We start from the raw sequence: 54,705 nt of genomic DNA on the forward strand, positions 1-54,705 counted from the left end.
GTTTTCCTCTGCCCTGCTTCTGAACGCACCGCGCCATTCCGACCACCACGTCAACCCCGGCCGCCCCTTCCCCGCACTCCGCCTGCCCGAAGAGGCGCCCCGCCTGCCCTGGCCCCTGCCGCTTGCCTGCATGATCGCGCTCTTTCCCCGGCTCTGGCGCCGCATGATGCGCCCGCATCTTCAGCGCCTGCGGAAAACCTCACCCCGGGACACGGCGGCTTGACTGGCCTTGGCCGCAGGTCTCTGGCACTCTCTCCCCGTCCGAACGGAGAGCCTTATGCGTGCCCTGATCCTGTCGCTGATCCTGTCCTCGACCCCGGCCTTCGCCGAAACCCCGCTTGACGCGGCGGGCTTCGACGCGGCCACGCGGGGGGACACGATCACCTACGACTACGGCAGCGGGCTTTTCGGCACCGAGGAATATCTCGACGACCGCCGGGTCCGCTGGGCGTTCGAGGGCGATCTCTGCATCTACGGCGTCTGGTACCAGAAGGACGACCAGATCTGCTTCGAATACGAGAACGACCCAACCCCGGCCTGCTGGCTCTACTTCCTGGAAAACGGCAAGATCCGCGGCCGCTACATGGGCGAAGGCGGCGGCTGGGAAATCCTTGAATCCTCGCGCGATGGCGGGCCCTTGCCCTGCGCCGGGCCGGACGTGGGCGTCTGATGCGGGCTGTGGCGCTGCTCGCGCTGCCTGCCCTACGCCGAAACGCTCGACGGTCCCGGCCCGGACGCGGGGGTCTGACCATGGCCGCCTTCGCCCGGCTTGTGACCGTCCCGGCCCGCGCCGCAGCTCCGCTTGCCGGTCTCTTCGGGACTGCGGCTTATGTTCTAGGCCGCAAGGTGAAGGGGCAGGAACCGGGCGCGGGCTACGGCGGCACAGCCTGCCGACCCCGGCCTGCGGGAGTTTCGTCCGCGCGGGCAGCCGCGTCATCTCGCAGCACCGGGACGATCCACCGGGACACCAGCCGTTCGCATCGCGGTCAGCGACCCGCCACCCGACTGCCCCCTCCCTGGCCCGGTGACCGAATGACCGCGCCCCTTCGCACCGCAGCCGCCCTCGCCCTCGCCCTGGCCGCACCGGCCCAGGCCGAAGCCCCCATGACCGCCGAGGCGTTCGAGGCGCATGTCACCGGCAAGACCGTGACCTACCAGCAATACGATAGCCTCTTCGGAATCGAGGAATACCTGCCCGGTCGCAAGGTCCGCTGGTCCGTCTCGCCGGACATGTGCCAGTACGGCAGCTGGTATCCCGAAGGCGACGACATCTGCTTCGTCTACGAATACGACCCCGTCCCGCACTGCTGGACCTTCTGGCTGCGGGACGGCGCGATGGTGGCGCTTTCGGCCGACGGCCAGCCGGGGGAAGAGCTTTACGAGGTTCAGGCCAGCGACACGCCGCTGCCCTGTCCGGGACCCGAGGTCGGCGTCTGATGCACCCCCGCCTCGCCCCCGCCCTCGCCCTGGTCCTCACGGCCGCCGCCGCCGCAGCCCAGCCGATGCCGCCGGAAGAGTTCGACACCTTCGCGACCGGCCGCACGCTCGACTACGCCGTCGACGGCCGGGTCCTCGGCTCCGAGGCCTACTTCCCCGACCGGACCGTCCGCGACGCCGACACGGGCGGCCCCTGCCGCACGGGCTTTTGGTATCCCGATGGCCCGGCCGTCTGCTTCGTCTACGACGGCAGCGACCAGCGCCACTGCTGGCTTTACTGGCGCGAGGGCGGCGAGGTCTTCGCCAAGCCCGTGCTCGCCGGTCCCGATGAGCCCGCCCAGACCGTGACCCCGGCGGCGACGCCGCTTTCCTGTGCCCCCGAGGTGGGCGTCTGACATGCGCAGCCTGCTTCTCTCCCTGATCCTCGCCAACCCGGCATCGGCCGAAACACCCCTGACGGCCGAGGCCTTCGACGCCCTCACCCAGGGACGCACGATGACCTGGGCCGAGTTCGGCCAGGTCTACGGGGTCGAAGCCTACCTGCCCGGCCGCCGCGTCCGCTGGATGCTCGTCGGCGGCGACTGCAAGCTTGGCCACTGGTATCCCGACGGCGCGCTGATCTGCTTCCGCTACGAGGACGACCCCGAACCCGACTGCTGGACGATCACCGAAGCCGGTCCCGCCCTCCACGCCCGTGCCGCCGGAACCGCGGCCGACGCCGCCCCCGTCGTGGTCGAGGAGACCGCCGAACCGCTCGCCTGCCCCGGACCCGAGGTCGGCGCATGACCCGCATCGCCCCTGCCCTCCTCATGGCGCTTCTGCCTGCCGCGGCCGTCGCCGAAACCGACCCGCCGATGACGGCCGAGGCGTTCGAGGCCTTCGTCCAGGGCCGCACCTTCGACACCCATGATCAGACGGGCCGCTACGGCGTGGAAACCTTTCTCCCCGGTCGCCGCGCGATCTGGCGCGATGCCGAGCAATGCCTGCAAGGCACCTGGCGTCCGCAGGGCGACCAGATCTGCTTCGACTACGAGGGCGACGCCTTCACCTATTGCTGGACTTACCACGACCGCGGCGACTGGATGATGGCGTGGCTCGACGGCGACCGCTCCAGCGCGCCGATCATGCTTTACCCGGCAGAGGAGGTGGTGACCTGCGAGGGCTACTTCGGCGTCTGACCTGACGCGCCGGTTCACCCCGTGCCCAAATTTCTTAAGCAAGAAATTTGCCAGAATCCTTCCTTAAGGATTTTGTTGGCGTCGCACGAAAAAGGTAAACGCTTCGCAAACCTCCACGCGCAACCCGTTGAATCCAAAGGGTCAGCCACCGGCGCCCAGCGTGGACAGGAACCTCAGAACAGGCTCCCCTGCCCCCCGTCCGCCTCGCCTTTCGACCGCTTCCCGGCCCTGCCGCCGACCAGAAGCCGCCCGTCCCGGAACTCGATCTCCAGGCTCGCCGCCTTCTCCGCCCCCGTCTTCGAGGTCACGACCGCCCCATCCCCCCTGACGACCGCATAGCCCCGCTTCAAGGTCTCGGCATAGCCCAGCGTCACCCGGGTCCGGTCCAGCGCCTCCAGGCGATCCGAAAGCCGCCGGAACCGCTGGTCGGAAGCCGCCTCCAGCCGCCCCTCCAGACGGGAAAGCTCCCGCCGCCCGTCCGACACCTTCCTACCCGCCTCGCCCATCATCCGCGCCAGCGCCGGGGCGAGCCGCGCCGCCAGCCCCTCCAGCCGCTCCCCCCGCCGCTCCAGCCGCAGAAGGATCGCGCGGACCAACCGCTCCTCCCGCGCCGCCAGCTGATCGCGCTGTCGCGCCACCAGCCCGCGCAGGGCCGCAGGCTGCAACCGCCCCGCCACCCGGTCGAACTCCCGGTGCTTCCGGCTGACCGCCAGCCCCAGCCCCGAGCCGAGCCGCATCCCGCAGGCATCCAGCCTCTGCCGCGGCGTCGCCAGCAGCGTCTCCACCCGGGGAAGCGCACGGCTCAGGTCCCGCAGCCGCTGCCGCCGCAGCACCACGCCCTGCCCGATGCCCCGCACCAGCCGCGCGCCCAGCGCCTCCAGCGTGGCGAGCAGCTCCAGCCGCACCGGCACCGCCAACTCCGCCGCCGCCGTGGGGGTCGGCGCCCGCAGGTCCGCCGCATAGTCGATCAGCGTCGTATCCGTCTCGTGCCCGACAGCCGAGATCAGCGGGATCCGCGACCCCGCCGCCGCCCGCACGACGATCTCCTCGTTGAACCCCCAGAGGTCCTCCAAGGACCCACCACCCCGCGCGACGATCAGCACATCGGGTCGCGGGATCGGTCCGCCCGGTTCGATCGCATTGAACCCCCGGATCGCGGCCGCCACCTGAGCCGCGCAGTCCTGCCCTTGCACCGCCACCGGCCAGACCAGCACGTGCCGGGGAAACCGGTCGCGCAGCCGGTGCAGGATATCCCGGATCACCGCTCCACTCGGAGACGTCACCACCCCGATCACCTTCGGCAGGTACGGAATCGGCTTCTTCCGCGCCGGATCGAACAGCCCCTCTGCCCCCAGCGCCGCCTTCCGCTTCTCCAGCATCGCCATAAGCGCGCCCGCCCCCGCCGGGGCCACGTCATCGACGATCAGCTGGTACTTCGACTGGCCCGGGAAGGTGGTCATCCGGCCCGTCGCCACGACCTCCATCCCCTCCTCGGGGCGCACCTGCATCCGCGCGACCTGGCCCTTCCAGCTGATCGCCGCGATGACGCTGCGGTCATCCTTCAGGTCGAAGTAGAGATGCCCCGAGGCCGGACGGGACACCCGCCCCACCTCGCCCCGGACCCGCACCAGCCCGAACTCGCCCTCGATGACACGCTTCACAGCGCCCGAAAGTTCGGACACGGTGTATTCAGGCTGGTTGCCGCTGGGCCGGGGGCCGTCGTCTTCGAAAAGCTCGCTCATGGGCCATTGATGCCCGATCCCGGCCCCCGACGGAAGCGCCGGAATTACGCCGCCGCGCGCTGGTGGGTGCCCTCGGCGATCTCCTCGACCAGCTTGGCGCAGAAGGCCGGCAGGTCCTCGGGCTTGCGGCTGGTGACCAGACCCTTGTCCGTCACCACCGCGCTGTCTTCCCACAGCCCGCCCGCGTTCTTCACGTCGGTCTGGATCGAGCCATACGAGGTGACCTTCCGCCCCTTCACGATCCCGGCCTCGACCAACAACCACGGCGCATGGCAGATCGCACCCACGACCTTCCCGGCCGACCAGAAATCCTTGATGAAACCGATCGCTGCATCCTCGACCCGCAAGAGGTCCGGGTTGATCTGGCCGCCCGGCAGCACGAGCGCGTCATAATCCTCGGCGTCGACCTCGGACAAGACCTTGTCCACCGGCACCGGCCGGCCCCAGTCCTTGCCCGCCCAGCCCTTGATCTCGCCCGCCTTCAGCGAGACGACATGGACCTCGGCCCCTTCCGCGCGCAGGTGCTTGACCGGCACCTCCAGTTCCGACTGTTCGAACCCGTCCGTCGCCAGCACCGCGACCCGCTTGCCTTGAATGCGCATTCTGAATTCCTTTCCTGAGGGTTTGGCCGACCCAACGCCGCGCTCCGGCCCGAGTTCCCCGTCCTCACCTGGGCTTGAGCGCCCCTTCTCGCCACACTAGCCTTCCGCCATGTCCGACCGCACCCTGATCCTCCACCACGACGACCTCGGCGCGAGCCGCAGCGCCAACCGGGCCTTCGTCGAGCTGTCCGACAAGGGTGTCGTGACGAGCGGCTCCGTGATGGTCCCCTGCCCCTGGTTCGCCGACCTGGCGCAGATCGCGCGGGACCGGCCCGACCTCGACATCGGCGTCCACCTGACCCTGACCTCGGAATTCCCCCGCTGTCGCTGGCGGCCGATGACCGGGGCGAAGGGCCTGATGGATACCAGCGGCCATTTCCCCACCACGTCGGAGGAGGCCGCAACCCGCGACCCCGCCCTTGTCCGCGCCGAACTCATCGCCCAAATCGACGCGGCCTATGACGCCGGGATCGACGTCACCCACCTCGACACCCACATGCTGGTGATGGCCTTCCCCAGCCTCCTGCCCGTCTATCTGGAGCTTGGGGACCGCTATGACCTCCCCATCGTCCTGACCCGCGACGCCACCCGCTTCCTCCCGCCCGGGTCCGACCTGACCGAGGCCTTCCGCATCCTCGACCAGCGTGGCATCCCGCCCATCGGCAAGTTCCTCCACACGCCCTTCGGCAATCTCTCCCCCACGCCCGAGACCTACGCCCAGATCCTCGACCAGGCCCAACCCGGCCTCACCTTCTGCGCCTTCCACTTCACCGCACCCGGCGATGCCGAGTGGATGAGCGACGACGCCCCCACCCGCCTTGCCGAATACCGCATCTTTGCCTCTGGCTGGGCGAACGACTTCCTCGCGGACCACGGCTTCCGCCTTTCCGGCATGCGCGCGATCCGCGACCGGATGCGGGCCGCCTGACAGGCTTGCCCTCGGCCCCATCGCCGCCTAAGAGGCACCAAACGGCAGGAGGCGCGCATGAACATCCTCATCCTCGGTTCCGGTGGCCGCGAACATGCCCTCGCCTGGGCGGTGAAGCAGAACCCGAAGACCGACCGCCTGATCGTCGCCCCCGGCAATGCGGGCATCGCGATGCTGGCCGAATGCGCCGACCTGAACATCCTCGACGGCTCCACCGTGGTGACCTTCTGCGAGGAAAACGCCGTCGACTTCGTGATCGTCGGCCCCGAAGCCCCCCTCGCCGCCGGGGTCGCCGACGCCTGCCGCGCCGCGGGCCTCCTGACCTTCGGCCCCTCCGCCGCCGCCGCGAAGCTGGAGGCATCGAAGGCCTTCACCAAGGAAATCTGCGACGCCTGCGCCGCCCCCACCGCCGCCTGGGCCCGCTTCTCTGAGCCCGAGCCCGCGAAAGCCTACATCCGCGCGGAAGGCGCCCCCATCGTCGTCAAGGCCGACGGCCTCGCCGCCGGGAAGGGCGTCATCGTCGCCATGACCGAGGCCGAAGCCCTCACCGCCATCGACGACATGTTCGGCGGAGAATTCGGCGCGGCCGGGGCCGAGGTCGTCATCGAGGAATTCATGCAGGGCGAAGAGGCGAGCTTCTTCATCCTCACCGACGGCACCCACGCCCTCCCGATCGGCACCGCCCAAGACCACAAGCGCGTGGGCGACGGCGACACCGGCCCCAACACCGGCGGCATGGGCGCCTATTCCCCCGCCCCCGTCCTGACCGAGGCGCTGCAGGCCCAAGCGATGAACCAGATCGTCCTCCCCACCATCGCCGAGATGGCCCGGCGCGGCACGCCCTACCAGGGGGTCCTCTACGCGGGCCTGATGATCCAGGACGGCAAGGCCCGCCTCGTCGAATACAACGCCCGCTTCGGCGACCCGGAATGCCAGGTCCTGATGATGCGCCTCGGCGCGCAAGCCCTGGACCTGATGCTGGCCACCGCCGAGGGGCGGCTCAACGAAGTCCAGGTCAACTGGGCCGACGACCACGCGCTGACCGTCGTCATGGCCGCCAAGGGCTATCCCGGCGCCTATGCCAAGGGCAGCACGATCAACGGCCTCGACCGGATGCCCGAGGACAGCCGCCACATGGTCTTCCACGCCGGGACCGCGCTGCGTGACGGCCTTGTCACCGCGAACGGCGGCCGCGTCCTGAACATCACCGCCCGCGGCGCGACGCTGGAGGAAGCCCACCACCGCGCCTACGCGATGATCGACCTCCTCGACTGGCCCGAGGGCTTCTGCCGCTCGGACATCGGCTGGCGCGCGCTGCCGAAATGATCCTTCGCGACAAGCCCGGGATCCTTGCACTCCTCTTCGCCGTCCGCGGCTCGGTCCTGCCGGTCATCGCGCCGCAACTGCTGTTCGTGGCCCTCTTCTCCACCGCCGTCGTCGCCATCGACCGCTTCGTCTGGACCCTCCCCCATGTCCAGGCCGCGCCCTTGGCCGTCTTCGGTGTCGCGCTCTCACTCTTCCTCGGCTTCCGGAACAACGCCGCCTACGACCGCTGGTGGGAAGCCCGCCGCCTTTGGGGAGGCCTCCTCGCCGACGCCCGCGCCATCGCCCGCGAGGCCGAAATCTTCCTCCCCGACGCCACCGACCGCCGCCGCCTCCTGACCGCGATCCGCGCCTTCCTGCACCAGCACCGCTGCGCGCTTCGCGGCCTGCCCAATGACGCCGCCGCCCTCCGCGACGTCCCGTCGACCACCCCCGACACAACCCTCGACGCGATGGCCTTGCACCTGGCCGAGGCGCACCGCGAAGGCCGCATGGACGGCTTCGGCGCCCGCACGCTCTCCACCCGCCTCTCCACCATCGCGCTGGCGCAAGCGGGCTGCGAGCGGATCAAGCTCACGCCCCTCCCTTACGTCTACTCCCTCCTCATCTTCCGCACCTCCTGGCTCTACTGCCTCCTCCTCCCCTTCGCGCTGCTCGAGCCGACCGGCTGGCTCACCCCCGTCTTCGCCGTCATCGTCGCATACACCTTCTTCGGCCTCGCCGAGGTCACGGAAGAGCTCGCCCACCCCTTCGGCCTGACCGCCAACGCGCTCCCCCTCGACGCCATCTGCCGGACCGCCGAAATCTCCCTCGCCCCCCACCTGGACGAACCCCCACCCCCGCCGCTGCAACCCGTCGATTACCGCCTCGACTGACCCTTGCGCCCGCCCAAACCCCCGCATAAGAAGCGGGCGTTTTGAACGCCCAAGGGGGAGGCGCGGATGCCGCTTCTGGTGATGAAATTCGGCGGAACCTCCGTGGCGGACCTCGCCCGGATCGAGAACGCCGCCAAAAAGGTCCAGGCCGAGGTCGAGCGCGGCTATGACGTCATTGTCATCGTCTCCGCCATGTCCGGCAAGACCAATGAAATGGTCGGCTGGGTTGAACAGACCTCCAAGCTTTACGACGCCCGCGAATATGACGCGGTAGTCTCCTCGGGCGAGAACGTGACTGCCGGCCTCATGGCGCTGCGCCTGCAGGAGATGGGCATCCCCGCCCGGTCCTGGCAGGGCTGGCAGGTGCCGATCAACACCACCTCGGCCCACGGCCAGGCCCGCTTTGTCAGCATTCCGCGCGACAACATCGACGCCAAGTTCGCCGAAGGCTTCAAGGTCATGGTCGTGGCCGGCTTCCAGGGCGTCAGCGCCGAGGGCCGGATCACAACCCTGGGCCGTGGCGGCAGCGACACCACCGCCGTGGCCTTCGCCGCCGCCTTCGGGGCCGAGCGCTGCGACATCTACACCGACGTCGACGGCGTCTACACCACCGACCCCCGCATCAGCCCCAAGGCCCGCAAGCTCGACAAGATCGCCTTCGAGGAGATGCTCGAGCTGGCCTCCCTCGGCGCCAAGGTCCTGCAGACCCGCTCCGTGGAACTGGCGATGCGCTACAAGGTGCGGCTGCGCGTGGTCTCCTCCTTCGAGGAGGTCGACGAAAACTCTGGAACCCTGGTCTGCGACGAGGATGAAATCATGGAATCGAAAGTCGTCTCCGGCGTCGCCTACAGCCGCGATGAAGCCAAAATGACCCTGCTGAAGGTCGAGGACCGGCCCGGCATCGCCGCGGCGATCTTCGGCTCGCTTGCCGATGCTGGCGTCAACGTGGACATGATCGTCCAGAACATCTCGGAACAGGACGACCCGTCCGACAAGCGCGCCCATACCGACATGACCTTCAGCCTGCCCACCAACCAGGTGGACCGCGCGAAGAAGGCCATCGAGGACGCCGCCGCCGCCGGCAAGTTCGTCTACACCTCGCTCGTCACCGACACCGACGTCGCCAAGGTCTCGGTCGTGGGGATCGGGATGCGCAGCCAGGTCGGCGTCGCGGCCAAGATGTTCGCGGCCCTTGCGGCCGAGAACGTGAACATCAAGGTGATCACGACGTCGGAGATCAAGATCTCGGTCCTGATCGACCGCAAGTACATGGAACTCGCTGTCCAGGCGCTGCACGACACGTTCGAACTCGACAAGGCCTAGGCTACTTGACCTCGGGCCACTGGTCCGGCGGCGCTTCCAGAAGGGCGCGCAGCCGGGCGACCAGCAGGTCGGTCACGAAGGCCATCGTGAAGAAGGCCATGCAGGGCAAGCCGGTCTCGCGCGCCGTCTCGATGGAGTCGCCGATCAGGATGACCGGAACTCCGGCTTCCGCCAGACTGCGGACCGTCGAGATCTGGCGCGGGGTCGCGTCGTCGATGTCCAGGATCACCGCGCAGTAGCTCCGTGCCCGGTCCAGCCGCATTGCAGCGCGGAACCCCTGCGATGTCAGCGCCTCGCCAAGATCTTCCCGCAGAACGGCATTCCGGATCAGGCACAGGACCGGATTGGCCCTTTCGGGGCGGCGCTCGATGAAGTCCATGGTACGTCCTTTCTCCGGTCATTCTGGACCAGAGAGGGAAAAATTTACAGCAAAATCATATACATATTCGGAGGAAGCGCCTACCGTTGTGCAGATGCCGCCTTTGCAGGGACTTGTGCCACTTGATCCAAATGAGACATTCGCTCATTATGAGTAAAAGCCAGGGTGCACCATGTCTGACGGGACACGTGACATCGGAAAGCGGGGCGACCGGCTGCAGGTGATGCTGGCCGAGGAAGAGCTTGCAGCGCTGGACAATTTTCGCTTCAACGCACGCATGCCCAGCCGCTCGGCCGCGGTGCGAGAGCTGATCCGCCGCGGTCTGGCCGCCGACGGGTATTTCTCTCAGGCCGGACAGAACGCGCAGTCGTCGAAATTCGGAGTCCTCGGCAACGGCGACGGCGACCCGGACTGATCTCCCTTGCCACGGTCGCATAGGCGGCCCGGCTAGTCGTCCAGTATCCCCAGCAAGTCCTGATGGCAGGCCGCCCCTGCGCGGTTTCCCGTCGATGCCGCCTGCGTGGCCGAGGGATAGGGCCGGGCCAGGTCTCCCGCGGCAAAGACGCCCGGCACCGTGGTCCGCTGGTGATCATCCACCTTCAGATGCCGCCCCATCGGCGTCTCCACCACCTCGCACCCCAGCTCCTCCCCCAGCGGCGAGGCCGGCTCTTGCCAGGTCACAAGATAGAGCGCCCGCATTGCCGCCCGGTCGCCACCCTCCAGCTCCACCGACTCGATCACACCACCCGTGTGATGCACCCGCACCACCTTCCCGACCTGCCGCCGCAGGCCCGGCCGGTCCAGCTCACTGGCCTGGTCCTCCGTCACCTCCACGCCGTTCTCCAGCAGGATCAGGTCATCCGTCCAGTCCGCCAGGTGCACCGAGTGGTGCATCGGAATCGCCTCCCAGGCCAGCAGCCCCGTGGTCCGGTCGGCAAGCTCGTAGCCGTGGCAATAGGGGCATTGCACCACCGTCTTCCCCCAGCACTCCGCCAGTCCCGGGATGTCCGGCAACCGGTCGCGCTGCCCATAGGCCAGGATCACCCGCGCCGCCCGCACCTCTTCCGGCCCCTGCAGGACAAAGGCTCCCGACTTCCCCGAAATCCGCTCCACCCGCCCCTCCAGGTACCACGCCATGGGATAGGCCAGCACCTCGGCCAGCCCCTTCGCCCGGATCGCCTGCGGCGCGGCCCCGTCCATCCCCAGGAACCCGTGCGAGGCATGGGCATAGAGGTTCCGCATCAACCCCTCGTCGATGATCACCACCCGCCGCCGCCCCCGCGCCAGCATGATCGCCGCCGAAAGCCCCGCGAAGCTTCCCCCCACCACCGCCACATCCGCCTCGATCATCCGCCCGCTCCCGCTTCTCCCCGACCCAAGGCCCGGACCCCCGAACCGGTTCCCCCTGCCCATTCCGCAGGCACCACCCCAACCCCCGCGCGCATCCCGCGCAATTCCGTTTCCATCCGCGCAACACCCCCCTATAGAAAGGGGAAGACCAGGAAGGACCCGCGCCCCATGCCCGAACGGACAGAAAGCGAAAGTCGCAAGCTTCTCCGCCGCCTGCGCGATGTCCTGTCCGTCCCGGGCGAGGGGCAGGACCGCCTCGACAGCATCACCCATCTCATCGCCGACAGCATGGGGACCGAGGTCTGCTCGATCTACCTCTTCCGCGATCCCGAGACGCTGGAGCTTTGCGCCACGGAAGGGCTGAAGAAGGAAGCCGTCCACCAGACCCGCATGAAGCTCGGCGAAGGCCTCGTCGGTCGCGTCGCCCGCTATGGCCAGCCGGTGAACACCGCCGACGCGCCCTCGGAAAAGGGCTTCCGCTACATGCCGGAAACCGGGGAAGAGCTCTTCTCCTCATTCCTCGGCGTGCCGATCCAGCGCGTGGGCGAGAAACTCGGCGTCCTTGTCGTCCAGTCCAAGACCGCCCGCCAGTTCAACGAGGACGAGATCTACGCCCTCGACGTCGTCGCGATGGTGCTGGCCGAGATGACCGAGCTTGGCGCTTTCACCTCCGGCGACGGGGCGATGCGCGCGCTCCACAAGCAGCCCGTCATGATCCGCGGCACCTCCGGCCAGGAAGGCGCCGCCGAAGGCCGCGTCTGGCTCCATGAACCCCGCGTCGTCATCACCAACCCGGTGGCCGACGACCCCCTGACCGAAATCGACCGCATCCGCCACGCCGTGGGCGAGCTGCGCGTGTCGATCGACGACCTTCTGGAAGCCGAACAGCTCGACAAGGACCAGAAGCAGGTGCTTGAGGCCTACCGCATGTTCGCCCATTCCCGCGGCTGGCTGCGGCGGATGGAAGAGGACATCATGCGCGGTCTCTCCGCCGAGGCTGCGGTGGAAAAGGAACAGTCCGCCGCCCGCGCCCGGATGGAGCAGGTCCCCGACCAGTACCTCCGCGAACGCCTGCAGGACCTCGACGACCTCTCGAACCGGCTTCTCCGCATCCTGACCGGACAGGGCAAGGACACCGGGGCCGAGATGCCGGACAACCCGGTCCTCGTCGCCCGCAACATCGGCCCCGCCGAACTTCTTGACTATGGCCGCAAGCTCAAGGGCGTCGTGCTGGAGGAAGGCTCCGTCGGCTCCCACGCCGCCATCGTCGCCCGCGCCCTCGCGATCCCGCTCGTCATCAACGCCAGCCGCATCGTCGCCGAGGCGCTGAACGGCGACCCGATCCTTGTCGACGGTGACCAGGGCATCGTCCACCTGCGCCCCGAGGAAACCGTCGCCCGCGCCTTCCGCGACAAGATCGCCATGCAGGCCGAGGCGCAGAAGCGCTACGCGTCCCTGCGGAACCTGCCCGCCACTACGCTTTGCGGCACGACCATCGCGCTCCACATGAACGCAGGTCTCATGGCCGACCTTCCCAGCCTCGAAGGCTCGGGCGCCGACGGCGTAGGTCTCTTCCGCACCGAACTCCAGTTCCTGATCCGCTCGAAGATGCCCCAGCGCGCGGAACTCGCCCGGCTTTACGCCCGGGTGATGGACGCGGCCAAGGGCAAGCGCGTGGCCTTCCGCACGCTCGACATCGGCTCGGACAAGGTGCTTCCCTACATGAAGCCGCCCGAGGAGCCGAACCCCGCCATGGGCTGGCGCGCGGTCCGCGTCGGCCTCGACAAGCCCGGCGTCCTTCGGATGCAGGTCCAGGCCCTGATCCGCGCCGCGAACGGACGCCCGCTCACCATCATGTTCCCGCTCATCACCGAGCTCAGCGAATTCCAGGCCGCCCGCGCCCATGTCCTGCGCGAACTTCACCGGGAAAAATCGCTCGGCCACCCGGTCCCCGAACGGATCGAGATCGGCGCGATGATGGAGACGCCCTCCCTTGCCTACGCGCCGAAAAGCTTTTTCGAACTGACCGATTTCATCAGCGTCGGCGGCAACGACCTGAAACAGTTCTTCTTCGCCGCCGACCGCGAGAACGAACTCGTCCGGCGCCGCTACGACACGCTGAACCTGTCGTTCCTCGCCTTCCTGGAACAGATCATCGCCCGCTGCGCCGAGACCGCGACGCCGCTCTCTTTCTGCGGCGAGGATGCAGGGCGGCCCATCGAGGCCTTGGCGTTGGCCGCCATCGGCTTCCGCACGCTCTCGATGCGCCCTGCGTCGGTGGGGCCGGTCAAGGCGCTTCTGCGCAAGGTGAACCTCGCCGAGGCTCGCGCCGTGATCGACAAGGCTCGTGCCGCAGGCGAGGAAAGCGCGCGCACAATGCTGATGGACTGGCTGGCCACGCAAGAAACCGTCTGACCACCGACACTCCTGACACCACGCTGTCAGGAGCCTTCTGCTTTCCTCCGGGCACCGAAACCGGAAAGGAAAAGCCCGCATGAACCGCACCCCCGTCAATCCCTGGCCCTGGTCCCTGCCGCTTGGCTACAATCAGGCCGAACTTCTCACCGGAGTAACCCGACAACTGATCTGCGCCGGGCAGACCGCTGTCGATGCCACCGGCGCGCCGCAGCACCCGGGCGACATGCGCGCACAGCTGGCCCTGGCACTCGACAATCTGGAGGCCGTGCTGGTGGCGGCTGGCATGTCTCTGGCGCAGATCATCCGGCTCAACGTCTATGCGACCGATGTCGATGCCGCTATGCGGAACTTCGACCTTCTCGGCCGGCGTTTCGGTCCCCTCGGCATCGCCCCGCCGATGACGCTTCTCGGCGTCACGCGGCTGGCACTCCCGCCCCTGATGATCGAGTTGGAGGCCACCGCCGCCGACTGACCCTGCCCGTCGGGCGTGCTAGGCTTGCGGGATCGAAGCGAAAGGATCGGGAAGATTCGCCGCGCGGAAAGACTTTTCAGGCTGGTGCAGGACCTGCGCGCCCACGGCGTCAGCCGGGCCGAAGACATGGCCCGGCGGCTGGAGGTCAGCACCCGCACGATCTACCGCGACATCGCGCATCTGCAGGGCTCGGGCCTGCCCATCGAAGGCGAAGCCGGGATCGGCTACCTCCTCCGCCCCGGCTTCGACCTCGCGCCCGTGACCTTTACCCATGATCAGGTCGAGGCGCTGGCCCTGGGCCTCGCCTATGCCGAACGCGCGGGCGATCCGGTCCTGGCCCATGCCGCGCGCGAGGCGCGGGCCAAGCTTCAGGCCGGGATGCCGCGACCCGAGGACCGCACCCTGACGGACGCGCCCTATTTCAGCCTCCACGCCCGGATGCCGCCGCAGGCGCGTCTCTTGCGTGAGGCGATCCGCAAGCGTCGCATCGTGCAGATGACCTACCGCGACGGCGCCGACCGCGCCTCGGACCGGCGCGTCCGGCCGCTGGCGATCTGGAGCTTCACCGAAGGCTGGATGTTCACCGCTTGGTGCGAGCTGCGCGCCGACTTCCGCACCTTCCGCTTCGACCGCATCCTGGACCTGTCCGCGACCGCCGAGACCTTCGAGGAAACCGAGGCGACCAGCCTCGCCACCTTCCTCGCCCGCGACACTTGCGAAGGGCCTACTCTGCCTGCCGTTCCAGCACAAAGGGAGCTAGATCAGCCACTCGGCCAAGGCTTAACAGATCCCTAACGTCCGCGACCAAGCTATTGTTTTTGTTGCTGGATCAGAGTTTGTCCACCGTGGACACATCTCCGGCCCCGACCAGCCCCGCCTCCCACAGCCGCTCCAAAAGGGCCTGCAGATCCGCCGCGATCCTCTCCCGCGGGGTGCCCGGAAAGGCCTCCTCCAGCGCCTCTTCCAGCTCCTCCGGGGTGCCCGGCTCCTCCAGCATCGCCCAGATCGCCGCCGCGAGCGCATCCATCCGCTGGATCGCCCGCCCCTCCGGATCGGCCAGGTACAGGACTTCCCCGATCCACCGCACCACTACCCCCACCCGCTGGACGACCGTGCGTCCCAACGGGCCGGGCCGGTAATCCAGAGAGGCCGGCCCGAACCGCCGCTCAACGCCCCCTTCGACCGGCACGGCCCAGGCACGGAACCCCGCCGTCAGGCAGGCCACCGCCCCATCCAGGTCCGCATAGACCAGCTTCCAGACCGCCGCCGCTTCCAGACTGGCCGCGATCACCTCCAGCACCTCGCCCGAATGCCGGTCGCGGGTGAAGTTCTGGTGAAGAAGCGCATCCATCGCCGCATCCGCGCGGACCGGGATCAGTTCGGCCTCCACCGGCTCGTCCCGGCGGTCCAGAAGGACGAAGGCCCCCAGGGGCAGGGTCTCGCCGTGGGTCGGCTGACCGGCGATGGGAAGGTAGTGATACTGCCGGTTCCGCGGCCCCGGCACCGCCTCGGCCCAGCTGCGGAAACCCGCAGGCAGGCTCTCCGGCAAGGGAAGTCGCAGACGCGGGGCCGTTCCCATCGCATGGCCCAGCGCAGGCCCGCCCTGCGGAAAGGACAGCGGCACGACATCGTCCGAAAAGACCCGGTGCCCGGCACGGGCGAAGGCGGCGGACAGCGTGCTCTTCCCGGCCCGCCGGATGTTCGGGAACACGACCAGCCGCCCGGCAATCTCGACCCCGGCGGCATGAAGGCAGATCAGCCGGGGATCGGACAGCGGCAGGGCCACCGCAAGGCCGGCCATGGCATCGCAAAGCGCGTTTAGGGGATCCCAGTCCTGCGGCGGTCGGTCCTCGACATGGCTCTCGCAACGCAGCAGCGGCGCGTCGGGCCGCGCGGTGATCGTGAAGAAAGCAGGGGTATCGCCCGGTTCGACGATACGGAAGGGCCAGCCCACAACGATGTCCGGCAGAAGCGGCAGCACGACATCCGCGCCCTGCAGACGAAGCGGCGCGGCGACGCCCTGAAAGAGAATGTCCCGCTGCACTCTCGCAGTCCCATGCTGATGCCTTCGGCGCAGCTAGCCGCGCCGAAGAAAGCGATGCAAGGCCTCAGGGGGCGGTGCTGGTACCGCCGCAACCCGCATCATCATCGGTGGGGCCCGAGCAGGTGCTGGGCCGGGTGCTGTTGGTCGGCGAGGTCGTCCGGGACGGCGGTGTCGGCGGGGTCGGAGGCGTAGCCGGAGTCGGTGCGGTGCTGGACGTCGACCCGCTCGACCCGCTGCTTGCGTGCGCCACGCTTACCGTGGTCATCGCCGGCGCTGCATAGGCGGCCAGAGCAAGGGCGCCGATCCGGCCCAGGGCCTTGCGGCGGGAGAAGAGGGTGTCCTTCGGTTCGCTCATCTCATGTCCTTTCTTTTTGCATGTCGTGTCGACTGTCCCAACCAAGGGGTCTCATGCCCCCATTTGGTTCCCTTGGACTGCGGCAGGAAAAAGGCTCTGAACAGTGACCAGCGGTTTATCCGGGGTACATAAACCCAAGGTATAGGCGCAAATCGGCCGGAAATCGCCAAACGGGCCCAGAAGGGCCGCGTCAGGCCGCGGCGAAGAGGTCGCTGTATCTACGGCGAAGTTCGGCCTTCTGAACCTTCCCCATCGCGTTCCGGGGCAACTCATCCAGAATCAGCACCCGCTTCGGCAGCTTGAAGGCGGCCAACCGGTTGCGGAGCAAGGACCGGATGGCCTCTTCCGTCAGCGTCGCCTTGGGTGCCGCGACAAGGCAGGCCACCACCGCCTCGCCGAAATCGGGATGCGGCACGCCGATCACGGCCGAGGCCGCCACACCGGGCAGGTCGTCAAGCGCTGCCTCGACCTCGGCCGGGTAGACGTTGAGGCCCCCGGTGATCACCAGGTCCTTCGCCCGACCCAGAATAGAGAGATAGCCCTGGACATCGACGGCGCCCATGTCGCCGGTGATGAACCAGCCGTCGCGGAACTCTTCTGCCGTCTTTTCGGGAAGCCGCCAGTAGCCCTTGAAGACGTTCGGCCCCCGCACCTCGATCGACCCCGCCTCGCCCTGCGGCAGGACCTGGCCGTCAGGGCCGGTGATCCGGACCCCGACCCCCGGCAGCGGCATCCCCACGGTCCCGGCACGGCGGGAGCCGTCGTAGGGGTTCGAGGTGATCATGTTGGTCTCGGTCATCCCGTAACGTTCCAGGATCGCGTGCCCGGTGCGCGCCTGCCATTCGGCATGGGTCGCGGGCGACAAGGGCGCAGAGCCGGAAATGAAGAGGCGAATTTGCGCGACCGTAGCGTGCGAAAGGCCGGTGTCGGCGAGAAGCCGGGAGTAAAAGGTGGGCACGCCCATCATCACCGTGGCGTCCGGCAGCGCGGCCAGCACGCCAGCAGGCTGGAAGCTGCGGTGGAAGATCATGCTTGCGCCTGCATAAAGGACGCAATTCGTTGCCACGAACAGCCCGTGGGTGTGGAAGACCGGCAGAGCGTGCAAGAGCACGTCGGTTTCCGCAAAGCGCCAAAGACCGACCAGAGCCTCGGCGTTCGAGGCCAGGTTTTCGCGCGTCAGCATAACGCCCTTGGACCGTCCCGTCGTGCCTGAGGTGTAAAGGATCGCCGCCAGGTCGTCCGGGTCGTGGGCGGGATCGGGGAAGGCTTCCCCCTGCCCCGCAGTCCGCGCCAGAAGCTCTGGCAGTGCCATCACCCGGGCTCCGAGCGCCGCCAACCCGTCGACGCGGCCGGGATCGGTGACCGCCAGCGCGGGTTCGGCGTCGCGAAGGAAATGCTCGGTCTCGGCCACGGTGTACCCGGGGTTCACCGGCAGGAAGACCACACCGGTCCGCAGGCAAGCCAGGTAAAGCGACAGGACTGCCTCGCACTTGTCGACCTGAAGCAGCAGGCGGTCGCCTTTCCGGAGGCCCAGCGAAACAAGCGTGTTGGAAAGCCGCCCCGTCTCGGCCAGAAGGCCGGCATAGGTTTGCCCACCCCGGATCCAGACGCGGTCCGGATCGGCTGCCATCTGTTTCAGCTTCGCGATGACATCGGTGCTCATCCCGCCCCCCTTCTGGCCTTGGGACGCATTTACCCAAGGGACGGGGCGGATCGCAACCAGGTCAGGCCCGGACCACCTTGGGCGGCGTGGTGGCCAGTCGGAACTCGGCCTCGACCACCTCGGTCCCGTGCTCCTGCGCGAGCTTCAGAAGAGCGAAGCGGACGCGGGCAACCTCGCGGTAATAGGACAGGAAGGCCGCGTTCATCGCCGCCCCGGAGACTGCCCCGATCACCGGCACGGCCTGGGCGGCCAGCTTCTGGCCAAGCACCGAAGCAAGCTTGGGCGCAATGGCCGCGATCAGGTTCTGGACCGTCGACCCGGTCAGCGCAAGCCGCGTGCCGATGAACGAGGTGTTCACGCCGTCGTCCTGCTTAAGGGGACTTCCCGCGGCAAAGACCTGCAGGCATTCAGCGCGCACCCAGTCTTCATCAGGGTCGAACCCTGCCCCGCGCGCCTCGGCGCGAATGGCGTTCAGGAACAGCGTCACCGTCACCGGAAGCTCGGCCACCGCGGTCGGCAGTCCCCCTGCCCCGCCCGCCGCGCCCGTGGCTATGACGGCGGCCATCGGCCCCCGCGTGCCAAGCTCCGGCGCCCGCGCGGCAAGGCCGTAAGACGTCTGCAGCGCCTGAGCGGTCACCCGCTCGATCTGGGTCCGCACACTTTCGGGGAGCGCGGAAAGCTGGCTTTCCAGCGTCGACCCAAGCCGGTTCACCAGGCGGATCACCGGCCCGTTCGCGCGTTTGTAACGGCGGGCAAGGTCGGCCACCTGCGTGGCGAGGTCGGCAGTCTCGACAGAGGGAAGGTTCTGGTCCATTGCACTGATATGGGGCCGTTGAGCCCCCGTGCAATGCCGGTCAGGTCGCTTTGCTGACCTGGCCCGTCACGCCATTCCAGGCCCCGGCCTTGAGTTCCAACCCCAGGACCCGGTCGGGGTTCGTCGGCGGCGGCATCTCCACCCCCTCAAGCTTCTTGAAGCCGAAACGCGCATAATAGGGCGCGTCGCCGACCAGCATCACTCGCTCCCATCCCAGCCGCCGTGCCTCGGCCAGGCTCTCGTTGATCAGTAGCGCGCCCAGCCCCTCGCCCTGATGGGTCGGGTGGACGGCCACGGGGCCCAGAAGCAGCACGTCGTGTTCCCCGATCAGCGCCGGCCAGTAGCGGATCACCGCGGCCAGCGCCCCCTCTTCATCCCGCAAGGTCAGGCACAGCGGCGCGACGGTCGGCACGCCCTCGCGCAGGCGGTAGGAAGACAGCGCCGTCCGGCCGGGGGCGAAGCAGAGGTCATAAAGCGCCTCGACCTCCCACCAGTCGTCCTCGGTCTCTTCCTCAAGCCGGTACACTGGTTCCTGGTCTCCCCGAGGGCTTGCCGAATCCGCTGGCAACGGGCCGTAACATGGCGCAGTGTCACGATCAATTTGCCGACGGGCAATTTCTGCAACGGACCCTATCCATGTTCTACCGACCCGCCGAGGGCCATGGGCTGCCGCACAGCCCCTTCTCGGCCATCGTCTCACCCCGGCCCATCGGCTGGATCTCGACCCGGGCCTCTACGGGCGACAACCTCGCGCCCTATTCTTTCTTCAACGCGGTGGGCTACACGCCGCCGCAGGTGATGTTCGCGGGCGACTACCGCGACAGCATGGTCAACGCGATGGAGAGCGGGGTCTTCGCCGTCAACATCGTGGCCGAGGCCGCGCTGGAGGCAATGAACGCGACCTCGGCCCGGTTCCCGCGCGGGACGGATGAATTCGGGGCGGCGGGGGTGGCGAAGGCGGAATGCGTTGCCATCGACTGTCCGCGGGTGGCCGATGCGCCCGCGACGCTGGAATGCCGGGTGGTGAAGCTGGTCGACCTGATCGGCCCGGAGAAGCTGGTTCTGGGCGAGGTGGTGGGGATCCACATCCGCGAGGACTGCCTCGTCGACGGACGTCTGGACTACACCCGGTACAACCCCGCGGCACGGCTGGGCTATCACGACTACACCTTCGTCCGCGAAACCCGGGAGCTTCGCCGCCCGAGGGACCCCGCCAAGGGATGACGCCGACCCGCCGCAAGATCGTTTACGCCGTCTCGTTCGAGACGCTGGGAACGCTGGTCGCCTCGGCCTTCCTGTGGCTGGTCTCGGAGGCCAGCGCCGGATCGTCCTTCGCGCTGTCGGTCCTGACCGCCACGGTCGCCCTGGGGTGGAGCTACGTCTACAACTCGCTCTTCGAGGCCTGGGAGGCGCGGCAGGTCGTCCGGGGCAGGCCTCTCTCGCGCCGGATCGCCCATGCGGTCCTGTTCGAAGGCGGCCTGGTGGTGCTTCTCGTGCCGATCATGGCCTGGTGGCTGGGAGTTACGTTCGGGCAGGCTTTGGTCTACGAGGCGGGGTTGATCCTGCTCTTTCTCGTCTACACCTACCTCTTCACCTGGGGCTTCGACCGGGTCTTCGGGCTGCCTGCCTCGGCCCGATAGCCCTTGCGCTCAAGCCCGCGATCTGTATAAGGCCGCATCCTTTCCGCTTATCCATGAACCGGCGATGCCTCTCGTGGACGGGCTGCGGAAAAGGTTTCGCCCGTCCTATGAAGCCGCCCTGAAACGAAGGAAGCCCGCATGCCTCTTTACGAGCATGTCTTCATCGCGCGCCAGGACCTGTCCAACGCGCAAGCCGAAGGCCTTATCGAACACTTCTCGACCGTCCTCGCGGACAACGGCGGCAAAGTCGTTGAGAACGAGTACTGGGGCGTCAAGACGATGGCCTACAAGATCAACAAGAACCGCAAGGGCCACTATGCCTTCCTGAAGTCGGACGCGCCTGCCGCTGCCGTTCAGGAAATGGAACGCCTGATGCGCCTCCACGACGACGTGATGCGCGTGCTGACCATCAAGGTCGACAAGCACGCCGAAGGCGTCTCGGTGCAGATGCAGAAGCGGGACGAGCGCGAGGACCGTGGCGACCGCGGTGACCGTGGCGGCTTTGGCGGCGGTGAACGCCGTGAGCGTCCGTCGTTCGGCGACCGTCCGGACCGTGGCGAGCGTCCGTCGTTCGGCGCTCCGCGTCGTTGATCTGAGGAAAGGAATAGACCATGGCGAACAAGCCGTTTTTCCGCCGCCGCAAGGTTTGCCCCTTCTCGGGCGACAACGCTCCGGCGATCGACTACAAGGACACCCGTCTCCTGCAGCGCTACATCTCCGAGCGCGGCAAGATCGTCCCGTCCCGCATCACCGCAGTCTCGGCGAAGAAGCAGCGTGAACTGGCCCAGGCCATCAAGCGCGCCCGCTTCCTGGCCCTGCTGCCCTATGCCGTGAAATAAGGAGCGACGCACATGCAAGTCATCCTTCTGGAACGTGTGGCCAAGCTTGGCCAGATGGGCGAGGTCGTGAACGTCAAGGACGGTTACGCCCGCAACTTCCTCCTGCCGCAAGGCAAGGCTCTCCGCGCCAACGACGCGAACATCAAGTCGTTCGAGGCGAAGAAGGCCCAGCTGGAAGCCACCAACCTGGAAACGAAGAAAGAGGCCGAAGCCGTTGCTGCGAAGCTCGACGGCCAGGCGTTCATCGTGATCCGTTCGGCTTCGGACGCCGGTGCGCTTTACGGCTCGGTCACCCCGCGTGACGCCGCCGAGGCTGCCACTGAAGCCGGCTTCACCGTCAACCGGACCCAGGTCGTGCTGGACAAGCCGATCAAGGAACTGGGTCTGCACACGGTCTCCGTCCGTCTGCACCCGGAAGTCGCGGTGAAGATCAAGCTGAACGTCGCCCGTTCGCCCGAAGAGGCCGAGCTGCAGGCGTCGGGCAAGTCGGTCGCGGAACTCGCCGCCGAAGCCGAAGCCCAGGCCGAGTTCGAGATCGCCGAACTCTTCGACGAAATGGGCGCGGCCGCGCAGGACGAATAAGCCTTTCCCCTCAGGGGCTTGGGAACCGCGTCCGGGCAACCGGGCGCGGTTTCTGTTTTGCTCTACGGATGGTTCTTGCGTAGAGCATCACATCCAGGCGGGGGATGCTCCCTTTCGGGGCTTCATGTACTACACTCAGTTCCCGCTGTAGTACAAAAGGCTTGCCGTTAAGTGCGGCCTCATGTACTACACGGCTTATCCCTTGTAGTACATGCCATGCAAAGACTAAGCTCAATTGCCCATGCCGCCTACCTCGACCTCCGCACCGCGCTGGAGGACGAACAGACCAGCGAGATCATTGGCACCCCACGACTCGAGAGGCGCGGAGGCAAGTCCTACTGGTACGACATGTACCGTGTCGGAAGTGACGTGAGAAAGCGCTACATCGGCGAAGATACCCCAGAAATGGCGGAACGGATCGCCCGGCACCAAGAGCTCAAAGCTGCCCGCGAGGCCCGCGCCGCTGACCGAACGCGATTGATCCGCGTCCTGAGGGCCGAAGGGGCGCGACCCGTCGATCCTGCGACCGGATCTCTCCTCGCAGCGCTGGAGCAGACAGGCACCTTCCGTCTTGGCGGCACCGTTGTCGGGACAAATGCCTTTCGACTTTACGAATGCGAACTTGGAATCCGCATCCCAGGCACTGACATCATGCAGACAAGCGATCTCGACATCGCCCAGTTCGAGCGCCTCTCGCTCGCCCTTGGCGACACGGTCGAAACGCCGCTCAATGACACCTTCAAGACGCTGGACTTCGCCCCGATCCCTTCGGTCAACCACCGCTCGATCTGGCGCTGGCGGCAGACCAAGTCGAACACTCTGGTCGAATTCCTGACCCCCTCCTTCCGCCCCGAGGAGGACATCCGCGAACTGCCCTCCCTAGGTGTCGCCGCCCAATCGCTCCACTTCCTGAACTATCTGATCGCCGAACCCATCAAGGCCGCCGCGCTTTACCGCTCGGGCGTTCTTATCCAGATCCCGCGGCCCGAGGCCTATGCGATCCACAAGCTGATCGTCGCTGACCGCCGCCAGGGTCCCGACCGGCTGAAATCCCGCAAGGACATGGCCCAGGCCGCCCTTCTGATCGAGGCCCTGGCCGAGGACCGGCCCGACGAGTTGCGCGAGGCCTATGGGGACACGATGGAGCGGGGCCCCCAGTGGCGGGCGCATATCGGGGCGACGTTGAAGCGGATGCCCGAAGCTGCGACAAAGCTTGCCGCGCTTTGACCGGGCGGTGTCGGGGGCAGGCAAGCCACGCGCCCTGCCCGGCGTAGCGTGGCCGCATGCAGATGACAGCCACTCAGCGCGGTATCCTTGCTCTTGTCGTCGGGATCGCGGTCTTTTCGCTGCAGGACGTGATCCTGAAACGGCTGTCGGGAGACTATCCGCTCTATCAGGCGATGATCATCCGCAGCCTGACCGCTGTGCCGCTGCTGCTCATCATCGTCCGTGTGCTTGATGGCCGGCTCTCTACCATCACCACCCCGAACTGGGGCTGGATGTTCGCCCGCGGCTTCCTGAACTTCGTGGCCTACACCGCCTACTACCTCGGCCTTGCCGCGATGCCGATGGCCGATACCGTGGCGCTCTTCTTCACCGCACCGCTCTTCATCACCATCGCGGCCGCCCTGGTCTTCGGCGAGCGGATCGGGCCCATGAACCTGCTGGCGCTGCTGGCGGGCTTCGCCGGGATGCTGATGATCTTCAATCCCAGCGCCAGCGTCTTCGACCCCGCCGCGCTGCTGCCGGTCCTCGGGGCCTTCGGCTATGCGCTGACGCAGCTTGCCACCCGGGTCCTTGGCAAGACCGAGACAGCGGGCGCGATGACCTTCTGGGGGAACCTGACCTTCCTCGCCAGCGCCCTGGCGCTGGCAGCCGTCTTCGGGTCGGGCGCCTATGACGGCGCAACCCATCCCTCGCTCGCATTCCTGACGCGCGGCTGGCAGGCGATGCCAATGACCGACCTTCTTCTCTTCATGGCCTGTGGCTTCATCGCTTCGATCGGACTGTCGCTCCTGACCTACGCCTACCGCGTGGCACCTTCGTCCTCGGTGGCACCCTTCGAGTACAGCTTCATCATCTGGGGTGTCCTTTGGGGCTGGCTCTTCTGGGACCAGCTGCCCACCACGCTGGCCTGGGCCGGGATCGCGGCACTGATCGGGGCGGGGCTTCTGGTCATCCGCGCCGAGGCGCAAAAGGAAGAGACCGCGGAAAGCCCGGCATAAGCCATGCAGGCAGTCGGTCAGTCCCGCCCGGCCTCACCCCGTCGGCGAATGGCGGCTCGTGTCGTTGCCGCAGCCTCGCGGAACTGTTGCAGGCCGGTTGCAGGCAGCGCGGGCAGGCCGGCCACCACTGTCTCTGCCCATTCGACATAGGCCAGCATCCGGGCCTCATCCCAGTGCATCGGCGGCTCCCGTCCGATTTCGGCGACATTCGACAGCTTGTCCGCCAGCTTTATCAGGGCAGCCCCCACGCTCTTGTGACCCGCATTGACGACCTGAAGCCGTTTCCGCTCGGCCTTTGGCAGGGTCTTGTCGTCCGTTACCTCTGCGACCAGGCTTGCCACCTCGGCTCCGTAGGCGGCTTCAAGGCTGGCGAGGCTGACCCCGCAGTCTTCGACCACATCGTGCAGCCAGGCCGCGGCAACGACTGGCTCCGATGCCCCCCAGGCCGCGACCAGTCGCGCGACTTCGGCCACGTGCCCGATATAGGGCGCACCTGCTGCCCCTTTCCGTTGCTGGTCCCTGTGTGCGGCCTCTGCCTGTCGGCGCGCCGCGTCGATCATCGTCATCAATGGCTCCTTCTGCCCGGGCCGTCGGCCGGGTCATGTCGGGTTTCAATGTGTGGAATACGGGATGATCCCGCAGGCGCAGGTTACGGCACCTGGAAAGTCTGTCAATGAAAAAGGCCGCCCGGTGAGGGCGGCCCTGCAGACGCGGCAATCGGCGTCCTTACATCTCGTCCAGCGCTTCGACGGCCTTCTGGAGCTTCTCTTTCGAGATCTCCTTCTCGGTCACCTTGGCGAGGCCCACGAGGTGGTCGACGACCTTGTCCTCGAAGACCGGGGCGCGCAGCTGCTGCTGCATCTGGGCGTTCTTCTGCACGAATTCGAAGAACTGACGCTCCTGCCCCGGGTACTGGCGGGCAGCGGCCAGAACGGCCTGGGTCATCTCGGCATCGGTCACGGTGACCTCGGCCTTGCGGCCGATCTCGGCCAGGAGGAGGCCCAGGCGCACGCGACGCTCGGCCAGCTTCTTGTGCTCGTCCGTGGTCTCGATATGGCCGTGGTTGTGGCCATGCTCATGCGGGTTCTCTTCGTGCCACAGCTGGTGGGCGATCTGGTTGGCTTCCGCTTCGACCAGATTCGCGGGCAGGTCGAACTTGACCATGCCGTCCAGCTGGTCGAGCAGCGACCGCTTCAGCACCGCACGGGCCGCGCCCTTGTATTCGGCTTCCAGACGCTCGGCGATCTGGGCCTTGAGGGCCGCCAGATCCTCGGCGCCGAACTTCTTCGCCAGCTCGTCGTCGATCGCGGCCGGCTTCGGTTCCTTCACCGCCTTGACGGTGCAAGCGAAGACCGCGGCCTTGCCGGCGAGGTGGGCGGCACCGTAGTTTTCCGGGAAGGAGACGTTGACCGAAACCTCGTCGCCGACCTTGGCGCCGATCAGCTGGTCCTCGAACCCCGGGATGAAGGACTTGGAGCCCAGCACCAGCGGATAATCCTCGGCCGAGCCGCCCTCGAACAGCTCACCGTCGACCGAGCCCTTGAAGTCGATCACGATCTGGTCGCCGTCCTTGGCCTTCGAGCCCTTCTTGCGGTCGTCGAAGTTCTGCGCCGATTTCGCCAGGTTCTCCAGCGCCTCGTCGATGGCCTTGTCGTCGGCCTTCACGATCAGCTTTTCCAGCTTCAGCTTGGAGGCGTCGACATCCGGGATCGGGGGCAGCGCGTCATAGGTCATCTCGACCACGACGTCTTGACCTTCTTTCCAGGTATCGCCGCCGACCATCTTCACTTCCGGCTGCAGCGCCGGGCGGTCGCCGGTCTTGTCGAAGTGATCCTTCATCGCACCGTCGATGGCTTCCTGCATCGCGTCGCCCAGGATGCGGGTGCCGAACTGCTTCTTCAGGATCGCCAGCGGAACCTTGCCCTTGCGGAAGCCCTTGATCTCGACCTCTGGCTGCGCCTCGATCAGCTTTTCCTGGACCTTCGCGTCCAGTTCGGCCGCCGTCACCGTGATGGTGTAGCCGCGCTTGAGGCCTTCGTTCAGGGTCTCGGTGACCTGCATGGGGGGACGTCCTTCCTAAGCTGTCTCGGGCGCTGATCGCGCAATACTGCACAGGCACAGGGCGGAACCCTGCGCGCGTTGCGCGGCCTTCTAGCAGCGCTTTCCGTCCAATGTAAGGGGGAATCGCCAGCCGTACGCACTGGTTACGGCTGGTGCGGGTGAAGGGACTTGAACCCCCATGCCTTGCGGCGCCGGAACCTAAATCCGGTGCGTCTGCCAGTTCCGCCACACCCGCCGACCAGCCGGGGCCTTCTAGCAAAGCCTGCGGCGCGGCGCGAGGGGCAAATGTGCTGCCGCAATTGCGCCACAGCCGCCGATTTGCGGCCACATATGCCCCGAAATGACCGAACTGGCATCGAATGCCGACCACAAACCCGCGCGAGAACTGTCGCCAAGTTGGAAGAAGGATTGCGGGAATGGATTTCGAGGCTCCGTTTTCCAGGTCGGCCGGTGGCGAGGGGATCGAGGCGCAACCCGGCATCCTGGCTGGCACCATGGTGCGGACGCTCGATGGGGTGCTTCCGGTCGAATACCTGACTCCGGGCGACCGGATCGTGACGCGGAACGGCGCGCGCCGGCTGACCTCGGTCTCGGTCCAGGCGCGCAAGATGGTCGACCTCGTGCGCATCCGCGCCTCGACCCTGGGCCATGACCGGCCCGAGCAGGACCTGCTGGTCTCGCCCGGCCAACCCATCCTGATCCGGGACTGGCGCGCTCGGGCCATCTTCGGCACCCCGGTCGCGGCCATTCCTGCCTCGCGGCTGGCCGATGGTGAATTCGTCTGCCTGGAGAGCCACCGCCAGGTGCGGCTTTTCACCCTGCGGTTCGACGAGGACGAGGTGATCTATGCCGAGGGTCTGGAACTCGCCTGCCCGGCCCTTCTGCCCGAGCTTGCCTGACGCCGCGTCAGACTAGGCTTGGCAGCGTGATCCGCTAATCTCGCGGCATGACGCGCGCGCACCTGCATCCGTGCAATCCCAAAGCTGGTGTTGGAGCGCAGCTGAAAAGCTGTCGGACGCTCCCATGAGCTTTCACTACATCATCGTCGGTGCGGGATCGGCAGGCTGCGTCCTGGCAAACCGTCTGTCCGCTGACCCTGCCACCCGAGTCTGCCTGGTCGAGGCGGGTCCGCCAGACCGCAATCCGATGATCCACATGCCCTTCGGCCTGGCCGCGCTGGCGCATATGCGCTGGCTGAACTGGGGCTATGAGACGGAGCCGGAACCGCAGCTCAACAACCGCCAGCTCTTCTGGCCGCGCGGGCGCGTTCTGGGCGGCTCGTCCTCGATCAACGCGATGATCTACATGCGCGGCCATCCCCACGATTACCGCGACTGGGCGGCAGCAGCGGGGCCGGACTGGGACTGGCCCCGCGTACGCGAAGTCTTCAAGGACCTGGAGGGCAACCGCACGTTCCGCGACGACCACCACGGCCAAGGCGGCCCCTTGACTGTCAGCGACCTGGCGCATCCGAACCCGCTGTCCCGCGCCTTTGTCCGGGCGGGCACCGAGTGTCAGCTGCCCGAATGCCCCGACTTCAACGGCGCCGGTCAGGACGGCGTGGGGCTTTACCAGGTCACCCAGCGCAACGGGCGTCGCTTCTCTGCAGCGCGGGCCTTCCTTACGCCGGTGCTGGACCGTCCGAACCTGACGCTGGTCTCGGGGGCGCAGGTGCACCGTGTCCTCTTCGACGGCCACTGCGCCACAGGGGTCCAACTTCGCGACCGGACGGTCTCTCTTGCTCCAGGCGGCGAGGTGATCCTGTCGGGAGGTGCCATCAACTCTCCGCAGCTTCTGATGCTCTCCGGCATCGGCCCCGGCGCCCATCTGCAGGACATGGGGATCCCCGTCCTGTACGACGCGCCCGAGGTGGGGGCGAATCTGGCCGACCATCTGGACATCACCGTCCAGGCCGCGCTGCGCGACCGCACAGCCATCGGCATCGCCCCCAGCTTCCTGCCCCGCGCGCTTCGCGCCGGTTGGTCCTACCTGCGGCGGGGAACGGGAGAGTTCACCTCGAACGTGGCCGAGGCGGGGGGATTCGCGAAATCCGACCCGTCGCGCGACCGGCCGAACCTGCAGTTCCACTTCATCCCGGCCTATCTGCATGACCACGGCCGTCGCCTGTCGCTGGGCTACGGGCTGACGCTGCATGTCTGCGACCTTCTGCCGAAAAGCCGCGGGCAGATTCGCCTCGCCAGCCCCGACCCGATGGCCCATCCCCAAATCACCGCGAACTACCTTGGCCACCCCGATGACCTGCCGACCCTCCGCGCGGGGCTGAAGCTCGCCCGCCGGATCCTGCATGCCCCAGCGCTTGCCCGGCACATCCGCCAGGAAACCCTTCCCGGCCCGCAGGTTGCGACCGATGTCCAGCTTGACGCCGACATCCGCGCCCGGGCCGAGACGATCTACCATCCCGTCGGCACCTGCCGCATGGGCCGCGACGAGCAGTCGGTCACCGACCCGCAAGGCCGCGTCCGCGGGGTGCAAGGCTTGCGCGTCGTGGATGCCTCGCTGATGCCGCAGATCATCGCGGGCAACACCAACGCCCCCACGATGATGATCGCCGAGACCATCGCCCGGATGATCCTCGCCCCCGCCTGACTGTCATACAGCTTTTACAATTCTGCAATCTAAGCGTCACCCGACGGGACTAGAGCCGGGGCCAGGCCGACAGGGCCGCTACACGACGCTGCACCAATTCAGGAGTGCCTCGATGAAATCCTTCCACCTCACCGTTTCGGTGCTGGCCTTCGCCGCCGCGATGCCCGCCGCTGCCCGCGACCAGATCCAGGTCACCGGCTCGTCCACCGTGCTGCCCTATGCCACCATCGTCGCCGAAGCCTTCGGCGAGAACTTCGACTTCCCGACCCCGGTCGTGGAAGGCGGCGGTTCGGGTGCCGGCCGCAAGAAACTGTGCGAAGGCGTGGGCGAGACCACCGTCGACATCGCCAACTCCTCCAGCCGCATCTCGCAATCCGACATCGACCTCTGCGCCCAGAACGGCGTGGCCGAGATCATGGAAGTCCGCTTCGGCTATGACGGCATCGTCTTTGCCTCGGACGTGAACGGCCCCGAATTCGCCCTGACGCCGGCCGACCTTTACAACGCCGTCGCCGAGACCGTGCTGAAGGACGGCGCCCTGGTCGCCAACCCGCATGCCCAGTGGGCCGAGTTCAACCCGAACCTGCCTGCCCAGGACATCCTGGTCTTCTCGCCCGGCACCAAGCACGGCACCCGCGAAGTCTATGACACCAAGGTCATCGTCGCGGGCTGCGAGGAAACCGGCGCCATGAAGGCCTTCATGGACGGCGGCATGGACGAGGATGCGGCCGAGGCAGCCTGCATGAAGCTGCGCACCGACGGCCGCAACGTCGACATCGACGGCGACTATACCGAGACGCTCGCCCGCCTCGACGCCGACAAGAACGCCATCGGTGTCTTCGGCCTGTCCTTCTACCAGAACAACACCGACAAGCTGCGCGTCGCGACCATGAACGGCGTCGTCCCTTCGGCCGAGACCGTCGCCTCGGGCGAATACCCCGTGTCGCGTCCGCTCTACTTCTACGTCAAGAAGGCCCACATCGGCGTGATCCCCGGCCTGAAGGAATACATCGAGTTCTTCGTCAGCGACGACATGGCCGGCCCCGATGGCCCGCTGGCGGAATACGGCCTCGTCTCGGACCCGGAACTGGCCGCGACGCAGGAAATGGTCGCGGCGGAAACCCCGATGGGTCCGCTGGAATAAGCTGAAACCGGGCGGGGCCTTCGCGCCCCGCCCTTCCCGTTACAGAACCCGGAAGCCTGCATGTCCGTCCTGATGCTTCTTGCCGCCATCGCCGTCCTCGCCATCGCGGCCTTCTTCCTGGCACGACAGCGCGCCTTGGCCTCGACCCAGGGCAATCCCCGGCTTCTGCACTCGCTTCCTGGCTACTACGGGTGGTATGCCGCGATTTCCGTCCTGATCCCCGCCCTGGTCGCCCTTTTCCTTTGGCTGATCGCGCAGCCCCTGGTGATCGAGGCGCGCATCTCCGCCACTCTTCCCGCTGACCTCGTGGCCGACGACACGAAATCGGAACTGACGATGGCGGACATCCGCCGCGTCGCCGACGGCCTCGATGCCGCCGTCGCCAGCGGCGCGATCAGTGAGACCGAGGTCCAGGCGCTGGCTACCAGCACGACCGACGTCCGCGCGCTTCTGGCCGAATCGGGCGTTGCCCTCGCCGCCGAGGTCTCGCCCGAGATCCTGACCGCCGCGCAGGACTACCGCGCGCAATCGCATTGGGGGGCCGCCGGGCGCACCGCCCTGGTCCTCGTCCTCGCCGTCCTTGGCCTTTTCTGGGGCGTGACCCGCGCGCAACCCGACTTCCGCGCCCGCAACCAGGTCGAGCGGGTGATCCTTGCCCTTCTCGTCGCGGCCTCCTCCATCGCGATCCTGACGACCATCGGCATCGTCTGGTCGATGGTGTCCGAGACCTTCGACTTCTTCTCGAAATACCCGTTCCAGGACTTCTTCTTCAGCCTGACCTGGTCGCCCAACTTCCGCGGCGGGTCAGACCTCGGCATCCTGCCGCTGATCTGGGGCACGCTTTACATCACGCTGATCTCGATGCTGGTCGCGGTCCCCATCGGCCTTTTCGCCGCGATCTACCTGGCCGAATACGCATCAAAACGCACGCGGGCCTGGGTCAAACCGCTGATCGAGGTCATCGCGGGCATCCCGACCGTCGTCTTCGGCATCTTCGCCCTGGTCACCGTCGGCCCCGCCCTTCGCGACTGGTTCGCCGAGCCGCTGGGCCTTGGCAACTCCGGCTCCTCGGTGATGACGGCCGGCATCGTGATCGGGATCCTGAACATCCCCTTCATCTCCTCTCTGTCGGACGACATCATCAACGCTGTGCCGCAGTCCTTGCGCGACGGCAGCCTTGGCCTTGGCGCGACGAAGTCCGAGACGGTGAAGCAGGTGATCCTGCCCGCCGCCCTGCCCGGCATCGTCGGCGCGGTCCTGATGGCCGCCAGCCGCGCCATCGGTGAGACGATGATCGTCGTTATGGGCGCAGGGGCCGCCGCGAAACTCAGCCTCAACCCGTTTGAAGCGATGACCACGATGACCGTGAAGATCGTTGGCCAGCTGACCGGGGACACCGACTTTGCCGCGCCTGAGACGCTGGTGGCCTTCGCCCTTGGCATGACGCTCTTCGTCATCACCCTCGGCCTCAACATCTTCGCCCTCTGGATCGTCCGGAAGTACCGGGAGCAGTACGAATGACCGACCTTTCCGCCGGTGGCACTTTCTCGGCCCCGAAGCAGTCGATCCTGACCGCCAGCAGCGACATGAAGCGGCGCAACGCCGCCGAAGCGCGCTTCCGCGCCTATGGCCTGATCGCCATCGCCATCTCGCTGGTGACGCTCGCGGTGATGCTCTTCACCATCCTGCGGGACGGCGTCTCGTCCTTCCACCAGGCGACGCTGACCTTCCCGATGGAGCTTTCGGCCGAGACGCTGGACCCGAAGGGCAATCGCGATCCCGCCGAAATGGCCAAGGTCACGACGGTGGGCTACCAGAAGGTCCTGTCCCGCGCGCTTCTGGCGCATCTCGAGGGTCAGGGGATCACGCAAGAGGGTGTCAGCGACAAGGAGGTGGGCGAGCTCATCTCCAAGGACGCCGCCGGGCAGTTGCGGGCGCAGGTCCTGGCTGATCCTGCTCTCATCGGCACGACGATCGACGCGACCGTGCTTGCCGCCGGACGCGTCGACGGTTTCCTCAAGGGCCGCGTCACCTTTGAGACGGCCGAGCGCGACAACCAGATTTCCCCCGATCAACTGCGCCTGGTCGAACAGCTCCAGGCGGCCGGCATCGTGACCTCGTCCTTCAACTGGACCTTCTTCACCAACCCCGACGCCTCGGACCAGCGCCCGGAAGCCGCGGGTCTCGGTGTCGCATTGCTTGGGTCGATCTACATGATGGTCATGGTTGCCCTCATGTGCGTGCCAGTGGGTGTCGCCGCCTCGATCTATCTCGAGGAATTCGCGCCGAAGAACCGCTGGACCGACGCGATCGAGGTCAACATCTCGAATCTCGCCGCCGTTCCCTCGATCGTCTTCGGGATCCTGGGCCTCGCGATCTTCATCAACTTCGCCGGATTGCCGCAGTCGTCCTCCGTCGTGGGCGCGCTGGTGATCAGCCTGATGACGCTGCCCACCATCATCATCGCCACCCGCGCCGCGATCCGCGCCGTGCCGCCCTCGATCCGCGACGCGGCCCTTGGGGTCGGTGCGTCCAAGATGCAGACCGTGTTCCACCACGTCCTGCCGCTGGCGATGCCCGGCATCCTGACCGGCACGATCCTTGGCCTTGCCAGCGCCTTGGGCGAGACGGCACCCCTCCTCCTGATCGGCATGGTGGCCTTCGTCGACAACTACCCCTCGGCCCCGCCGGAAGGCGTGCTTGACCCCGCCACCGCGCTTCCCGTCCAGGTCTACTCTTGGGCCAGCCGCGCTGACCCAGCCTTCATCGAACGCTCGAACGGCGCGATCATCGTGCTCCTGGTCTTCCTCGTCGTGATGAACGTGGCCGCGATCCTCCTCCGCCGCCGCTTCGAGCGTCGCTGGTAACGCTAGAGAAGCGGCAGCATCAGCGCGAAGAGCTCGGCCTGGGAGGAGATCCCGCAGCGTGCGTAAAGCTGCTTGCGGAAGACCTTCACCGTCTGCGGCGAAAGACCCAGGTTCAGCCCGATCGACAGCGTCGAATGGCCCTTCAGGATCAGAAGCGCCACCTGCGCCTGCCGGGGTGAGAGCGCGATCCCCAACCGCGCCTCTGCCGCCGCCGCCAGTTTCGCTGGAGTGTCTTCCACAGGCTGCACCGCCAGCTTCGGCACCGGCCAGTGCGCCCGCGCCAGTTCGGCAATCACCGGCGCGATCCGTCGGCAGGCAGTAATCTCGGCCGGGGAGAACACCCTGCCCGTCTGCCCGTCCCGCCCCAGAAACAGGTTCAGCGACAGCCCCGCCCCCAGCCACACCGTGAAGTCGAGCTCGTCGATGATCGTCGTCTGCCCGAAGTATTCCACGTAGAACCGGCTCCGCTGGAACGCATCCGGCGCGATGTCCCGCAGCCGGTACAGCCCTTCCTCCGCGCGCTGCAGATGGAGCCCGTAGAACGGGCTAAGTCGGAACGCCCCGGCCATGTAGGTACTTTGCAGCTTGCCAAAGACCCGCTCGTCCCCTGCGCGCCGGAACAGTTCCAGCGCCGGCCCCCCATCGCTGTAGGCCAGCACCAGCATGTTGTCCGGCCGGACGAGCGCCCCCAGCATCTGCCACAGCGCCTCCTCGAACCCCGGTCGCCCAAGGGTCGCGATGGCCTTGGCCAGCAGCGGCTCGTAGCCTGGCGCGTTCATCCATACCTCGCTGGGGGTATATACCCCCTGATGGGAGATAACCTACCAATACACCGAATTCCAAGGGGTATGGCCGACGCACCGGTCCCTGATCACGATGGCCGGGACCAAAAAGGAGAACCCGATGCGTTTGGCACTTTGGCAGGGCACCTCCCCCGCCTCCGACATCGAAACCGCCTGCACCCAGGCCGAAGCCGCCCTCGCCGCCGCCGCCGCCCTCAAAGCCGACTCGCTGGTCCTGCCCGAGGTCTGGCTCCCGGGTTACAACCAGCCCAACATCCCCGCCCAGGCGATTGCCCTCGACAGCGCACCGATGACCCGCCTCGCCGCCGCCGCGAAACGCCACGCCACCGCCCTCGTCGTCGGCTACGCCGAGCGCGACGGAGACTGCCTCTACAACTCCGCCGCCTGCTTCGGCCCCGACGGCGCGGTTCTGTGCAACTACCGCAAGGTCCAGCTCTACGGCCCCCGCGAACGCGCGCTCTACACGCCCGGAGACACCCTTCCCACCTTCCGCCTTGGGGCGGAAACCGCAGCGATCCTGATATGTTACGACGTGGAGTTCGCACCCCACATCAAGTCTCTCGCCGACCGCGGGGCAACTCTGATCCTCGTCCCCACCGCCAACATGGCCCCCTTCACCCACGTCCCCCACGCCACCGTCCCCGCGATGGCCGCCTGTCACGGCGTCACCATCGCCTATGCCAACTACTGCGGCACCGAGGGCGACTTAACCTACGTCGGCCTCTCCACCATCGCCGGCCCCCACGGCGAGATTCTCGCCCAGGCGGGCGAGACGCCCACGCTCCTGATCACCGATATCCCTCCGCGCGACCCCGCCCGCCTCTCCACCCAGGCCGCCGATTTCCGAGCCCTCTGATGCGCGATCCCCGCCACGACATCCTCTTCACGCCGCTCCAGATCGGCCCGAAGACCGCCAAGAACCGCTTCTACCAGGTCCCGCACTGCAACGGCGGCGGCTACCGCGACCCCTCTGCCGTCGTCGAGATGCGGCGGACAAAGGCCGAGGGCGGCTGGGGCGTGATCTTCACCGAACAGACCGAGATCCACCCGACCTCGGAAATCACCCCCTTCATCGAACAGCACCTCTGGGACGACCGCGACATCCCGGCGCTGGCCCGCATGGCCGATGCGATGAAATCCCACGGGGCGCTCGCCGGCATCCAACTTGCCTACTCCGGCATCAACGGCCCAAACCTGTACTCGCGCGAGGTCCCCCTTGCCGTCACCGGCGGTCCGATCCTGACCTTCACCTCTGACCCCGTCCAGGCCCGCACCATGGACAAGGAAGATATCCGCGACCTCCGCCGCTGGTTCCGAAACGCCTTCCGACGCAGCCAGCAGGCGGGCTTCGACCTCATCTGCCTCTACGGCGCGCACGGCTTCGGCATCCTGCAGCACTTCCTCTCCCGCGCCACCAACCACCGCACCGACGAGTACGGCGGCGACCTGAGAAACCGCGCGAGGTTCCTGCGCGAGATCGTTGAAGATGCTCGGGAAACCACCAAGGGTGAACTCGCCGTCACTCTCCGCATGAGCCTCCACGAGGCCGGAGCCTACGGCTTCTCCAACGCCGAACTGCGCGACTTCATCGCCATGCATGCCGACCTCCCCGACCTCTGGGACCTCGCCAATGGCACCTGGGAGGCCTGCTCCGGCACCTCACGCTTCAAGGACGAAGGCGCGCAGGAAGACCTCGTTCGTGGCATCAAGGACCTCACCTCGAAACCCGTCGTCGGCGTCGGCCGCTTCACCTCTCCCGACGCGATGGTCCGCCAGATCAAGGCGGGCATCCTCGACTTGATCGGCGCCGCAAGGCCAAGCATCGCCGACCCCTTCCTGCCGCTCAAGGTCCAGGAAGGCCGCTACGAGGACATCCGCGAATGCATCGGCTGCAACATCTGCGTCAGTGGAGACATGACGCAAGGCATCAGCCGCTGCACTCAGAACACCGCCTTTATGGAGGAATGGCGCAAGGGCTGGCACCCTGACCGCGCCCGGCCCAAGGGCGCGTCCGAGTCGGTCCTGATCGTCGGCGCAGGCCCAACCGGGCTTGAGGCCGCACTCCAGGCCGCGAAACGCGGCTACAAGGTCACCCTCGCCGAGGCCACCACCACCCTCGGCGGCCGCGTCGCCATGGAACGCCAGCTCCCCGGCCTCTCCGCCTGGGGCCGCGTCGCCGACTACCGCACCGGACAACTTGCCCCCCTGCCCAACGTCGAGATCTACCGCGACAGCCCCCTCACGCCCGACGACATCCTCGCAATGGGTGCCGACCACGTCGCCATCGCCACCGGCGCCACCTGGCGCCGCGATGCAGTGGCGCGCTTCCACCTGCACCCGATACCGACCGATCCGGCGATGCCGCTCTACACTCCCGACGACCTGATGGCGGGCCGTATACCCGAAGGCCAGACCGTCGCGCTTTACGACGACGACCACTTCTACATGGGCTCCGTCCTCGCCGAACTCCTGGTCCAGAAGGGCAACCGCGTCCACTTCGTCACCCCCGCCGTGAAGGTCGCCGAATGGACCGACAACACGCTGGAGCAAGGCACAATCATGCGCCGCCTCCTTGACCTCGGCGTCGACATCCACCTCAGCAAGGCCCCGGAAGCCATTGGCGGCAAAGAGATAACCCTCGCCTGCACCTGGACCGGTCGCCAAAGCGCACTCCCCTGCGATGCAGTCCTCCACGTCACCTCCCGCAGCCCGAACGACAGCCTCTACCACCAGACCAAAGCCCTCGACTGGCAGTCCGCCGGGATCAAGACCCTGAAACTCATCGGCGACGCCGCTGCCCCCGGCCCCATCGCCTGGGCCACCTACGCGGGCCGGAACTGGGCCGAAACCCTCGACCAACCCGACCAAGGCGACGCCCTCACTTTCCGCCGCGAAATCGCCGCCCTGGAACCCGGCCCGAGCCTCCTTCCATGACCAGCACCTTTCACCTGGCACCAAATATCCCCGCCGGAGGCACTCCGAGCGTTTCTGCGTCCTTCACGCAGAAACGCGAGACAAAGAGTCTTCGCGCCGCAAGGCGCTCAATTTGACAATCGCCCGTCACAAGGACCCGATATGACCCACTTCCGCCACCGCAAGTTCAACACCCGCGACACCTACCCCGAGCAGAAACTCGACAACGACCTCTGTCAGGCCGTCGTGGCAAAGGGCCGGATCGTCTTCCTCCGCGGCCAGTGCCCGCAGGACCTCGACACCGCCAAGGACATCGGCAGCCATGACCCGGTCGAGCAGACTCACAAGGTCATGCAGAACATCCGCCAGCTCCTGGAAGAGGTCGGCGGCAAGATGGAACATCTCTGCAAGGTCGTCGTCTACCTGACCGACGTCCGCCACCGCGAGGCGGTCTACCGGACCATGGGCGAATACATCAAAGGCGTGCACCCGGTTTCGACCGGGGTGGTCGTCACCGCGCTCGCCCGGCCCTCCTGGCTCGTGGAAATCGACGGAACCGCCGTCATCCCGGACGACGACAAATGACCTTCTCCATCGTCGCCCGCTGCGCCCGGACCGGGCAGTTCGGCATGGCCATCTCGTCGTCCTCCCCCGCCGTCGCCGCCCGCTGCGCGCATGTCCGGGCGGGGGTGGGGGCGGTCGCAAGCCAGAACATCACCGACCCGTCTCTTGGTCCGCTGGTGCTGGACCAGCTTGAGGCGGGCCTCCCTGCCACCGAGGCCTTGCAGGCGGTCACCACGGGTCGGGCCCACATCGACTACCGGCAGCTTCTGGTGGTCGACCGCGAGGGCCGCACCGCGATCCATTCCGGGTCTCAAGTGCTGGGTGTCTGGGGTGAGGCAAGGTCCACCGACTGCGCTGCGGGGGGGAACCTTCTGGCGGGTGAGCTCGTCCCGATGGCGATGGTGGAGGCCTTCACCGGGTCCAAGGGGCATCTGGGGGAGCGGCTGATGCTGGCCCTGGAAGCCGGATTGAAGGCGGGGGGAGAGGCGGGGCCGGTCCATTCGGCGGGGCTGAAGGTGGCGGACCGGCTGTCCTGGCCCTTGGTGGACCTGCGGATCGACTGGGCGGAGGACCCGATCGGGATGCTGAGGGCCGCCTGGGACGTCTACGCGCCGCAGATGGGGGCCTATGTCCAGCGGGCGGAGGACCCGACCCAAGCGCCGTCCTATGGGGTGCCGGGCGATGAATAGGCGGGATCTGTCCACGGTGGACATTTCTGGAAAACCAATCGAAATCATGGACATGGCCGTGGACGCTTACGAAACATTAACCACTCGAAAGGGGCGCTTCGCATGACCGAAACCGTCCACACCCTTGTCATCGGCGGCGGGCAGGCGGGCGTTGCCACCTCGGCCCACCTGCAGAAGCAGGGCGTCCCGCACCTTGTCCTGGAACGCGACCGCATCGCCGAGCGCTGGCGGACCTGGCGATGGGACAGCCTGGTCGCCAATGGCCCCGCCTGGCACGACCGCTTCCCCGAAGCCGAGTTCGACGGGATCGACCCCGACGCCTTTGCGGGCAAGGAGGCTGTCGCCGATTATTTCGCCCGCTTCGCCCGCGAGCGGAACCTGCCGATCCGCGAGGGCGTGGAAGTCTCGAAGCTTCACCGCCACGGCGACAGCTTCGAGGCTACCACCTCGCAAGGCACCATCAAGGCCGGCAACGTCGTGGTCGCTACCGGCCCGTTCCAGAAGCCGATCATCCCCACGGTCATCACCGACCCCGGGATCACCCAGCTCCACTCCAACAGCTACCGCAACCCCGCCGCCCTGCCCGAAGGCGCGGTGCTGGTCGTGGGCGCAGGCTCGTCGGGCGCGCAGATCGCCGAGGAGCTGGTCCGCGCGGGCCGTCGCGTCTACCTGTCGCTCGGGCCGCACGACCGCCCGCCGCGCCGCTACCGCGGCAAGGATTTCGTCTGGTGGCTGGGCAAGCTTGGCAAGTGGGACATGAAAGCCCCAACGCCGGGGACGGAGCACATCACCATCGCCGTTTCTGGCGCCTATGGCGGCCACACGATGGACTTCCGCCGCCTTGCCACCCTGGGCGTGACGCTCCTTGGCCGGGCCGGAGAGTATCGGAACGGAGTCCTGCGCCTGGCCGACGACCTGCGGACCAACATGGAAGCAGGCGACCGGAACTATCTTTCGGTGCTGGATGAGGCCGATGCCTATGCCGCCGCCAACGGGCTTGAGCTGCCCGAGGAACCCGAGGCCCGGACCCTTCTTCCGCTGCCCGACTGCGTGACCAACCCCAGGCTGTCGCTGGACCTGAGGGATGCAGGGATCTCGACCGTGATCTGGGCCACGGGCTTCCGGCTGGACTTCGGCTGGATCGACCTTCCCATCTTCCGCGAGGATGGCCGCCCGCGCCACCAGGACGGGGTGACCGAGGTGCCGGGGCTTTACTTCGTGGGCCTTCCCTGGCTGTCCTGCCGGGGATCGGCCTTCATCTGGGGCGCCTGGAAAGATGCCGAACGGCTGGCGGGACTGATCGCGGCTGGGTGACCGCAGTGCTCTGCCTGGCCGGCGAATCGTGCTAGGCTGGCCGGGTGGTGGTGTAGGAGAGTCCGATGCGCGTGGCCGTCCTTCTGCTTCTTGGCCTGTTGTCCGCCGGTTGTGCGCAGGTGAATTACGAGACGACGAAGCCCGGGGCGTTCAAGGGGGAGGTCGCGGTGGTCTGGCTGAAGGGCACCGAGGGACCGGGCGACGGCACCTTCATCTATGTGCCCACGCCCGGAAATCCGATGACCTTCACCCGACCCGAAGGCGAGACGCTGGGAAAAGAGATCACGCCCCCGATGATGTACACGGACGGCGGATCGGTTCCCGGTCTTGCACGCGCCTTCCGCGGCTTCACGCCCTGGAACTACGGACCCGCCTATATCGTGCATGATTGGGTGTTCATGGCCCGCCAATGCCTGAACGCCGGGCAGAACGATCCCGAGTACAAGAAGTTGGAAGGACTGAAGTTTCAGGACTCCGCCGAGATCATCGCAGAAAGCATCAAGGCGCTGGAGGACTCCGGGCGCGTCAAGGGAAAGGACATCTCAGGCCCAGCGGTGACCTTTGCCGTCACCAGCCCCTTTTCGAAGGCGCGGTGGGAGGCGCGGGAATGCGAGGAGGTCACGGACACGCACCGACAGATGGCTTATGACGCCATCGGCCGCAGTCCCGACATCGGGGATGCGTCGCGCGTCCGGTCCTTGTTGAACGACGACGGCACCCGCACCCAGACGCAAGCCGTCGTCGTGGCCGTCACCAGCTTCGACTAGGACGCCTTCAGCACGCCCCGGTCGATCTGATCTTGTTCGATCGATTCAAAAAGGGCCCGGAAGTTGCCTTCCCCGAAACCGTCGTCGCCCTTGCGCTGGATGAATTCGAAGAAGATCGGGCCGATCACGGTCTTCGAGAAGATCTGCAGCAGGATCTTCGTCTCGCCCCCGTCCACGACCCCTTCGCCGTCGATCAGGATGCCGTGCTTTGCCAGCTTCCCGACGGGTTCGTCATGGCCCGCCACGCGGGTCTTCGACAGCTCGTAATAGGCCATCGGCGGCTTCGGCATGAACTTGAGCCCCGCCTCGGCGATCGCATCGGTGGCGGAATAGATGTCATCCGTCCCGACCGCGATGTGCTGCATGCCCTCGCCCTTGTAGCGCTTGAGGTATTCCACGATCTGCCCGGTCTCGCCCCGGTCCTCGTTGATCGGAATGCGGATGCGGCCGCAAGGCGAGGTCAGCGCGCGGGAATGGAGGCCGGTGAACTTGCCCTCGATGTCGAAGAAGCGGATCTGGCGGAAGTTGAACAGGCGGCCATAGAAGTCGAACCAGCGGTCCATGTTGCCGCGATGGACGTTGTGGGTCAGGTGGTCGAGGTAGTGGAAACCCACGCCCTTGGGTTTCGGGGTCTCCACCCAGTCGAATTCGCCGTCGTAGGGGTTCGCGTCGCCGTATTGGTCGGTGAAGTAGATCAGCGAGCCGCCGATGCCGACGATCGCGGGAAGGTCCAGCGTTTTTCCTTCGCTATCATAGGGTTGTGCGCCATTCTTCACGGCATGAGTGAAGGCGTGCGCCGCATCGGTCACCCGCCAGCCCATCGAGGGGGCGCAGGGTCCGTGCTGATCGACGAAGCGGCGGGCGTGGCTGCCGGGCTCGTCGTTCAGGATGTAGGTGATGTCGCCCTGCTGCCAAAGCTCGATGGCTTTGCGTCTGTGCCGGGCGGTCATGGTGTAGCCCATGCGTGTGAAAAGCGCGCGAAGCTCATCGGGATTCGGGTGGGCGAATTCGACGAACTCGAAGCCATCGGTGCCCGCCGGATTGTCGGCCGAGATCACCGCGCGGGGGGCATTGTGCGGAAAGGGACCCATGACGTTCTCCTTCGGGCAAGGCGTTCTGCGTCAAGGATGGCGCGGATTGCGCGGGATTGGCACGCATTCTTGGCTTGCAAAGCGGCTTTCATGCGTGGTTTCGTTGTATATTGGACGCATGTCGCGAGTTTGACGCATGATTGACCCGACCGATTCCCGCCTTCTGGCCGCGGTGCAGGCGGATGCCCAGATCACCGCGCAGGCGCTGGGGGAGCTGCTGAACCTTTCGGCCAGCCAGGCCGCCCGTCGCCGCGCAAGGCTGGAGGCCGAGGGCGTGATCACCGGCTATGCGGCGCGGCTCGCGCCCTCGAAGCTGGGCCTGACCGTGCAGGCCTTCGTCCAGGTGCAGATGGCCGCGCATTCGCCCGAGGCCGCGCGCGACTTTCTGCGGCTGATCGCCACCCTGCCCGAGGTCGTGGCCTGCTGGACCCTGACCGGAGAGGCGGACTATCTCTTGCGGGTCTGGTGTGCCGACCTGCCGGCGTTGAACGACCTGATCCACCACCGACTGCTGCCGAACCCGGCCGTCGCGCGGGTGCAGAGCCAGATCGTCCTGGCCCAGCCGAAGCCCGATGCCGGGCTGCCCGCCTGAGGCGCCTGACCGCTAGGCCGCGCCGGGCAGGCAGCGGAGGAGGACAGTGCGGATCATCGCCTCGCGGTCCTGCGGCGATTTTCCCTGCAGGGTGCGCAGCTTGAGGCCGGCGGAAAGGTCCGCGATCCCGTGCGCCGTGGCCCAAAGCGCGACCACATCCACTTCGTCGCCGCCAAGCGCCGTGACAAGGCCGACCAGGTGGTCATAAGCGCGATTCGCGGCGGCGATCAGGTCGGGACTGGCGTAATCCGGCCGGGCAGAGGAGAAGACCAGCCGGAACAGCGCCGGGCGCTTCATCGCGAATTCCAGATAGCCGAAACCCGCGCGCACGGCCTTGTCGCGGGCGTCGGTCGCCCCGACCTCACGCGCGTCCAGCGTGTCCTGGAACCGGGTGAACCCCTCGGCCGCGAGCGCGGTCAAAAGCCCGTTCGTGTCGCCAAAGTGATGCGCGGGGGCCGCATGGCTGACCCCGGCCCGCTTGGCGACAGAGCGGAGCGAGAATCCCTCCACCCCCTTTTCGGTCAGCTCGGCCTCGGCGGCGGCGAGGAGCGCGGCCCGCAGGTCGCCGTGGTGGTAAGGTTTTTCCGTCATGTCCGTGGTTTAGCCGCCCATCTTTCCAGCGTAAAGATTTTTCTTGACGCAGGCCCGGTCTGCCCATAATCCTGACAGTGTAAAGATGAGGCTCCGCATGTCCCCCGACCAACTGTTCGACCTTGCCAATCCGCTTGCTCTTGCCGGGTGGCTGGCGCTTCTCGCCGCACCGCTTGCCCCGCGCGCCGCGCAGGCCGTCGCGGCGGCGGCCATTCCGCTCCTGTTGTCGCTGGCCTATGCCGGGCTGGTCCTCGCCTTCTGGTGGGAGGCGCCCGGCGGGTTCGGCTCGCTGTCCGAGGTGATGCTGCTTTTCACCCATCCCCACATCGCGCTGGCCGGGTGGTTGCATTACCTGGCCTTCGATCTCTTCCTGGGCGCCTGGGAAGTCCGCACCGCGCGGGCCGAGGGCATCCCTCACTGGGCGGTCATCCCCTGCCTGTGCCTCACCTTCCTCTTCGGTCCCGCGGGCCTTCTGGCCTTCGCGATCCTCCGCTTCACCGTGATCCGAAAGGTCCTGCCATGACCGTCACCCTGACCGCCCCCCGCTTCGCGGCCCTGTCGCGCCCGCACCCGCACCTGACCCGCCTGACCCTGTTCATCGCCCTTGCCGCCCTGCCTCTGATGGCCGCCTACGGCCTGGACGACCGGCTGTTCCAAGGCGACAGTGTCTGGCTCAAGCCCTTGAAGTTCCACCTCGCGCTCACGGTCTACACCGGCACGCTGGCCCTCTTCGCCATGCTGTTGCCCGAGGGCACCTTTGGCTCGCGCCGCTGGCGGATCTACATCGGCGTGGTCGCAGCCTGCATCTTTGCCGAGCTTCTGTGGATCGGTGGAGCGGCGGCCCTGGGGACGGCCTCGCACTTCAATCTCGAAGGGGTCTGGGGTCTGCTTTACAGCCTGATGGGCGCGGCGGCGGTGACGCTGACCTCGCTTTCACTGGCGATGGGCATCGTGTTCTGGCGGCATCGGGAAGACCCGTTGATGCTGGCGGTCGCGCTGGGGCTGGTGCTGACCTTCGTCCTGACGGTGCCGGTCGCGGGGACGATGTCGTCGGGGACGGGGCATCTGGTGGGGACGCCCGTCACCGGGGCGCGCTTCCCGATCATGGGCTGGTCGCTGGAAGTGGGCGACCTCCGCCTGCCGCATTTCCTGGCGACCCACGCGATGCATGTCGTGCCGCTGGCCGGGCTGACCGGCAGCCGCGCGGCGGTCTGGGCGACGGCGGCGGGGTTCACGGCACTGGTGGGGTGGTGTTTCGCGCGCGCGCTGATGGGCCTGCCGCCCTTCTGACGCTTTCCCTTGGTCGCGGGCCGCGCTAGAACGCCCCCGACCAAGGGGAATGCGCAGATGCCGATGGAAAAGACCTTCAACGCCGCCGAGGCCGAGGCCCGGATTTCGAAGCTCTGGCTGGACGCCAAGGCCTTCCGCGCGGGCGCGAACGCCAAGCCCGGTCGGCCCGCGTTTTCGGTGATGATCCCGCCGCCGAACGTCACCGGCTCCCTCCACATGGGCCACGCGTTCAACAACACGCTGCAGGACATCCTGACCCGCTGGCACCGGATGCAGGGCGACGACACGCTCTGGCAGCCGGGCACCGACCACGCCGGGATCGCGACCCAGATGGTGACCGAGCGCGAGATGGCCAAGAACGGCGAACCCTCGCGCCGCGACATGGGGCGCGAGAAGTTCCTGGCCCGCGTCTGGCAGCAGAAGCAGAAGTCGCGCGGCAACATCCGCGGCCAGCTGGAACGGCTCGGCGCCTCCTGCGACTGGGACCGCGAGGCCTTCACCATGTCGGGTGCCCCCGGTGCCCCGGCGGGCGAGGAAGGCAACTTCCACGACGCGGTGATCAAGGTCTTCGTCGACATGTACAACAAGGGCCTCATCTACCGCGGCAAGCGGCTGGTGAACTGGGACCCGCATTTCGAGACCGCGATCTCGGACCTGGAGGTCGAGAACACCGAAGTCCCCGGCCACATGTGGCACTTCAAATACCCGCTCGCGGGCGGGGAGACCTATGAGTACGTCGAGAAGGATGCGGACGGGAATGTGACGTTCCGCGAAGTGCGCGACTATATCTCCATCGCCACCACCCGGCCCGAGACGATGCTGGGTGACGGGGCCGTGGCGGTTCATCCGTCAGATGAACGTTACGCTCCAATCGTCGGGAAACTTTGCGAAATTCCGGTCGGGCCGAAGGAGCATCGCCGCCTGATTCCGATCATCACCGACGAATACCCCGACCCCACTTTCGGCAGTGGCGCGGTGAAGATCACCGGGGCGCATGACTTCAACGACTATGGCGTCGCCAAGCGCGCGGGAATCCCCTGCTACCGCCTGATGGACACCCGCGCCCAGATGCGGGCGGACGGGGCTCCTTACGCCGAGGCCGCCGCCGTAGCCCAGCAGATGTCCCGCGCCTGGCTGGTCGCCAAGGGCTACGCAACCCCCGGTATCGCCGAGCAGCCCTTCACCCTGTCGGAATCCGAGATCGACGCCCTGAACCTGGTCCCCGACGAGCTGCGCGGGCTCGACCGCTATGAGGCCCGCAAGCGCGTGGTCGAGGCGATCACGGCCGAGGGGCTGGCGGTCACTGTCCTCAAGAAATCCATCGACAAGGAAACCGGGGCCGAGCACCTGGAGCGCGCGCCTTACGTCGAGTCGAAGCCGATCATGCAGCCCTTCGGCGACCGCTCGAAGGTGGTGATCGAGCCGATGCTGACCGACCAGTGGTTCGTCGACACCGCCAAGATCGTGGAACCCGCGCTGGACGCCGTGCGGACCGGCAAGACCAAGATCATCCCGCCGAGCGGGGAGAAGACCTATTACCACTGGCTGGAGAACATCGAGCCCTGGTGCATCAGCCGCCAGCTGTGGTGGGGGCACCAGATTCCGGTTTGGTACGGTCTCGACCTGTCCGCGCCCGGCTTCCGCGATGACGAGGGCGACGAAGCGCTGGACGAGGTGGAGATCCTCCGCGTCCTCGGCGACGGCGGATATGTCCAGCGCGACGCGATCTACCATTGTGGGGCGGACGTTACCGCCGTGACTGAGCGTTTCCGCGACAGTCTCGCCGCTCTGCCCCATCCGCTGAACCACGCCCGCGTGGTCGAAGTCGCGGATCGCGCAGCGGCGGTCGAGGCTCTTGCGGCCTCGCTGGCGGCGTACGAGGTCGACCAGGATGTGACCAAGCTGGTCTATCCCGTCTGGCGCGACCCCGACGTCCTCGACACCTGGTTCTCCTCCGGCCTCTGGCCGATTGGGACGCTCGGCTGGCCGGAACCCACGCCGGAACTGCAGAAATACTTCCCCACCTCGGTCCTCGTGACCGGGCAGGACATCCTCTTCTTCTGGGTCGCCCGGATGATGATGATGCAGCTGGCCGTGGTGAACGACATTCCGTTCCACACCGTCTACCTGCACGGCCTCGTCCGCGACGCCAAGGGCAAGAAGATGTCGAAGTCGCTGGGCAACGTCATCGACCCGTTGGAGATCATCGACGAGTACGGCGCCGACGCACTGCGGTTTGCCAATGCGGCCATGGCCTCGCTCGGCGGGGTGTTGAAACTGGATACCCAGCGCATCGCGGGCTACCGGAACTTCGGCACCAAGCTCTGGAACGCCTGCCGCTTTGCCGAGATGAACGGGGTCTGGGAAGGCCACGCGACCGGCCCGGCGCCCTCGCCCAAGGCCACCGCGAACAAGTGGATCATCGGGGAAACCGCCAAGACGCTCGCCGAGGTCAACGAGGCCCTTGAAAACTACCGCTTCGACCAGGCGGCGGATGCGCTTTACAAGTTCGTCTGGGGCAAGGTCTGCGACTGGTATGTCGAATTTGCCAAGCCCCTGTTCGACGGCCCCGACGCCGCCGAAACCCGCCAGACGATGGCCTGGGTCCTCGATCAGTCGATGATCCTTCTCCACCCCTTCATGCCCTTCATCACCGAAGAGCTGTGGGGGACGACCGGCAAGCGCGAGAAGCTGCTGGTCCACACCGACTGGCCGCAGCTTCCTGCGACCCTGATCGACCGCGACGCCGAACGCGAGATGACCTTCGTCACCACGCTGATCGACGACATCCGCTCGGCCCGCGCGCAGGTGCATGTGCCGGTCGGCCTGAAGGCCGACCTGGTGGCGACCAGCCTGACGGAGGAGGCCCGTGCGGCCTTCCAGCGGAACGAGGCGCTGATCAAGCGGCTGGCGCGCGTCGACCAGATCACCGAAGGCGCGGCCCCCAAGGGCAGCATCGCCGTGGCGGCGGAAGGCGCGGCTTTCGCGATCCCGCTGGAAGGGCTGATCGACATTGCCGAGGAGAAATCCCGCCTGCAGAAGGGGTTGGACAAGCTGATGAAGGAGATCGCGGGGCTGAAAGGCCGGCTCGACAACCCGAACTTCGTCAAGTCCGCGCCCGAGGACGTGGTGATGGAAGCGCAGTCGAACCTGGAGGCGCGGCAGGACGAGGCCGCGAAGATGCAGGAAGCGCTGAAGCGCCTGTCGGACCTGGGGTAGTTTCGGGGGGTAGGGAATCGCGGCCCAAGCCTTTCCGGGGCCAATGCGTCAGACTGATGCGAACCCCGGAAAGGAAACCCGATGCGCCTTGCCTTTGCGACCGTGACTTTCGTCAGCCTTGCCGCTGCCGCTTACGCCCTGACTCCGCAGGTCTTTCCGCAACTGACCGTGCCCGGGGGCGCCTTGGTGGCGTTGCCTGACACCGACATCACCCTGACCCTGACCGAGGTCGAGGACCAGCGTTGCCCGGCGGGCGTGGATTGCGTCTGGGCGGGAATGATCCGGGTGGAGTTGACGGTCCGGACGCCCACATCGCAGCAGGAGATCCTGCTCTGCAACCAGTGCGAGGGGGCGACGGACCTTGCCACGGCGGCGGGGGTGGCGTTCGGGCTGGTCGGGCTTCAGCCCTCGACCGAGGAGCTGGCGAAACTGGGGCGCGCGCCGGTGCTGGCGGATTACGTGGTGGTGGTGAACTACGGGCCGGCCGGCTGAGGTCCCTTGCGCGGCGGCAGGCGCCATGCCAGCTTCGCGGCCATGAGCCGATTTCTGACGCCGCACGCCGCCGCACTGCCCTCGACCGTCCCGTTCACCGGCCCCGAAGCGCTGGAACGCCGGACGGGTGTTCCCTTCCGGGCGAGGCTTGGGGCGAACGAGTCGCTGTTCGGGCCTTCTCCTCGCGCGGTGGCGGCGATGCAGGAGGCCGCGCAGGGCGCCTGGATGTATGGCGATCCGGAGAATCACGATCTGAAACAGGCGCTTGCCCGCCATCACGGGGTGACGCCGGGGCATCTTGCCGTGGGACCGGGGATCGACGGGCTGCTGGGCCTTGTCTGCCGGCTGGTGCTGGAATCGGGGACGCCGGTGGTGACAAGCCTCGGGGCCTATCCGACGTTCAACTTCCACGTGGCAGGCTATGGCGGAGCGCTGACGCGCGTGCCCTACAAGGGCGACCATGAGGACCCTGACGCCCTTGTTTCCACGGCAAGATCGCTCGGCGCCAAGCTGATCTACTTCGCCAATCCGGACAACCCCATGGGGTCGCATCACCCCGCCTCGGTGGTCGAGGAAATGGTGGCGAACCTGCCCGAAGGGACGCTTCTGATCCTGGACGAGGCCTATGCCGACCTTGCCCCCGAGGGAACCGTGCCAGCGATCGCGGCGGATCATCCGCAGGTCATCCGGATGCGCACGTTTTCAAAGGGCTACGGGCTTGCGGGCGCACGGGTCGGCTATGCGCTGACGAACCCCGACCTGGCGCTGGCCTTCGACAAGGTGCGGGACCATTTCGGGATGGGACGGGTGTCCCAGGCCGGAGCCCTGGCGGCGTTGGCGGATCAGGACTGGCTGCGGTCGGTGCAGGCACGAACGCGGGCGGCGCGGACACGGCTGGCGGGGATCGCGGTGGCGAATGACCTCAGGCCCCTGCCCTCGGCCACCAACTTCGTGACCATCGACTGCGGCCGCGACGGGGATTTCGCGCGCAAGGTACTGACGGAATTGGGCGCCTTGGGCGTCTTCATCCGGATGCCGGGAGTGGCCCCACTGGACCGCTGCATCCGGATCAGCCTGGGCGACGACGCCACCCTGGACATCCTGGAGGAAACGCTGCCCCTGGCCCTGAAAGCCGCCGCCTGATCACTCGGCGTCGAGTTTCGCGGGCCCAAGCGCCGGGGCGGTGCCGGCGACCGGCGCATCCGCGGGGCCAAGACGCGGGGCCGGCGTGGCCGCGGGGTCCTGCAGGAGAAGCCGGGAGCTGGCCGGAGCCTCGGCCGCGGCGGACGGGATCGCGCGGCGGAAGACGAGGACGTTCTGGACCGTCGTCTTGGTGCTGGTGAAACCCGCACGTTCCTCGCAGGGCAGCGAGTCGGCGCGCACGTAGTCCCAGCCTTCCGCCCCGAGATCGTTCATGAGGTTCGTCAGGGCAAGCGCGAACCGCTCTTCCGTGGTCTTCACCCCGCGCGCCTTTTCGCCCCGCCTGGGGGCCGGAATAACCTTGAACTCGAAACGCTGCATCCGGCCTCTCCCGAACTGTCTGGAGAAAGACATAAGGGATTCTGCGGCTTGCCGCAAATCACAGGGACTTTTTCCGGCAGAAGCGCGCCAGTTGGGCAACAGGGCGGGCCAAAATCCTTCGAAGGATTTTGCAAAAGTTTTCGATAACTTTTGGCCCGGCCCGGGCGTCAGAGCCCGAGTTTCGCCGCCACCAGCGCGTTCACGGTCGCGGGGTTCGCCTTGCCGCCAGTGGCCTTGATGACCTGGCCGGTAAACCAACCGGCAAGCTTTGGGTTGGCCTTGGCCTTAGCCACCTGCTCGGGGTTGGCGGCGATGATCTCGTCCACGGCCTTCTCGATGGCACCCGTGTCGGTGACCTGCTGCATGCCCCGCGCCTTCGCGACTTCGGCAGGGTCGCCGCCCTCGGTATAGACGATCTCGAACAGGTCCTTGGCCATCTTGCCCGAGATGGTGCCCGCCGCGATTAGGTCGATGATCCCGCCGAGTTGGGTAGCAGAGACCGGGCTTTCGGTGATGTCGTGGCCTTCCTTCTTGAGCCGGCCAAACAGTTCATTGATGACCCAGTTCGCAGCCATCTTGCCGTCGCGGCCCTTGGCAACCGCGTCGAAATAGTTGGCGGCGTCGAGTTCGGCGGTCAGGACGTTGGCGTCATAGTCGGTGAGGCCGTAGTCGGCCATGAAGCGCGCCTTCTTGGCGTCCGGCAGTTCCGGCATCCGCGCGGCCACGTCGTCGACCCAGGCCTGTTCGATTTCCAGCGGCAAAAGGTCGGGGTCGGGGAAGTAGCGGTAATCATGCGCCTCTTCCTTCGACCGCATCGAGCGGGTTTCGTTCTTGTCGGGGTCGTAGAGGCGGGTTTCCTGCACGACCTGGCCGCCGTCCTCGATGATGGCGATCTGGCGGCGGGCTTCGTACTCGATGGCGGCCTGGATGAAGCGCATCGAGTTCATGTTCTTGATTTCGCAGCGTGTTCCCAGATGCGAGAAGTCCTGGGTGGCCTGGTATTTCTCATACTGTCCCGGCCGGCAGACCGAAACGTTGACGTCGGCGCGGAGGTTGCCGTTCTGCATGTTGCCGTCGCAGGTGCCGAGGTAGCGCAGGATCTGGCGGAGCTTTGTGACATAGGCCGCAGCCTCTTCCGGGCCCCGGATGTCGGGGCGGGAGACGATCTCCATCAGCGCGACGCCGGTGCGGTTGAAGTCGACGAAGCTGAGGTTCGGGTCCATGTCGTGGATGGATTTCCCGGCGTCCTGTTCGAGGTGGATGCGCTCGATCCGGACGCGGCGGGCGACGCCGGGACCCATTTCGACGATCACCTCGCCCTCGCCCACGATGGGGTGGTAAAGCTGGCTGATCTGGTAGCCCTGCGGCAGGTCGGGGTAGAAGTAGTTCTTGCGGTCGAAGGCGGAGGTCAGGTTGATCCGGGCTTTCAGGCCAAGGCCGGTGCGGACCGCCTGTTCGACGCAAAACTCGTTGATGACCGGCAGCATCCCCGGCATCGCGCAATCCACGAAGGAGACGTTGGAGTTGGGTTCCGCGCCGAAGGCGGTCGAGGCGCCGGAGAAGAGCTTGGCGTTCGACGAGACCTGGGCGTGGATTTCCATCCCGATGACCAGTTCCCAGTCGTGCTTGGCCCCGGCGATCACCTTGGGCGCGGGCGCGGTGTAGGTCAGGTCAAGCATGGGTGCCTCCGATGGTCCTTGGGGCCGGGTTTAGGCCGCAAGGCTGGTCAGGGCAAGGGGTCAGGGCGCGGGCTCAGGTGCGCCGGACCAGCGTGCCAAGCCCGTCGCCGCGCCGCACGATCCGCGCGCCGCGCTTCAGAGCCGGGCCGAAGACCTCGGCCATGGCGAAGGCGAGGGTCTGCGTGCCGGAAGTCCAGCAGTCGAGCTGGATTTCGCGCAGGCGGTTCCACAACACGTCGGACAGGGCGGCCCGGGTCTTCGTCAGGTGCCAGGAGGCCGTCGGTCCAGCCTTGCGGAACGCCATCGCCATGTCGGCCAGAAGATGCGCCGCGATGTTCGCGCGGACCTGGCAGCCGGTGGCGGACTGGTAATCGCCCAGCGCCTCGAAGAAGAATTCGTGGTCAAGCGTCGGGGACAGGTCGCCGAAGGCTTCAAGGGCGGAAATGTGGAAGGCGGCATAGGCGGCCTTGCCGGTGACGCCGTCAGTCAGGCGGACCGCGCGGCGCGCCTCGCGTTCGAAGGCCGAGAGCGAGCCGTACCAGCCGGGGAGCATGTTGACCGCGTGGGCGGCGTGGGCCTCGGCATCCTCGGGGTCGAGGTCGACCCAGTCCTCATACCATTCCCGGCAGACGGAGCCACCATCCTCGATCCCCGGGACCAGCGCATAGCGGGTCGCGGCGAGAAGGGGTGACATCTCCTCGATCGGGTCGAAGAGGGTGACGAGACGCTCGGCCTGTTCGTAATGCGCGGCGGCTTCGGCCCAGGCATCGCGGGAGAGGTCGGCCGCGGTGGGCTTGCGCTTGGCATTGGCCAGGTCGACGTGGGCTTGTGCCAGCACCTGGGCGGCACAGTAATCTTCCGGGTTGCGGTCGTAGACGTCTTCCAGCAGGGCCAGTTCGGCCTTTGCGGCGATCCAGTCTTGCCGCGCGATGGCCCGGGTCAGGCCCGAGCGCATCCCGTCGCTGATCAGCGGCGCGACGCGGCGGCCGCCCGAGGCCATCACCCGCTCCTGGTCCGTATAGCGCAGCGCCTCGAGCAGATCGGCCCATTCCCCCGCCTCGGCCATGGCGGCATGGTCGTCGCGCACGCACTGCCATTCCGTCCGTTCCGGCCCCACGCGCATCACCGGGACATCGACGCGGGCAAGCACCTGTTCGGCGGTGAGACCATCGAGGAGTTCGGTGGACGTCCCGGCCTGGGGACGCAGCAAGGCGGCGTCTTCTTGCCGACTGCGCCCCGTGCGGGTGTTCACGTGCAGAAGTGACGGTGTAACTAACATCGACTCGTCCCTCCGGGCTCAGGTGCCCGTTCCATGGTCAAGATTGTCCAAGGATCGGGGCGGAAAAATGGAAATGCGGTGATCTTCAGGTGACCTCGTCATGCTGCTGCGTGTGATTTTCGGTGTATGTGCAACCGCTTCGCTGGTTGCCTGCGTCCAGACCAAGCCCGAGGACACGATGTCCTTCGCGGCGCCTCCGATGCAATGGGACCACCATCCCGAGGGCGAGGAGTGGACCGAATCGACCCTTACGGCCCTGTCAAGCAAGGACCAGCTTCTGTCCGAACGGGTGCCTGCCGACATCGAAACCTGGTGCCCGGGCTACACCGACGCCTCGGTGGAAGAGCGGCGCGCCTTCTGGGCCGGCCTATTGTCGGCGGTCGCGAAATACGAGAGCACCTGGAACGAACGCGCCTCGGGCGGCGGTGGACGCTGGATCGGGCTGATGCAGATCGACCCCCGGTCGGCGCGCAATTACGGCTGCGAGGCGACCTCGGTCAGCGAGCTGAAGGACGGCGAGCAGAACCTGGAATGCGCGGTCGAGATCATGTCGACGCAAGTGGCCAAGGACGGCCTTGTCGCGGGCGGCGGCAACCGTGGCATCGGTCGCGACTGGGCGCCGCTGCGGTCGAGCGAGAAGCGCTCGGCCATGGCGGCCTGGACCAGCCAGCAACCCTATTGCCAGGCCGGTTGAGCCCTAGTTGATCCGGAACAGGCGGGCGATCTGCTCCAGCGCCTCGCGCTGGCGGGTCGAGATCTGACCGTCGCGGCTGGCAGAAGCCACGTCCTTCAGGACGGAAAGCAGCGGTTCGAAGCTTTCCGCGCCCTTCAGCTTGTGGACCCGGCGGGTCAGCCGTTCCAGCCCCTGCTGCGCACCCCCGCTTTCGTTGACCAGCCATCGGCCAAGGATGGCAGCCTCTTCCGCCTTATCCCTGCTTTGCCCGAGACGGCCTTGCAGGCTGAGGATCAGCCGGTCCTGCTGTTCGGTCGAGGGCAGGCCGTCGAGTTCAAGGAACGCCACCCCTGCCCCGGCAATCGCCACGTCGGGGTCATCGAGCGATTCCACCGGGTGCTGGTTGTGCCTGCGGCGAAAGCCGAAGCGGCGGGCGGCGGCCATCACGTCCTGGGCCACTCCGGCCAGGTCCTGCGTCGCCTCGGCCGCCATCCGGGCGCGCTGGATCCAGAAATAGGCGCCGATTACCAGTCCGAAAAGGACGATCAAATAGGGCATACCGTTACCTCGCACACCAACGCCCCATCGGTGCCACGTCGCCCGGTCGCCCGTCAACGGAAAGCTCAGGCGGCGCCGAGCATCCGTTCGGCCATCTCGCGCAGGTCGCCCGAAAGGTCGGGGACGGCAAGCATCCGCTCCAGTTCCTTCCGGGCAAGCTTGCGGCGGGCGGCGTCGTAGCGCGGCCAGGTCTCGAAGGCGGTGGAGACGCGGGCGGCGGTCTGCGGGTTCAGGGGGTCAAGCTTCAGGAGCCAGTCGGCGACAAGACGGTAACCCGCGCCCGAGCGGTGGTGGAACCCGGCATGGTTGGCGGCAAGCGAGCCGATGACGGTGCGGAAGCGGTTGGGGTTGCGCCAGTCGAACCCCGGGGTCTGGATCAGCCGGGCGGTGACGGCGGCGGCGTCGCCGGGTTCTGCCGTGGCGATCTGCAGGGCGTACCACTTGTCCATGACGTTGGCGTCACGACCCCAGCGGGCGGCGAAGCTGACCAGTTCCTGCTGGCCCTGATGGACGTCGAGAAGGGCTGCAAGCGCGCCCACCTCCTCGGTCATCGAGCGCGCCCGGGCGAAGGCCGAGGCGGCAAGCTTGCCCCCGTCCCGCCGCGTCAGAAGCTGAAGCGCGGCGATCTTCAGCGCGCGACGCCCCGCCTGCGCAGCCGAGGGCGAGAAGGGCGCGTTGTCGTCCAGGTCCTTGTAAAGCCGGGACAATCCGTCCCCAAGCCGGATCGCCAGCGCCCCCGCCATTTCGCGCCGGGCGGTGTGGATCTTGGCGGGGTCCGGGATGCGGCCCATCGCATGGATGGTCTGGGCAAGGTCGTCCTCGCCGGGAAGCCGCAGGCAGAGCGCGCGGAAGGCGGGGTCGAGCGTGTCATCGAAGGTGACGGCGGCGAGGGCATCGAGCCAGTCGTTGCGGACCGGCGTGCCTTTCAGCGCCATCTCGGCCATCACCTCTTTCGCCAGCGCGCGGCCCGCCTCCCACTTGTTGAAGGCGTCGGTATCGTGGGCGAGGAGGAAGGCGCGTTCGCCCGGCGCGGGCTTGCGGTCAAGGACGACGGGGGCGGAAAAGCCGCGCAGGATCGAGGGGACAGGCTTCGCGGCCAGGCCTTCGAAGCGGAAGCTTTGCTTTGCCCGCGTCATCTCCAGCATGATCGTCGGCACGACCTCGTCGCCGTTGGGGTTCAGGAGACCGACCTTGATCGGGATCACCTTCGGCTGCTTCTGGGCCTGGCCGGGGGTGGGTGGATTGGTCTGGGTGAAGGTCAGGGTATAGACGCCGTCGTCCCAATGGTCGGTGACCTTGAGCCGCGGGGTCCCGGCTTCGGAATACCAGAGCTTGAACTGGCTGAGGTCGCGGTCGGTGGCATCCTCGAAGACCTTGAGCCAGTCCTCGATGGTGGCGGCATCCCCATCGTGGCGGTCGAAGTAGAGGTCGAGCGCCCGCTTGTAGCCCTGGTCGCCGACGAGGGATTTGAGCATCCCGATGACCTCGGCCCCCTTCTCGTAGACGGTGGCGGTGTAGAAGTTGTTGATCTCGATGAAGCTTTCGGGCCGGACCGGGTGGGCAAGCGGGCCGTCATCCTCGCGGAACTGGCGGCTGCGCAGGGTCACCACGTCCTCGATCCGGCGCACGGCGGCGGACCGCATGTCGCCGGAGAACTGGTGGTCGCGGAAGACGGTGAGGCCCTCTTTCAGGCACAGCTGGAACCAGTCGCGGCAGGTGATGCGGTTGCCGGTCCAGTTGTGGAAGTATTCATGCGCGATGATCGCCTCGATCCGGGCGTAGTCGTCGTCGGTGGCGGTTTC

56 protein-coding genes, 1 tRNA gene and 1 pseudogene (1 of these 58 running past the window's edge) are annotated in these 54,705 nt (G+C 67.1%); 39 read left to right on the forward strand and 19 right to left on the reverse strand.

All coding sequences use genetic code 11. The features are described 5' to 3' along the window. From ACE3Q6_RS07080 to ACE3Q6_RS07105, 6 genes and pseudogenes are all read left to right on the forward strand, one after another. Positions 1–223, forward strand: a pseudogene (locus tag ACE3Q6_RS07080) (alkane 1-monooxygenase); the annotation flags it as partial. Positions 224–277: 54 nt separating this feature from the next. After that, positions 278–670, forward strand: coding sequence for a hypothetical protein (locus tag ACE3Q6_RS07085; RefSeq protein ID WP_374430133.1), 393 nt, complete (start codon positions 278–280; stop codon positions 668–670). A 362-nt stretch (positions 671–1,032) separates the two neighbouring features. Continuing rightward, positions 1,033–1,437, forward strand: a complete 405-nt coding sequence (locus ACE3Q6_RS07090) for a hypothetical protein (RefSeq protein WP_374430135.1) — start codon at positions 1,033–1,035, stop codon at positions 1,435–1,437. Further along, positions 1,437–1,832, forward strand: a complete 396-nt coding sequence (locus tag ACE3Q6_RS07095; protein ID WP_374430138.1) for a hypothetical protein — start codon at positions 1,437–1,439, stop codon at positions 1,830–1,832. Before ACE3Q6_RS07090 ends, ACE3Q6_RS07095 begins: the two co-directional genes overlap by 1 nt. Before the next feature lies 1 nt (position 1,833). After that, on the forward strand, positions 1,834–2,223 hold the full coding sequence (locus tag ACE3Q6_RS07100) for a hypothetical protein (RefSeq protein WP_374430140.1): 390 nt from the start codon (positions 1,834–1,836) through the stop codon (positions 2,221–2,223). Then, positions 2,220–2,615: a hypothetical protein gene (locus ACE3Q6_RS07105; RefSeq protein WP_374430142.1), complete on the forward strand. Its 396-nt coding sequence runs from the start codon at positions 2,220–2,222 to the stop codon at positions 2,613–2,615. Before ACE3Q6_RS07100 ends, ACE3Q6_RS07105 begins: the two co-directional genes overlap by 4 nt. Before the next feature lie 173 nt (positions 2,616–2,788). Here ACE3Q6_RS07105 and xseA read toward each other — a convergent pair whose 3' ends face one another. Further along, positions 2,789–4,357 (reverse strand): exodeoxyribonuclease VII large subunit, encoded by a 1,569-nt coding sequence (xseA, locus tag ACE3Q6_RS07110; RefSeq protein ID WP_374430144.1) that lies wholly within the window; start codon positions 4,355–4,357, stop codon positions 2,789–2,791. A 44-nt stretch (positions 4,358–4,401) separates the two neighbouring features. Further along, complete coding sequence (locus ACE3Q6_RS07115) at positions 4,402–4,959, reverse strand: type 1 glutamine amidotransferase domain-containing protein (protein ID WP_374430146.1); 558 nt, start codon at positions 4,957–4,959, stop codon at positions 4,402–4,404. A gap of 109 nt (positions 4,960–5,068) precedes the next feature. Between ACE3Q6_RS07115 and ACE3Q6_RS07120 the strand changes: the two genes are divergently transcribed. The 4 genes from ACE3Q6_RS07120 to ACE3Q6_RS07135 all read left to right on the forward strand — a co-directional run bounded on the left by ACE3Q6_RS07120 (position 5,069) and on the right by ACE3Q6_RS07135 (position 9,408). Beyond that, complete coding sequence (locus ACE3Q6_RS07120; RefSeq protein WP_374430148.1) at positions 5,069–5,887, forward strand: polysaccharide deacetylase family protein; 819 nt, start codon at positions 5,069–5,071, stop codon at positions 5,885–5,887. 57 nt (positions 5,888–5,944) lie between these two features. Next, positions 5,945–7,213, forward strand: coding sequence for a phosphoribosylamine--glycine ligase (gene purD, locus ACE3Q6_RS07125; protein ID WP_374430150.1), 1,269 nt, complete (start codon positions 5,945–5,947; stop codon positions 7,211–7,213). Continuing rightward, positions 7,210–8,085: a bestrophin family protein gene (locus tag ACE3Q6_RS07130; protein ID WP_374430152.1), complete on the forward strand. Its 876-nt coding sequence runs from the start codon at positions 7,210–7,212 to the stop codon at positions 8,083–8,085. The genes purD and ACE3Q6_RS07130 overlap by 4 nt, the downstream gene beginning before the upstream one ends. Before the next feature lie 66 nt (positions 8,086–8,151). Then, the gene (locus ACE3Q6_RS07135; RefSeq protein ID WP_374430154.1) at positions 8,152–9,408 is read left to right on the forward strand and encodes an aspartate kinase; all 1,257 of its coding nucleotides are present in this window, start codon (positions 8,152–8,154) and stop codon (positions 9,406–9,408) included. A gap of 1 nt (position 9,409) precedes the next feature. Here the strand turns inward: ACE3Q6_RS07135 and ACE3Q6_RS07140 are convergent, their stop codons facing one another. Then, on the reverse strand, positions 9,410–9,787 hold the full coding sequence (locus ACE3Q6_RS07140; RefSeq protein ID WP_374430156.1) for a hypothetical protein: 378 nt from the start codon (positions 9,785–9,787) through the stop codon (positions 9,410–9,412). Positions 9,788–9,959: 172 nt separating this feature from the next. Between ACE3Q6_RS07140 and ACE3Q6_RS07145 the strand changes: the two genes are divergently transcribed. Beyond that, positions 9,960–10,202, forward strand: coding sequence for a hypothetical protein (locus ACE3Q6_RS07145; protein WP_374430158.1), 243 nt, complete (start codon positions 9,960–9,962; stop codon positions 10,200–10,202). Positions 10,203–10,234: 32 nt separating this feature from the next. Here ACE3Q6_RS07145 and ACE3Q6_RS07150 read toward each other — a convergent pair whose 3' ends face one another. Beyond that, positions 10,235–11,137 carry an NAD(P)/FAD-dependent oxidoreductase gene (locus ACE3Q6_RS07150; protein ID WP_374430160.1) on the reverse strand — a complete coding sequence of 301 codons (903 nt, stop codon included), beginning with the start codon at positions 11,135–11,137 and terminating at the stop codon, positions 10,235–10,237. Between the two features lie 168 nt (positions 11,138–11,305). Here ACE3Q6_RS07150 and ptsP point away from each other — a divergent pair, with 168 nt between their 5' ends. From ptsP to ACE3Q6_RS07165, 3 genes are all read left to right on the forward strand, one after another. Further along, a complete protein-coding gene (gene ptsP, locus ACE3Q6_RS07155) occupies positions 11,306–13,552 on the forward strand; it encodes a phosphoenolpyruvate--protein phosphotransferase (RefSeq protein WP_374430162.1) in 2,247 nt (748 codons plus the stop codon). A gap of 79 nt (positions 13,553–13,631) precedes the next feature. After that, positions 13,632–14,027, forward strand: coding sequence for a RidA family protein (locus ACE3Q6_RS07160; protein WP_374430164.1), 396 nt, complete (start codon positions 13,632–13,634; stop codon positions 14,025–14,027). A 15-nt stretch (positions 14,028–14,042) separates the two neighbouring features. Then, positions 14,043–14,822: a helix-turn-helix transcriptional regulator gene (locus ACE3Q6_RS07165; RefSeq protein ID WP_374430166.1), complete on the forward strand. Its 780-nt coding sequence runs from the start codon at positions 14,043–14,045 to the stop codon at positions 14,820–14,822. A gap of 34 nt (positions 14,823–14,856) precedes the next feature. Here ACE3Q6_RS07165 and ACE3Q6_RS07170 read toward each other — a convergent pair whose 3' ends face one another. The 4 genes from ACE3Q6_RS07170 to ACE3Q6_RS07185 form a co-directional block, all read right to left on the reverse strand. Next, on the reverse strand, positions 14,857–16,071 hold the full coding sequence (locus ACE3Q6_RS07170; RefSeq protein WP_374430168.1) for a PqqD family peptide modification chaperone: 1,215 nt from the start codon (positions 16,069–16,071) through the stop codon (positions 14,857–14,859). Between the two features lie 545 nt (positions 16,072–16,616). Then, the gene (locus ACE3Q6_RS07175; protein ID WP_374430170.1) at positions 16,617–18,089 is read right to left on the reverse strand and encodes an AMP-binding protein; all 1,473 of its coding nucleotides are present in this window, start codon (positions 18,087–18,089) and stop codon (positions 16,617–16,619) included. Positions 18,090–18,150: 61 nt separating this feature from the next. Further along, positions 18,151–18,903 (reverse strand): EcsC family protein, encoded by a 753-nt coding sequence (locus ACE3Q6_RS07180; RefSeq protein ID WP_374430172.1) that lies wholly within the window; start codon positions 18,901–18,903, stop codon positions 18,151–18,153. A 40-nt stretch (positions 18,904–18,943) separates the two neighbouring features. Beyond that, positions 18,944–19,429: a GNAT family N-acetyltransferase gene (locus tag ACE3Q6_RS07185; protein WP_374430174.1), complete on the reverse strand. Its 486-nt coding sequence runs from the start codon at positions 19,427–19,429 to the stop codon at positions 18,944–18,946. A 110-nt stretch (positions 19,430–19,539) separates the two neighbouring features. On the opposite strand from ACE3Q6_RS07185, the gene ACE3Q6_RS07190 reads away from it, so the two are divergent. From ACE3Q6_RS07190 to ACE3Q6_RS07220, 7 genes are all read left to right on the forward strand, one after another. After that, positions 19,540–20,127 (forward strand): flavin reductase family protein, encoded by a 588-nt coding sequence (locus tag ACE3Q6_RS07190; protein WP_374430177.1) that lies wholly within the window; start codon positions 19,540–19,542, stop codon positions 20,125–20,127. Next, a complete protein-coding gene (locus tag ACE3Q6_RS07195; RefSeq protein ID WP_374430179.1) occupies positions 20,124–20,543 on the forward strand; it encodes a PACE efflux transporter in 420 nt (139 codons plus the stop codon). The genes ACE3Q6_RS07190 and ACE3Q6_RS07195 overlap by 4 nt, the downstream gene beginning before the upstream one ends. Positions 20,544–20,681: 138 nt before the next feature. After that, the gene (gene rpsF, locus ACE3Q6_RS07200; RefSeq protein ID WP_374430181.1) at positions 20,682–21,134 is read left to right on the forward strand and encodes a 30S ribosomal protein S6; all 453 of its coding nucleotides are present in this window, start codon (positions 20,682–20,684) and stop codon (positions 21,132–21,134) included. A gap of 20 nt (positions 21,135–21,154) precedes the next feature. Further along, a complete protein-coding gene (gene rpsR / locus ACE3Q6_RS07205; RefSeq protein WP_103256213.1) occupies positions 21,155–21,382 on the forward strand; it encodes a 30S ribosomal protein S18 in 228 nt (75 codons plus the stop codon). Positions 21,383–21,394: 12 nt separating this feature from the next. Next, a complete protein-coding gene (rplI, locus tag ACE3Q6_RS07210; protein WP_374430184.1) occupies positions 21,395–21,964 on the forward strand; it encodes a 50S ribosomal protein L9 in 570 nt (189 codons plus the stop codon). Between the two features lie 216 nt (positions 21,965–22,180). After that, positions 22,181–23,191: a GSU2403 family nucleotidyltransferase fold protein gene (locus ACE3Q6_RS07215; protein ID WP_374430186.1), complete on the forward strand. Its 1,011-nt coding sequence runs from the start codon at positions 22,181–22,183 to the stop codon at positions 23,189–23,191. 56 nt (positions 23,192–23,247) lie between these two features. Next, positions 23,248–24,189 (forward strand): DMT family transporter, encoded by a 942-nt coding sequence (locus ACE3Q6_RS07220; RefSeq protein ID WP_374430188.1) that lies wholly within the window; start codon positions 23,248–23,250, stop codon positions 24,187–24,189. A 17-nt stretch (positions 24,190–24,206) separates the two neighbouring features. On the opposite strand, the gene ACE3Q6_RS07225 is transcribed toward ACE3Q6_RS07220, so the two are convergent. From ACE3Q6_RS07225 to ACE3Q6_RS07235, 3 genes are all read right to left on the reverse strand, one after another. Next, complete coding sequence (locus tag ACE3Q6_RS07225; protein WP_374430190.1) at positions 24,207–24,755, reverse strand: HD domain-containing protein; 549 nt, start codon at positions 24,753–24,755, stop codon at positions 24,207–24,209. Positions 24,756–24,915: 160 nt separating this feature from the next. Next, positions 24,916–26,250: a trigger factor gene (gene tig, locus ACE3Q6_RS07230; RefSeq protein ID WP_374430192.1), complete on the reverse strand. Its 1,335-nt coding sequence runs from the start codon at positions 26,248–26,250 to the stop codon at positions 24,916–24,918. 150 nt (positions 26,251–26,400) lie between these two features. After that, a tRNA-Leu gene (locus ACE3Q6_RS07235) sits at positions 26,401–26,485 on the reverse strand. A gap of 181 nt (positions 26,486–26,666) precedes the next feature. Here ACE3Q6_RS07235 and ACE3Q6_RS07240 point away from each other — a divergent pair. From ACE3Q6_RS07240 to pstA, 5 genes are all read left to right on the forward strand, one after another. Further along, on the forward strand, positions 26,667–27,149 hold the full coding sequence (locus ACE3Q6_RS07240; protein ID WP_374430194.1) for a Hint domain-containing protein: 483 nt from the start codon (positions 26,667–26,669) through the stop codon (positions 27,147–27,149). A 124-nt stretch (positions 27,150–27,273) separates the two neighbouring features. Next, complete coding sequence (locus ACE3Q6_RS07245; protein WP_374430196.1) at positions 27,274–28,857, forward strand: GMC family oxidoreductase; 1,584 nt, start codon at positions 27,274–27,276, stop codon at positions 28,855–28,857. A 112-nt stretch (positions 28,858–28,969) separates the two neighbouring features. Continuing rightward, positions 28,970–30,001 carry a PstS family phosphate ABC transporter substrate-binding protein gene (locus ACE3Q6_RS07250; RefSeq protein ID WP_374430198.1) on the forward strand — a complete coding sequence of 344 codons (1,032 nt, stop codon included), beginning with the start codon at positions 28,970–28,972 and terminating at the stop codon, positions 29,999–30,001. A gap of 60 nt (positions 30,002–30,061) precedes the next feature. After that, positions 30,062–31,522 carry a phosphate ABC transporter permease subunit PstC gene (pstC, locus tag ACE3Q6_RS07255; protein WP_374430200.1) on the forward strand — a complete coding sequence of 487 codons (1,461 nt, stop codon included), beginning with the start codon at positions 30,062–30,064 and terminating at the stop codon, positions 31,520–31,522. After that, positions 31,519–32,868, forward strand: a complete 1,350-nt coding sequence (gene pstA / locus ACE3Q6_RS07260) for a phosphate ABC transporter permease PstA (protein ID WP_374430202.1) — start codon at positions 31,519–31,521, stop codon at positions 32,866–32,868. Before pstC ends, pstA begins: the two co-directional genes overlap by 4 nt. A 2-nt stretch (positions 32,869–32,870) precedes the next feature. On the opposite strand, the gene ACE3Q6_RS07265 is transcribed toward pstA, so the two are convergent. Beyond that, the gene (locus tag ACE3Q6_RS07265) at positions 32,871–33,647 is read right to left on the reverse strand and encodes a helix-turn-helix transcriptional regulator (protein WP_374430204.1); all 777 of its coding nucleotides are present in this window, start codon (positions 33,645–33,647) and stop codon (positions 32,871–32,873) included. Positions 33,648–33,771: 124 nt separating this feature from the next. Between ACE3Q6_RS07265 and ACE3Q6_RS07270 the strand changes: the two genes are divergently transcribed. The 6 genes from ACE3Q6_RS07270 (at position 33,772) to ACE3Q6_RS07295 (ending at position 39,918) form a co-directional block, all read left to right on the forward strand. Further along, entirely contained in the window at positions 33,772–34,527 is a 756-nt protein-coding gene (locus ACE3Q6_RS07270; RefSeq protein ID WP_374430206.1) for a nitrilase-related carbon-nitrogen hydrolase, read from the forward strand. Continuing rightward, positions 34,527–36,605 carry an FAD-dependent oxidoreductase gene (locus ACE3Q6_RS07275; RefSeq protein ID WP_374430208.1) on the forward strand — a complete coding sequence of 693 codons (2,079 nt, stop codon included), beginning with the start codon at positions 34,527–34,529 and terminating at the stop codon, positions 36,603–36,605. Before ACE3Q6_RS07270 ends, ACE3Q6_RS07275 begins: the two co-directional genes overlap by 1 nt. A gap of 141 nt (positions 36,606–36,746) precedes the next feature. Then, positions 36,747–37,169 (forward strand): RidA family protein, encoded by a 423-nt coding sequence (locus ACE3Q6_RS07280; RefSeq protein ID WP_374430210.1) that lies wholly within the window; start codon positions 36,747–36,749, stop codon positions 37,167–37,169. Then, entirely contained in the window at positions 37,166–37,837 is a 672-nt protein-coding gene (locus ACE3Q6_RS07285) for a DUF1028 domain-containing protein (RefSeq protein ID WP_374430212.1), read from the forward strand. Before ACE3Q6_RS07280 ends, ACE3Q6_RS07285 begins: the two co-directional genes overlap by 4 nt. Before the next feature lie 102 nt (positions 37,838–37,939). Continuing rightward, positions 37,940–39,151, forward strand: coding sequence for a flavin-containing monooxygenase (locus tag ACE3Q6_RS07290; protein ID WP_374430214.1), 1,212 nt, complete (start codon positions 37,940–37,942; stop codon positions 39,149–39,151). Positions 39,152–39,216: 65 nt separating this feature from the next. Continuing rightward, positions 39,217–39,918 carry a hypothetical protein gene (locus ACE3Q6_RS07295; protein ID WP_374430216.1) on the forward strand — a complete coding sequence of 234 codons (702 nt, stop codon included), beginning with the start codon at positions 39,217–39,219 and terminating at the stop codon, positions 39,916–39,918. On the opposite strand, the gene hppD is transcribed toward ACE3Q6_RS07295, so the two are convergent. Beyond that, entirely contained in the window at positions 39,915–41,009 is a 1,095-nt protein-coding gene (gene hppD, locus ACE3Q6_RS07300) for a 4-hydroxyphenylpyruvate dioxygenase (RefSeq protein ID WP_374430218.1), read from the reverse strand. The two genes, ACE3Q6_RS07295 and hppD, sit on opposite strands and share 4 nt — an antisense overlap. Before the next feature lie 136 nt (positions 41,010–41,145). Here hppD and ACE3Q6_RS07305 point away from each other — a divergent pair, with 136 nt between their 5' ends. Beyond that, complete coding sequence (locus tag ACE3Q6_RS07305; RefSeq protein WP_374430223.1) at positions 41,146–41,601, forward strand: Lrp/AsnC family transcriptional regulator; 456 nt, start codon at positions 41,146–41,148, stop codon at positions 41,599–41,601. Between the two features lie 12 nt (positions 41,602–41,613). Here the strand turns inward: ACE3Q6_RS07305 and ACE3Q6_RS07310 are convergent, their stop codons facing one another. Further along, positions 41,614–42,192, reverse strand: coding sequence for a TetR/AcrR family transcriptional regulator (locus ACE3Q6_RS07310; protein ID WP_374430225.1), 579 nt, complete (start codon positions 42,190–42,192; stop codon positions 41,614–41,616). Positions 42,193–42,289: 97 nt separating this feature from the next. Between ACE3Q6_RS07310 and ACE3Q6_RS07315 the strand changes: the two genes are divergently transcribed. The 5 genes from ACE3Q6_RS07315 to ACE3Q6_RS07335 all read left to right on the forward strand — a co-directional run bounded on the left by ACE3Q6_RS07315 (position 42,290) and on the right by ACE3Q6_RS07335 (position 48,336). After that, positions 42,290–42,715 carry an ABA4-like family protein gene (locus ACE3Q6_RS07315; RefSeq protein ID WP_374430227.1) on the forward strand — a complete coding sequence of 142 codons (426 nt, stop codon included), beginning with the start codon at positions 42,290–42,292 and terminating at the stop codon, positions 42,713–42,715. Further along, positions 42,712–43,482, forward strand: coding sequence for a hypothetical protein (locus ACE3Q6_RS07320; RefSeq protein ID WP_374430231.1), 771 nt, complete (start codon positions 42,712–42,714; stop codon positions 43,480–43,482). The genes ACE3Q6_RS07315 and ACE3Q6_RS07320 overlap by 4 nt, the downstream gene beginning before the upstream one ends. A 57-nt stretch (positions 43,483–43,539) precedes the next feature. Further along, positions 43,540–46,701, forward strand: a complete 3,162-nt coding sequence (locus tag ACE3Q6_RS07325; RefSeq protein ID WP_374430244.1) for a valine--tRNA ligase — start codon at positions 43,540–43,542, stop codon at positions 46,699–46,701. A gap of 81 nt (positions 46,702–46,782) precedes the next feature. Further along, complete coding sequence (locus tag ACE3Q6_RS07330; protein WP_374430249.1) at positions 46,783–47,193, forward strand: hypothetical protein; 411 nt, start codon at positions 46,783–46,785, stop codon at positions 47,191–47,193. Between the two features lie 42 nt (positions 47,194–47,235). Then, the gene (locus ACE3Q6_RS07335; protein WP_374430253.1) at positions 47,236–48,336 is read left to right on the forward strand and encodes a pyridoxal phosphate-dependent aminotransferase; all 1,101 of its coding nucleotides are present in this window, start codon (positions 47,236–47,238) and stop codon (positions 48,334–48,336) included. On the opposite strand, the gene ACE3Q6_RS07340 is transcribed toward ACE3Q6_RS07335, so the two are convergent. From ACE3Q6_RS07340 to ACE3Q6_RS07350, 3 genes are all read right to left on the reverse strand, one after another. Next, a complete protein-coding gene (locus ACE3Q6_RS07340; RefSeq protein ID WP_374430257.1) occupies positions 48,337–48,714 on the reverse strand; it encodes a DUF4177 domain-containing protein in 378 nt (125 codons plus the stop codon). 167 nt (positions 48,715–48,881) lie between these two features. Continuing rightward, positions 48,882–50,393 carry an Asp-tRNA(Asn)/Glu-tRNA(Gln) amidotransferase subunit GatB gene (gatB, locus tag ACE3Q6_RS07345; RefSeq protein WP_374430262.1) on the reverse strand — a complete coding sequence of 504 codons (1,512 nt, stop codon included), beginning with the start codon at positions 50,391–50,393 and terminating at the stop codon, positions 48,882–48,884. Between the two features lie 73 nt (positions 50,394–50,466). After that, on the reverse strand, positions 50,467–51,603 hold the full coding sequence (locus ACE3Q6_RS07350; RefSeq protein ID WP_374430266.1) for a hypothetical protein: 1,137 nt from the start codon (positions 51,601–51,603) through the stop codon (positions 50,467–50,469). Between the two features lie 169 nt (positions 51,604–51,772). Here ACE3Q6_RS07350 and ACE3Q6_RS07355 point away from each other — a divergent pair, with 169 nt between their 5' ends. Beyond that, entirely contained in the window at positions 51,773–52,366 is a 594-nt protein-coding gene (locus ACE3Q6_RS07355; protein WP_374430270.1) for a transglycosylase SLT domain-containing protein, read from the forward strand. A gap of 3 nt (positions 52,367–52,369) precedes the next feature. On the opposite strand, the gene ACE3Q6_RS07360 is transcribed toward ACE3Q6_RS07355, so the two are convergent. Together ACE3Q6_RS07360 and pepN are read right to left on the reverse strand one after the other, a co-directional pair. After that, positions 52,370–52,903, reverse strand: coding sequence for a hypothetical protein (locus ACE3Q6_RS07360; RefSeq protein ID WP_374430273.1), 534 nt, complete (start codon positions 52,901–52,903; stop codon positions 52,370–52,372). A gap of 65 nt (positions 52,904–52,968) precedes the next feature. Further along, a protein-coding gene (gene pepN / locus ACE3Q6_RS07365; RefSeq protein ID WP_374430276.1) for an aminopeptidase N crosses the window boundary here: on the reverse strand, positions 52,969–54,705 show its 3' portion. The gene runs 825 nt beyond the window's last position; only the last 1,737 of its 2,562 coding nucleotides appear in the window; its start codon lies beyond the right edge, outside the window — the gene reads right to left on this strand; it ends in the stop codon at positions 52,969–52,971.

This window comes from Tabrizicola sp., assembly GCF_041913445.1.
In the GTDB taxonomy this organism is placed as follows: Bacteria; Pseudomonadota; Alphaproteobacteria; order Rhodobacterales; family Rhodobacteraceae; genus Tabrizicola.

Bases quoted from the DNA above. Each gene is read 5' to 3' on its own strand.
- ACE3Q6_RS07160 (WP_374430164.1), top strand. From the start codon at position 13,632: ATGAACCGCACCCCCGTCAATCCCTGGCCCTGGTCCCTGCCGCTTGGC.
- ACE3Q6_RS07315 (WP_374430227.1), top strand. From the start codon at position 42,290: ATGTCCCCCGACCAACTGTTCGACCTTGCCAATCCGCTTGCTCTTGCC.
- ACE3Q6_RS07105 (WP_374430142.1), top strand. From the start codon at position 2,220: ATGACCCGCATCGCCCCTGCCCTCCTCATGGCGCTTCTGCCTGCCGCG.
- ACE3Q6_RS07150 (WP_374430160.1), bottom strand. From the start codon at position 11,137: ATGATCGAGGCGGATGTGGCGGTGGTGGGGGGAAGCTTCGCGGGGCTT.
- tig (WP_374430192.1), bottom strand. From the start codon at position 26,250: ATGCAGGTCACCGAGACCCTGAACGAAGGCCTCAAGCGCGGCTACACC.
- rpsF (WP_374430181.1), top strand. From the start codon at position 20,682: ATGCCTCTTTACGAGCATGTCTTCATCGCGCGCCAGGACCTGTCCAAC.
- ACE3Q6_RS07290 (WP_374430214.1), top strand. From the start codon at position 37,940: ATGACCGAAACCGTCCACACCCTTGTCATCGGCGGCGGGCAGGCGGGC.
- pstC (WP_374430200.1), top strand. From the start codon at position 30,062: ATGTCCGTCCTGATGCTTCTTGCCGCCATCGCCGTCCTCGCCATCGCG.
- ACE3Q6_RS07115 (WP_374430146.1), bottom strand. From the start codon at position 4,959: ATGCGCATTCAAGGCAAGCGGGTCGCGGTGCTGGCGACGGACGGGTTC.
- ACE3Q6_RS07145 (WP_374430158.1), top strand. From the start codon at position 9,960: ATGTCTGACGGGACACGTGACATCGGAAAGCGGGGCGACCGGCTGCAG.
- ACE3Q6_RS07305 (WP_374430223.1), top strand. From the start codon at position 41,146: ATGATTGACCCGACCGATTCCCGCCTTCTGGCCGCGGTGCAGGCGGAT.
- ACE3Q6_RS07270 (WP_374430206.1), top strand. From the start codon at position 33,772: ATGCGTTTGGCACTTTGGCAGGGCACCTCCCCCGCCTCCGACATCGAA.
- ACE3Q6_RS07275 (WP_374430208.1), top strand. From the start codon at position 34,527: ATGCGCGATCCCCGCCACGACATCCTCTTCACGCCGCTCCAGATCGGC.
- rplI (WP_374430184.1), top strand. From the start codon at position 21,395: ATGCAAGTCATCCTTCTGGAACGTGTGGCCAAGCTTGGCCAGATGGGC.
- ACE3Q6_RS07355 (WP_374430270.1), top strand. From the start codon at position 51,773: ATGCTGCTGCGTGTGATTTTCGGTGTATGTGCAACCGCTTCGCTGGTT.
- hppD (WP_374430218.1), bottom strand. From the start codon at position 41,009: ATGGGTCCCTTTCCGCACAATGCCCCCCGCGCGGTGATCTCGGCCGAC.
- ACE3Q6_RS07245 (WP_374430196.1), top strand. From the start codon at position 27,274: ATGAGCTTTCACTACATCATCGTCGGTGCGGGATCGGCAGGCTGCGTC.
- ACE3Q6_RS07250 (WP_374430198.1), top strand. From the start codon at position 28,970: ATGAAATCCTTCCACCTCACCGTTTCGGTGCTGGCCTTCGCCGCCGCG.
- ACE3Q6_RS07180 (WP_374430172.1), bottom strand. From the start codon at position 18,903: ATGGACCAGAACCTTCCCTCTGTCGAGACTGCCGACCTCGCCACGCAG.
- ACE3Q6_RS07175 (WP_374430170.1), bottom strand. From the start codon at position 18,089: ATGAGCACCGATGTCATCGCGAAGCTGAAACAGATGGCAGCCGATCCG.
- ACE3Q6_RS07295 (WP_374430216.1), top strand. From the start codon at position 39,217: ATGCGCGTGGCCGTCCTTCTGCTTCTTGGCCTGTTGTCCGCCGGTTGT.
- ACE3Q6_RS07130 (WP_374430152.1), top strand. From the start codon at position 7,210: ATGATCCTTCGCGACAAGCCCGGGATCCTTGCACTCCTCTTCGCCGTC.
- ACE3Q6_RS07330 (WP_374430249.1), top strand. From the start codon at position 46,783: ATGCGCCTTGCCTTTGCGACCGTGACTTTCGTCAGCCTTGCCGCTGCC.
- ACE3Q6_RS07095 (WP_374430138.1), top strand. From the start codon at position 1,437: ATGCACCCCCGCCTCGCCCCCGCCCTCGCCCTGGTCCTCACGGCCGCC.
- rpsR (WP_103256213.1), top strand. From the start codon at position 21,155: ATGGCGAACAAGCCGTTTTTCCGCCGCCGCAAGGTTTGCCCCTTCTCG.
- ACE3Q6_RS07220 (WP_374430188.1), top strand. From the start codon at position 23,248: ATGCAGATGACAGCCACTCAGCGCGGTATCCTTGCTCTTGTCGTCGGG.
- gatB (WP_374430262.1), bottom strand. From the start codon at position 50,393: ATGCTTGACCTGACCTACACCGCGCCCGCGCCCAAGGTGATCGCCGGG.
- xseA (WP_374430144.1), bottom strand. From the start codon at position 4,357: ATGAGCGAGCTTTTCGAAGACGACGGCCCCCGGCCCAGCGGCAACCAG.
- ACE3Q6_RS07320 (WP_374430231.1), top strand. From the start codon at position 42,712: ATGACCGTCACCCTGACCGCCCCCCGCTTCGCGGCCCTGTCGCGCCCG.
- ACE3Q6_RS07215 (WP_374430186.1), top strand. From the start codon at position 22,181: ATGCAAAGACTAAGCTCAATTGCCCATGCCGCCTACCTCGACCTCCGC.
- pstA (WP_374430202.1), top strand. From the start codon at position 31,519: ATGACCGACCTTTCCGCCGGTGGCACTTTCTCGGCCCCGAAGCAGTCG.
- ACE3Q6_RS07360 (WP_374430273.1), bottom strand. From the start codon at position 52,903: ATGCCCTATTTGATCGTCCTTTTCGGACTGGTAATCGGCGCCTATTTC.
- ACE3Q6_RS07240 (WP_374430194.1), top strand. From the start codon at position 26,667: ATGGATTTCGAGGCTCCGTTTTCCAGGTCGGCCGGTGGCGAGGGGATC.
- ACE3Q6_RS07225 (WP_374430190.1), bottom strand. From the start codon at position 24,755: ATGACGATGATCGACGCGGCGCGCCGACAGGCAGAGGCCGCACACAGG.
- ACE3Q6_RS07085 (WP_374430133.1), top strand. From the start codon at position 278: ATGCGTGCCCTGATCCTGTCGCTGATCCTGTCCTCGACCCCGGCCTTC.
- ACE3Q6_RS07325 (WP_374430244.1), top strand. From the start codon at position 43,540: ATGCCGATGGAAAAGACCTTCAACGCCGCCGAGGCCGAGGCCCGGATT.
- ACE3Q6_RS07340 (WP_374430257.1), bottom strand. From the start codon at position 48,714: ATGCAGCGTTTCGAGTTCAAGGTTATTCCGGCCCCCAGGCGGGGCGAA.
- ACE3Q6_RS07280 (WP_374430210.1), top strand. From the start codon at position 36,747: ATGACCCACTTCCGCCACCGCAAGTTCAACACCCGCGACACCTACCCC.
- ptsP (WP_374430162.1), top strand. From the start codon at position 11,306: ATGCCCGAACGGACAGAAAGCGAAAGTCGCAAGCTTCTCCGCCGCCTG.
- ACE3Q6_RS07335 (WP_374430253.1), top strand. From the start codon at position 47,236: ATGAGCCGATTTCTGACGCCGCACGCCGCCGCACTGCCCTCGACCGTC.
- ACE3Q6_RS07120 (WP_374430148.1), top strand. From the start codon at position 5,069: ATGTCCGACCGCACCCTGATCCTCCACCACGACGACCTCGGCGCGAGC.
- ACE3Q6_RS07310 (WP_374430225.1), bottom strand. From the start codon at position 42,192: ATGACGGAAAAACCTTACCACCACGGCGACCTGCGGGCCGCGCTCCTC.
- ACE3Q6_RS07285 (WP_374430212.1), top strand. From the start codon at position 37,166: ATGACCTTCTCCATCGTCGCCCGCTGCGCCCGGACCGGGCAGTTCGGC.
- ACE3Q6_RS07265 (WP_374430204.1), bottom strand. From the start codon at position 33,647: ATGAACGCGCCAGGCTACGAGCCGCTGCTGGCCAAGGCCATCGCGACC.
- ACE3Q6_RS07100 (WP_374430140.1), top strand. From the start codon at position 1,834: ATGCGCAGCCTGCTTCTCTCCCTGATCCTCGCCAACCCGGCATCGGCC.
- ACE3Q6_RS07195 (WP_374430179.1), top strand. From the start codon at position 20,124: ATGACGCCGACCCGCCGCAAGATCGTTTACGCCGTCTCGTTCGAGACG.
- ACE3Q6_RS07140 (WP_374430156.1), bottom strand. From the start codon at position 9,787: ATGGACTTCATCGAGCGCCGCCCCGAAAGGGCCAATCCGGTCCTGTGC.
- purD (WP_374430150.1), top strand. From the start codon at position 5,945: ATGAACATCCTCATCCTCGGTTCCGGTGGCCGCGAACATGCCCTCGCC.
- ACE3Q6_RS07090 (WP_374430135.1), top strand. From the start codon at position 1,033: ATGACCGCGCCCCTTCGCACCGCAGCCGCCCTCGCCCTCGCCCTGGCC.
- ACE3Q6_RS07190 (WP_374430177.1), top strand. From the start codon at position 19,540: ATGTTCTACCGACCCGCCGAGGGCCATGGGCTGCCGCACAGCCCCTTC.
- ACE3Q6_RS07135 (WP_374430154.1), top strand. From the start codon at position 8,152: ATGCCGCTTCTGGTGATGAAATTCGGCGGAACCTCCGTGGCGGACCTC.